The organism is Candidatus Zixiibacteriota bacterium (assembly GCA_018820315.1).
Classification (GTDB): domain Bacteria; phylum Zixibacteria; class MSB-5A5; order JAABVY01; family JAHJOQ01; genus JAHJOQ01.
Genome location: JAHJOQ010000086.1, coordinates 1 through 53,769 on the forward strand (window position 1 = coordinate 1; position 53,769 = coordinate 53,769).

Annotated in this window: 48 protein-coding genes; 11 read left to right on the forward strand and 37 right to left on the reverse strand. The window is 51.4% G+C overall.

The window, feature by feature from the left end; all coding sequences use genetic code 11:
- From KKH67_07930 to KKH67_07940, 3 genes are all read left to right on the forward strand, one after another.
- Positions 1–212 (forward strand): transposase (locus KKH67_07930; GenBank protein ID MBU1319110.1); only part of this gene is annotated, 212 nt, incomplete at its 5' end.
- Positions 213–395: 183 nt separating this feature from the next.
- The gene (locus tag KKH67_07935) at positions 396–824 is read left to right on the forward strand and encodes a single-stranded DNA-binding protein (protein ID MBU1319111.1); all 429 of its coding nucleotides are present in this window, start codon (positions 396–398) and stop codon (positions 822–824) included.
- 12 nt (positions 825–836) lie between these two features.
- On the forward strand, positions 837–2,627 hold the full coding sequence (locus KKH67_07940; protein ID MBU1319112.1) for a DUF2723 domain-containing protein: 1,791 nt from the start codon (positions 837–839) through the stop codon (positions 2,625–2,627).
- Here KKH67_07940 and KKH67_07945 read toward each other — a convergent pair.
- The 7 genes from KKH67_07945 to KKH67_07975 all read right to left on the reverse strand — a co-directional run bounded on the left by KKH67_07945 (position 2,617) and on the right by KKH67_07975 (position 7,724).
- Entirely contained in the window at positions 2,617–3,123 is a 507-nt protein-coding gene (locus tag KKH67_07945) for a hypothetical protein (GenBank protein MBU1319113.1), read from the reverse strand. The genes KKH67_07940 and KKH67_07945 overlap by 11 nt on opposite strands.
- A gap of 14 nt (positions 3,124–3,137) precedes the next feature.
- Entirely contained in the window at positions 3,138–3,896 is a 759-nt protein-coding gene (gene ybgF, locus KKH67_07950) for a tol-pal system protein YbgF (GenBank protein ID MBU1319114.1), read from the reverse strand.
- A 12-nt stretch (positions 3,897–3,908) separates the two neighbouring features.
- On the reverse strand, positions 3,909–4,430 hold the full coding sequence (pal, locus tag KKH67_07955; protein ID MBU1319115.1) for a peptidoglycan-associated lipoprotein Pal: 522 nt from the start codon (positions 4,428–4,430) through the stop codon (positions 3,909–3,911).
- A 102-nt stretch (positions 4,431–4,532) separates the two neighbouring features.
- A complete protein-coding gene (tolB, locus tag KKH67_07960) occupies positions 4,533–5,849 on the reverse strand; it encodes a Tol-Pal system beta propeller repeat protein TolB (GenBank protein MBU1319116.1) in 1,317 nt (438 codons plus the stop codon).
- Positions 5,846–6,586 carry a TonB C-terminal domain-containing protein gene (locus KKH67_07965; GenBank protein ID MBU1319117.1) on the reverse strand — a complete coding sequence of 247 codons (741 nt, stop codon included), beginning with the start codon at positions 6,584–6,586 and terminating at the stop codon, positions 5,846–5,848. Before KKH67_07965 ends, tolB begins: the two co-directional genes overlap by 4 nt.
- Positions 6,583–7,002: a biopolymer transporter ExbD gene (locus KKH67_07970; GenBank protein MBU1319118.1), complete on the reverse strand. Its 420-nt coding sequence runs from the start codon at positions 7,000–7,002 to the stop codon at positions 6,583–6,585. Before KKH67_07970 ends, KKH67_07965 begins: the two co-directional genes overlap by 4 nt.
- On the reverse strand, positions 7,002–7,724 hold the full coding sequence (locus KKH67_07975; protein MBU1319119.1) for a MotA/TolQ/ExbB proton channel family protein: 723 nt from the start codon (positions 7,722–7,724) through the stop codon (positions 7,002–7,004). Before KKH67_07975 ends, KKH67_07970 begins: the two co-directional genes overlap by 1 nt.
- Before the next feature lie 196 nt (positions 7,725–7,920).
- Between KKH67_07975 and KKH67_07980 the strand changes: the two genes are divergently transcribed.
- The 5 genes from KKH67_07980 to KKH67_08000 all read left to right on the forward strand — a co-directional run bounded on the left by KKH67_07980 (position 7,921) and on the right by KKH67_08000 (position 18,688).
- Positions 7,921–8,193, forward strand: coding sequence for a hypothetical protein (locus tag KKH67_07980; GenBank protein ID MBU1319120.1), 273 nt, complete (start codon positions 7,921–7,923; stop codon positions 8,191–8,193).
- Between the two features lie 178 nt (positions 8,194–8,371).
- Complete coding sequence (gene ligA / locus KKH67_07985) at positions 8,372–10,390, forward strand: NAD-dependent DNA ligase LigA (GenBank protein MBU1319121.1); 2,019 nt, start codon at positions 8,372–8,374, stop codon at positions 10,388–10,390.
- A 1-nt stretch (position 10,391) separates the two neighbouring features.
- Positions 10,392–11,459 (forward strand): AI-2E family transporter, encoded by a 1,068-nt coding sequence (locus KKH67_07990; GenBank protein ID MBU1319122.1) that lies wholly within the window; start codon positions 10,392–10,394, stop codon positions 11,457–11,459.
- A 402-nt stretch (positions 11,460–11,861) separates the two neighbouring features.
- Positions 11,862–15,080 carry a hypothetical protein gene (locus tag KKH67_07995; GenBank protein ID MBU1319123.1) on the forward strand — a complete coding sequence of 1,073 codons (3,219 nt, stop codon included), beginning with the start codon at positions 11,862–11,864 and terminating at the stop codon, positions 15,078–15,080.
- A gap of 380 nt (positions 15,081–15,460) precedes the next feature.
- Positions 15,461–18,688 (forward strand): dockerin type I repeat-containing protein, encoded by a 3,228-nt coding sequence (locus tag KKH67_08000; protein MBU1319124.1) that lies wholly within the window; start codon positions 15,461–15,463, stop codon positions 18,686–18,688.
- Positions 18,689–18,838: 150 nt separating this feature from the next.
- On the opposite strand, the gene KKH67_08005 is transcribed toward KKH67_08000, so the two are convergent.
- The 12 genes from KKH67_08005 to dusB all read right to left on the reverse strand — a co-directional run bounded on the left by KKH67_08005 (position 18,839) and on the right by dusB (position 33,820).
- Positions 18,839–19,957 (reverse strand): isocitrate/isopropylmalate dehydrogenase family protein, encoded by a 1,119-nt coding sequence (locus KKH67_08005; GenBank protein ID MBU1319125.1) that lies wholly within the window; start codon positions 19,955–19,957, stop codon positions 18,839–18,841.
- 7 nt (positions 19,958–19,964) lie between these two features.
- Positions 19,965–20,885 (reverse strand): PorV/PorQ family protein, encoded by a 921-nt coding sequence (locus KKH67_08010; protein ID MBU1319126.1) that lies wholly within the window; start codon positions 20,883–20,885, stop codon positions 19,965–19,967.
- A gap of 28 nt (positions 20,886–20,913) precedes the next feature.
- Positions 20,914–21,882 (reverse strand): PorV/PorQ family protein, encoded by a 969-nt coding sequence (locus tag KKH67_08015; GenBank protein ID MBU1319127.1) that lies wholly within the window; start codon positions 21,880–21,882, stop codon positions 20,914–20,916.
- Positions 21,883–21,896: 14 nt separating this feature from the next.
- Positions 21,897–24,362, reverse strand: coding sequence for a hypothetical protein (locus tag KKH67_08020; protein MBU1319128.1), 2,466 nt, complete (start codon positions 24,360–24,362; stop codon positions 21,897–21,899).
- A 165-nt stretch (positions 24,363–24,527) separates the two neighbouring features.
- Positions 24,528–25,463: a hypothetical protein gene (locus KKH67_08025; GenBank protein ID MBU1319129.1), complete on the reverse strand. Its 936-nt coding sequence runs from the start codon at positions 25,461–25,463 to the stop codon at positions 24,528–24,530.
- On the reverse strand, positions 25,460–26,860 hold the full coding sequence (locus tag KKH67_08030; protein MBU1319130.1) for a hypothetical protein: 1,401 nt from the start codon (positions 26,858–26,860) through the stop codon (positions 25,460–25,462). The genes KKH67_08025 and KKH67_08030 overlap by 4 nt, the downstream gene beginning before the upstream one ends.
- Entirely contained in the window at positions 26,860–27,981 is a 1,122-nt protein-coding gene (locus KKH67_08035; protein ID MBU1319131.1) for an SPFH domain-containing protein, read from the reverse strand. Before KKH67_08035 ends, KKH67_08030 begins: the two co-directional genes overlap by 1 nt.
- Positions 27,982–28,407: 426 nt before the next feature.
- Positions 28,408–29,448: a hypothetical protein gene (locus tag KKH67_08040; protein ID MBU1319132.1), complete on the reverse strand. Its 1,041-nt coding sequence runs from the start codon at positions 29,446–29,448 to the stop codon at positions 28,408–28,410.
- Between the two features lie 239 nt (positions 29,449–29,687).
- The gene (locus KKH67_08045; GenBank protein ID MBU1319133.1) at positions 29,688–30,686 is read right to left on the reverse strand and encodes an electron transfer flavoprotein subunit alpha/FixB family protein; all 999 of its coding nucleotides are present in this window, start codon (positions 30,684–30,686) and stop codon (positions 29,688–29,690) included.
- Between the two features lie 203 nt (positions 30,687–30,889).
- Entirely contained in the window at positions 30,890–32,074 is a 1,185-nt protein-coding gene (larC, locus tag KKH67_08050; protein MBU1319134.1) for a nickel pincer cofactor biosynthesis protein LarC, read from the reverse strand.
- Complete coding sequence (gene larB / locus KKH67_08055) at positions 32,071–32,841, reverse strand: nickel pincer cofactor biosynthesis protein LarB (GenBank protein ID MBU1319135.1); 771 nt, start codon at positions 32,839–32,841, stop codon at positions 32,071–32,073. Before larB ends, larC begins: the two co-directional genes overlap by 4 nt.
- 1 nt (position 32,842) lies before the next feature.
- Complete coding sequence (dusB, locus tag KKH67_08060) at positions 32,843–33,820, reverse strand: tRNA dihydrouridine synthase DusB (protein ID MBU1319136.1); 978 nt, start codon at positions 33,818–33,820, stop codon at positions 32,843–32,845.
- Between the two features lie 111 nt (positions 33,821–33,931).
- Between dusB and KKH67_08065 the strand changes: the two genes are divergently transcribed.
- Genes KKH67_08065 through KKH67_08075 form a run of 3 tightly spaced genes read left to right on the forward strand, consistent with a single transcriptional unit; the run spans position 33,932 to position 37,800 of the window.
- A complete protein-coding gene (locus KKH67_08065) occupies positions 33,932–34,621 on the forward strand; it encodes an FHA domain-containing protein (GenBank protein MBU1319137.1) in 690 nt (229 codons plus the stop codon).
- Between the two features lie 2 nt (positions 34,622–34,623).
- On the forward strand, positions 34,624–35,352 hold the full coding sequence (locus tag KKH67_08070; protein ID MBU1319138.1) for a metallophosphatase family protein: 729 nt from the start codon (positions 34,624–34,626) through the stop codon (positions 35,350–35,352).
- A gap of 3 nt (positions 35,353–35,355) precedes the next feature.
- Positions 35,356–37,800 (forward strand): CHASE2 domain-containing protein, encoded by a 2,445-nt coding sequence (locus tag KKH67_08075; GenBank protein MBU1319139.1) that lies wholly within the window; start codon positions 35,356–35,358, stop codon positions 37,798–37,800.
- 99 nt (positions 37,801–37,899) lie between these two features.
- Here KKH67_08075 and KKH67_08080 read toward each other — a convergent pair whose 3' ends face one another.
- From KKH67_08080 to KKH67_08165, 18 genes are all read right to left on the reverse strand, one after another.
- Positions 37,900–38,343 (reverse strand): hypothetical protein, encoded by a 444-nt coding sequence (locus tag KKH67_08080; protein ID MBU1319140.1) that lies wholly within the window; start codon positions 38,341–38,343, stop codon positions 37,900–37,902.
- Positions 38,340–38,564: a twin-arginine translocase TatA/TatE family subunit gene (locus KKH67_08085; protein ID MBU1319141.1), complete on the reverse strand. Its 225-nt coding sequence runs from the start codon at positions 38,562–38,564 to the stop codon at positions 38,340–38,342. The genes KKH67_08080 and KKH67_08085 overlap by 4 nt, the downstream gene beginning before the upstream one ends.
- A 21-nt stretch (positions 38,565–38,585) precedes the next feature.
- Positions 38,586–38,852 carry a hypothetical protein gene (locus KKH67_08090; GenBank protein ID MBU1319142.1) on the reverse strand — a complete coding sequence of 89 codons (267 nt, stop codon included), beginning with the start codon at positions 38,850–38,852 and terminating at the stop codon, positions 38,586–38,588.
- Positions 38,849–39,553, reverse strand: coding sequence for a phosphoribosylformylglycinamidine synthase subunit PurQ (gene purQ / locus KKH67_08095; GenBank protein MBU1319143.1), 705 nt, complete (start codon positions 39,551–39,553; stop codon positions 38,849–38,851). Before purQ ends, KKH67_08090 begins: the two co-directional genes overlap by 4 nt.
- Complete coding sequence (purS, locus tag KKH67_08100) at positions 39,553–39,795, reverse strand: phosphoribosylformylglycinamidine synthase subunit PurS (protein MBU1319144.1); 243 nt, start codon at positions 39,793–39,795, stop codon at positions 39,553–39,555. Before purS ends, purQ begins: the two co-directional genes overlap by 1 nt.
- Complete coding sequence (gene pssA / locus KKH67_08105; protein MBU1319145.1) at positions 39,770–40,540, reverse strand: CDP-diacylglycerol--serine O-phosphatidyltransferase; 771 nt, start codon at positions 40,538–40,540, stop codon at positions 39,770–39,772. The genes purS and pssA overlap by 26 nt, the downstream gene beginning before the upstream one ends.
- On the reverse strand, positions 40,537–41,184 hold the full coding sequence (locus KKH67_08110) for a phosphatidylserine decarboxylase (GenBank protein MBU1319146.1): 648 nt from the start codon (positions 41,182–41,184) through the stop codon (positions 40,537–40,539). The genes pssA and KKH67_08110 overlap by 4 nt, the downstream gene beginning before the upstream one ends.
- On the reverse strand, positions 41,181–42,473 hold the full coding sequence (locus KKH67_08115) for an adenylosuccinate lyase (protein MBU1319147.1): 1,293 nt from the start codon (positions 42,471–42,473) through the stop codon (positions 41,181–41,183). The genes KKH67_08110 and KKH67_08115 overlap by 4 nt, the downstream gene beginning before the upstream one ends.
- A complete protein-coding gene (fsa, locus tag KKH67_08120; protein ID MBU1319148.1) occupies positions 42,470–43,120 on the reverse strand; it encodes a fructose-6-phosphate aldolase in 651 nt (216 codons plus the stop codon). The genes KKH67_08115 and fsa overlap by 4 nt, the downstream gene beginning before the upstream one ends.
- Positions 43,121–43,139: 19 nt before the next feature.
- On the reverse strand, positions 43,140–43,865 hold the full coding sequence (gene truA, locus KKH67_08125; GenBank protein ID MBU1319149.1) for a tRNA pseudouridine(38-40) synthase TruA: 726 nt from the start codon (positions 43,863–43,865) through the stop codon (positions 43,140–43,142).
- Positions 43,865–44,677, reverse strand: coding sequence for an energy-coupling factor transporter transmembrane protein EcfT (locus KKH67_08130; GenBank protein ID MBU1319150.1), 813 nt, complete (start codon positions 44,675–44,677; stop codon positions 43,865–43,867). Before KKH67_08130 ends, truA begins: the two co-directional genes overlap by 1 nt.
- A gap of 161 nt (positions 44,678–44,838) precedes the next feature.
- Complete coding sequence (locus KKH67_08135) at positions 44,839–45,024, reverse strand: hypothetical protein (protein ID MBU1319151.1); 186 nt, start codon at positions 45,022–45,024, stop codon at positions 44,839–44,841.
- A 56-nt stretch (positions 45,025–45,080) separates the two neighbouring features.
- Positions 45,081–46,073, reverse strand: coding sequence for a hypothetical protein (locus KKH67_08140; protein MBU1319152.1), 993 nt, complete (start codon positions 46,071–46,073; stop codon positions 45,081–45,083).
- A gap of 73 nt (positions 46,074–46,146) precedes the next feature.
- Positions 46,147–48,306, reverse strand: coding sequence for a ferrous iron transport protein B (gene feoB / locus KKH67_08145; GenBank protein MBU1319153.1), 2,160 nt, complete (start codon positions 48,304–48,306; stop codon positions 46,147–46,149).
- Complete coding sequence (locus KKH67_08150; protein ID MBU1319154.1) at positions 48,293–48,523, reverse strand: FeoA domain-containing protein; 231 nt, start codon at positions 48,521–48,523, stop codon at positions 48,293–48,295. The genes feoB and KKH67_08150 overlap by 14 nt, the downstream gene beginning before the upstream one ends.
- Positions 48,520–48,990: a transcriptional repressor gene (locus tag KKH67_08155; GenBank protein ID MBU1319155.1), complete on the reverse strand. Its 471-nt coding sequence runs from the start codon at positions 48,988–48,990 to the stop codon at positions 48,520–48,522. The genes KKH67_08150 and KKH67_08155 overlap by 4 nt, the downstream gene beginning before the upstream one ends.
- Before the next feature lie 177 nt (positions 48,991–49,167).
- A complete protein-coding gene (locus tag KKH67_08160) occupies positions 49,168–49,836 on the reverse strand; it encodes a tetratricopeptide repeat protein (GenBank protein MBU1319156.1) in 669 nt (222 codons plus the stop codon).
- A gap of 14 nt (positions 49,837–49,850) precedes the next feature.
- Positions 49,851–53,537 (reverse strand): M6 family metalloprotease domain-containing protein, encoded by a 3,687-nt coding sequence (locus KKH67_08165; protein MBU1319157.1) that lies wholly within the window; start codon positions 53,535–53,537, stop codon positions 49,851–49,853.
- Positions 53,538–53,769: the final 232 nt, after the last annotated feature.

Sequence of the window (53,769 nt, forward strand, 5' to 3'; positions counted from 1 at the left end):
GTGAAGCAGGTCGTTCATTTTTTGATCCTTCGATGCAGCTGAAGGTGCTGTTTTTCGCTTACTGTGATGGAGTTCGCAGTTGTCGAGCGATCGCGAAGCATATCCGTTATGACATACGATACCGTTATTTTTGCGGCAGTCGCACTCGTGGACTGAGTATCACTCAGGTCTATATCAGGTCATGCTCCCGGAATCCCGTGAGCGTGGCCTGACGGAAGCATCCCTCTATCACATCCACAAGATCATCAACGCCGCTGGTTTGGTGGATGCCGAACGTAGCATAGACCGCAACCATTGTGCCGACCTACATTCATTCGCAAACCACCGCACCAACCAATTTGACATTGCCTCACTCGCAAGCTATATTCCGGTAAATCGTAAAGGAGGAATGATACATGGCATCAGTCAACAAGGCGATCCTGATCGGCAATCTCGGAAGAGACCCGGAGATCAAATACACGCCGAGCGGACAGGCGGTGACGAATTTCTCGATTGCGACGACTGAACGCTACAAGGACAAGAGTGGCGAGATGCAGGAAAGAACAACCTGGCACAATATCGTCGCATGGGGCAGGCAGGCTGAAATCTCCAAAGAGTATCTCTCCAAGGGGAGCCCGGTCTATATCGAAGGGCGCATCGACAACCGCAGCTACGAGGACAAAGAAGGCAACAAGCGATACATCTCCGAAGTCGTCGTGCAGCGCTTGCAGCTTCTGGGACGCAAGGGCGAGTCGTCTTCGACCAGCTACGATCAATCGCCTCCCCCGCAGCAGAATGATTTTCCTGACGGTGGTTCCGGAGATGACGACGATCTCCCGTTCTAGTCAGATTATCGGATGAAAGGACGAGGTACAAAGGTCTGGATCGGTGGCCTGATTCTGCTTAATTTTATCTGGCTGCTCAAAACACTTTCCGGCTATGTCGGCTGGGTCGATTCAGGGGAGCTAACAGTCGCGTGCTATACGCTCGGCATCGCGCACCCGACGGGTTACCCCATTTACACGCTTCTCGGGCGGGTCAGTACGCTATTCTTTCCCGGCGAGATCATTAAAGCCGTATCATTCGTGTCGCTCCTCGCCGGTCTAGGGGCGGGTGTTCTGTTCATCCTGACAATCCGTTCGATCTTCAAGCACGTCGGCATCCTTGCAGACATCAAGGCCAACCATCTTCTTGCAGCTTCCACCTCCATTGTGGTGTTGCTGTATACACCCCTGGTCTGGAGTCTCTCTGTCACAGTCGAAGTCTACGCGCTGCACCTGCTTTTCGTGACGGCGATATTCTATCTTGTTGTCGAATCGACTGCGATCAGCAAAGCCCGATTGATGCGCACAGCCGCACTCTTAGCATATCTGGTTGGCCTGTCATTCAGCAATCATCTTTCGACCGTGCTCCTCCTTCCGGCGCTGGCATTCTGGGCAGCAGGGACTGATGCAATCAGGCGAAACCTGATTCGACTCATTCCGGTTTGCGCGATTCTGGGACTGCTCGGTCTGACGGCCTATCTCTATCTCCCGATTCGCGCATTCCAGACGCCAATTATCAATTGGGGAGACCCGACCACATTGGAGAATTTCATCCGGCATGCCTCCGGCTGGCAGTACCGGGTATGGATATTCAACAAACCGGGCGCTGAAATTCTGCAGAGCATGGGCGACCTGATCGGTCTGGTCGTGCGACAACTCCCGCTTCTCATGGTGGTTCCTGCGGCAATCGGGCTTGTAGTCCTGACGGTCAAGAGTCGCTTCATTTCTATCTTTCTCGGAATAGTCTTTGTATCCAACATCATCTATGCCGCGGGTTACACAATCCCTGAAATCGACACATATCTGCTGCCGACGATCCTCATATATACCGTTTGGTGTGTCATCGGGATTGCCGCGATATGCGTGTTTGCTCTGGAGAAGCTTGCAGGCCGAAGCGCGCGGGTTATCGCTCCCTATGCAATCGCAGGTCTACTGCTGCTGCTCGGATTCTATCAGATTATCACAAACAGAGAATATGCGGACAGGAGCAGTTACCGTTATGTCGACAACCAGAACCAGCTCCTCTTCGATTGCATGGAGCAGCGCGCTGTTTTCTTGACTGCCAACTGGGATTACTACAGTCCGTTGCTCTACACGAGATTTGCCGACAGCATTCGCACGGATATCACTGCAATTGATATCGGCCTGCTGCAACGAAGCTGGTATTACAAGTACATCTCGCAAATCGATCCGGAGCTTGATCAGAGAATCAGCGATGCCGAGCGTAGATTCATGCCTCTCGTTCGAAATTTTGAGAGAGGTGATCCATACGACCCTGCGAAGATCGAAGCCACATACCAGGAAATCATCGCCACGATCGCGGCGACGCCAAACAGACCGGTGTATATCGATCTCGGCACGAAATTCGAAAAACTGAGCGAATTCGGGATGGCACCGGTTGGCTTGCTGTTCAGAGTCATCCGCAAAGATGATCTATTCGTTCCGAGGCCGCCGGAGAGGATGACGCTGGGCCCTGCCGGCATCGATATTCTTGAGAAAGACTACAGCTTGAAGAAGCAGGTAGACATAATCAATAACATGAACAGGAACTGGTTAACGTTTTGGGAGCAATACAGATCGCCAGAAGAAGAATCTACTCCGTAACCTCAGCGCCACGCCTGTACTCCATCTCGCTTTTGAATCCGTAATCATCCTGAAGATTGATGATCCAGATACCTGCCAGCTCACTCACGACGTTGACATCTGCCAGAAGATTCTCCGCGATTTCATATGTCTTGATGTGATTCTCATCTGCAAACCGGATCAGCAGGAGATCTTTCGCCTCATTCGTCAGATAAGACTCGCCCGAAATGTTCAGCCGCGTATCGGAGAATTTCAGTCTCTTGATAGGGATTTCGTGAGGAACCTTCAGCGCGAGATCTACCTTCCACAGGTTCCGTTCGAGCGCCACCTCGACATTGAGCAGCCCCCCATCTTTGTCGAGATCGATTGAAAGGAATTCGCTTTGGACGTATGAATCAAACTTGCCTTTGGTCTTTAGCACATAGTTCAGAACATTCTCATATTTGTCATAGAAACCCCGTCCCATGGGAATCTTGTTCGTTTTCTGAACGTCGACTGCTATTCGACAACCAGACAATTTCCTATCCTGACTCAGTCCCCAAGTGTGCTCCGTTTTCCCTTTGCCAACTCGGCCTCAGGCGTGTCAGGGAACCTGGTAATAGTCTCATCGTAATATTTCTTCGCCTTGGCCTTGTCGCCTGTTTCCATGTAGCACTTGCCGAGTTTATAAAGCGCAGACGCCATCCTGTCAGAGTCCGGATATTTGCTCACTACCTTCGCAAACTCGTCCCTGGCAGATACAAAATTATTCTGTCTGTAGTAGCATTCGCCAATCCAGAACTGGGCATCGTCAGTCAGGTCTGTGCTGGGGAAACCCGTTATGTACTCGTTGAAACCCAAGATGGCGAGTTGATAATTCCCTGCCGAGATATCGGCAAATGCGCCGTCATAGAGTTTGCGCGCATCGACATAGACAACACCACCGGAAGTCGTATCGGCAGCCGAATCAGCCACTGCCGACGGAGGAGCCCTCATAAGCCCCTGTTGTAGAGCGGTCACAGATTGCTGCAACCGCTCTACTCTATCTATCACATCGTTGAGTTTGGCTCCGAGCTCTTCGATCCTGGCATCACCAGCCTCATCGGTGAACTCTGTGCGAGCTTTGAAGGTGGTCAGAGCGTCGAGAAGCGATCTCCCGAGGCTGTCCACCTCAATCAGTTTGTCTTCGATTGCCCGGTTCTGCTGCTCCAGAACATTCATCTGAAGGGACATTTCATCCAGCTTGCGGGACGAAGTGCACCCTGTCAGCAGAAGAAGACATAACAAACCGATTGCACCGAGCCATCTCACGATTACACCTGTCTACTGGCTGGTTATGGTGAACTTGGCACGGCGATTTTTCTGCCAGGAGACCTCATCGTGGCCTGTTGCCACAGGTCTTTCCTTGCCGTACGAAATGATCTCCATGCGGCCCACTGGAATGCCAAGACTCTTCAGATAATCCATCGCCGTCCTGGCACGTTTCTCACCCAGTGCAAGGTTATACTCGACTGTGCCACGCTCGTCGCAATGGCCTTCAATCATCACCGTTACCTTCGGGTTGTCCTTGAGCAGCTTCGCATTAGCCTCAAGCGCCGTTCTGGCATCGGAACGAAGATTGTACTTGTCAAAATCAAAATATGCCGTCTTGAACTGATCCTCGGTAACCTTCTTGACTTCCGGTGGTGGTGGCGTCGGCGGTTCAACAGGCGGCGGCGTTGTCGTGTCAATCTCCGGTGCCGGTGGCGCAGGCGGTGGCTCGGGCTGTTCCTTGTTGCAGCTGGCTCCAAGTACCACCAGCGACAAAGCCAATAGTGCGAAGATTGTCAAAATCCTTGTCAACATTTTCACTCCTCCTTCAATTTCCCGTATCTGACCTGTTATTCTATTCACTCTTTCAACCCGACAAATTAATCGGTCGAGTGCGTCAGGTCAACAACAATCTAGTTATCGTTTTGTGTTTGGTCCCCAAAAAGGATTGCTTGACTTACTGTCAGAAGAAATCTGACGCCTGGTTAGCCCCATAAAATCCGTGATGAACAAATCATAGTTATCGTTGTGCCGTGCCGAGTAAACAAGATGATAACTGTCCGGTGCCCAGTGCGGATTCTCGTTAGAGCCGCTCCTCGTGATCAACCTGAAATTCTCACCAGTGACATCGACCACGCAAATGTCGAAATTCCCCCTGTCGCTTCTCGTCACGAATGCTATTTTCGACCCATCCGGAGAGAATGCCGGTGAGTCGTTGTATGATCCCCTATACGTCACTCGCGTGACATCCAAGCCTTCGTCGTCCATCAGGTACACCTGCGGGGTACCGGTACGATCCGACGAGAAAGCTATTGTTCGACTATTCGGTCCAAATGACGGCGAAGACTCGATAGCCCGGGAGTTTGTCAGACGCCGCTTGATCTTCCCATTCATATCGAGAAGGTAGAGCTCAGCATTGCCATCCTTCGACAGCGTCAGGCATATTTCATCGTTGGTTGGTGAAATTGCCGCCGCAGAGTTCAGCCCTTTGTACGATGCAACCTTCGAGTGATTCGCGCTGCCGATATTGGCTCTCCACAATTCAGGAAAGCCGCCCTTGAAGGAAGTATATAAGATTGATTTCCCCTGTGCATCCCAGACGGGAGAGAGATTTATCGATCCGTTAGATGTCACTGCGTAACTACTATGCCCGTCATAATCGCACACATAGACTTCTTTGTTGCCAGACTTCGCCGACACGTAGGCGATCTTCGTGTTAAAAAGAGGCTTCATTCCTGCCACCTGCCTAACAACATCATCCGACACTGAATGCGCCAGAGCTCTCAGATTATCCCGACTGGACCTAAATCCGTCAGATCTCATCTCACTCATGTGGACAAGATCCCAGATTGTGTAGTTGATTTCGACCTCGGAACCCTCAATAGTGCACCTGCCGGACACGAGATACTCCGCGCCCATGTTCTTCCACGCCAGCTTTGTCATTTCGGTCAGTTCAAGAACACTGAGTATGAAAGAGTCTATCGGAATTTCTTTGAAAAGCATGTGAAAAGAAAGATCATCGCGGATGATCTGTGAGATTTGCTGCGCCAGCCGTATGTCGTCCGGTGAGGAGACCATGCTCGTGATCCTAAAATCCTCGACCGAAATCGGGTATTGTCTGATTTCCCCTTCCTGTATAATTCTCGCAGATATATCTGCGGAAGGTTGTGCAATGACCACATTCATCGCTGCAACCAGCATCACAATCGATAGCAAAATCGTATTCTTGATCACGGTCTGTATTCAAACTCCAAGTGAAAGCCGAGCACGTCATACTTGTAAGCGATCGGCAATGGCGGAAGTTCCGCTGTTCTCATCACCGCACCCAGCGCGTGGTTATCATATTGGTCGTTGCCGGATGATCTCTCGATTGCAGGACCTTTGATCATGCCGGTTCTGTCTATCTGAAAGTAAATAACACACGAGAGTGTTCGTTGCGAAAGCACCGGATTCTGCCAATTGCGGTCGATGATTTGTGTCACCCGACTGATGTCGTACGGGAAATCGCCGACTCCAAGACCACCTGCGACGCCATCCGATCCGATCGAAGTCGAGATGTCTTTTCCCTCTTCGCCCACAACCGTCTCTTTCTTCTTCCCGCTATCAGCCGTCGGCTTCTTGGCAGTCTCTTTCTTCGGTTCTTTCTTTCGTTCCTTCTTCTTGATTTCCTTCTTCACTATCTCAGCTGGGGTCTCTATCGATGTCAGTTTCACCGGATCCTCTTCTATGACGGCCTGCTCGGCTATCTCAGTCGGAATGTCTGGCACTTTGACAGTCTTCTTCTCCTCAACCACCGGCTGCGGAGGCGCTGCCTTCGGCCCGGCAGCAGGGATATTGTCATAAAGCTGCACATTGGCAAACTCATCCGGATCGAACTGATGTGCGCGTCCCCGCACAGTCGACGCGATGATAATCAGCGCAAAGAAAGCCAGGTGCAGAAGCACCGATATCGCAATATCCTGCGATCTCATTTGGAAGAACCTTCTTCAAACGGCTTGGTCACAAGCCCTACATTCACAATCCCCATCTGCTTCAACCTCGCTACAACGTCAATCACAACTCCATAGTTCACACTTTTGTCTCCACGCAGATAGATAGCGCTAATGTTCTTGCCTTTGATGTGGTCCTTTAGCCTCTTTTCGAGACTATCCGCACGGCAGAAAACGTCATCGATGAAAATCCCACCATTCTTGTTCACCGTGATCACGACGCCTTCTGCGTCGGCAGTGTTATCGACGAATTTCGTTTGAGGCAGCTCGATATCTATGCCTGACTGCAGCAGAGGCGCAGATATCATGAACACGATCAGTAGCACAAGCACGACGTCCACGAGATTCGTGACATTGATCTCGGCCATCATGCGATAGCTACGGCGTCGATTCGGCATTAGAATTCATTCTCCTTCTGGATCGCCGAAAGGAGTTCGAGCGAGAAGTTGCTGAGATCGTCGGCAATGAACTTCAGCTTGTTGTTGCACCAGTTATACGCGATAACCGCCGGAATAGCTGCACCAAGACCGACAATCGTGGCGATCAACGCCTCAGCAATACCGGGAGCAACGACCGCCAGTGATGCCGAGCCTCGCACTCCTATATTCATAAACGCGCTCATCACACCCCAGCAGGTGCCAAGGAGTCCAAAAAAAGGCGCCGAATTGGCAGTAGATGCAAGAAAAACGACATGTTTTTCGAGCTTCGCAAGTTGTTCGCTGGCAGACCGTTCGAGCGTTTTCGATATAGCATCGAGATCATGCGAATTCAGCTCTATCAGCCCTGCCTGCAGATTCCCCTGCCCCTTGCGCTTGGCGACTATCTCCTGGAGGTCATGGAAGCCGTCGTCGAGCATGTTGAACAGCGGGCTCGCCTTGCACGGCGCACATTTCGCAGGTGCGTCAATAAGCCTTTTCCGGTTGCGAAATAGCTTTATGAAATTGTCGTTGAGACGGTCTACCGCCCTGTACTGCCTGAACTTAGCGATAACGATCGCCCAGGAGACAAGAGACATGAAGAGGAGTATCAGCAGTATCAGAACGGCGAAGAAGCTGGAATGTCCCAGGAGATCCCAGAAACTTCCCACGCCAACTTGTGCAGGGGCAGTCACATCCGGCATATGTAAGAGTCCTTTCTTTGCTACCTCTATGCTTCTACTGAATGACGAAGCATTTGTTTCAGAATCCGAAACGCACCGATGATAGTCCTGTAAAAGTCCACCTGCAAGCAAAATCACCAAAGCTCCGTTTTTTTGTTGACTGAACGGCACATCATTCGTTAAAAGTGTCATGATAAATCCAAATGAGGAGGGATGAATGAGGAAAACTATTCTGGTTCTATGTTGTGCGCTTTTTCTATTTGCTCTGCTGTTTATAGGATGCGGCAAACAAGAGGAAGAACCGGCTGAGTTGGAAACACCGACCGAGAAGATGGAAGTGCCTGCCGAGAAGCCGGTAGCTGTCGACACGATGATGCAGCATGAGGAGATGATGCCTGACTCTGCTGCGATGATGGACAGCGTGAAGGCAGTTGGCGGAGAAGTCGGCGAGAAGACCGGCGTTAAAGTAGACACCAAGTCGGGCGGCTGATCAAAGATTGTAACCCGACGCTTAGCACTACCTGCTGGTATTAGAAAAAGCGGCCCAGGCCGCTTTTTCGCGTTTCAGAGTCTGCTCCCCGCAGAGCGCGGCTTCACTCGGCGCAGGTCGCCTCCCCCCTCTCATGGTTTAAGTTGACAGCGGAATACTCCTCGAGTAACTTTCCGCCATGGTTCGAGATAACAGTGATATTGAGCAGGAACTTAGGGAGCTTACTGACAGGATCAATTACCATAACCATCTCTACTACGTCTTAGATCGCCCCGAGATTTCTGACGCTGAATATGACCGTCTCTTCGACCGACTCGATGAACTGGAGAGGCAGAATCCGGAACTTCGCCGTCCCGACTCCCCGACCCAGAGAGTGGGCGCACCGCCTTCAGAGAAATTCGATCAGATCAAGCATTCGGTTCCGATGCTGAGCCTGAACAAGGCAACCTCTGAGGCTGAATTTCTTGATTTCGTCAGACGTGTGCAGGTAGATCTCAAAGGAGATCGTGAGACAATCGAATATGTCACTGAACCGAAACTGGACGGTTTGGCGGTCGAGATTGTCTATGAGAATGGCCTCCTTACGACAGCGTCCACGCGCGGAGATGGGGTTACCGGCGAAGTCATCACCGAAAATGTGAGAACCATCAGAAGCGTCCCTCTGCGGCTCATGATTGATACACCTCCGAGACTTCTTGAAGTGCGCGGTGAGGTAGTGATCACGAAAGCGGACTTCGTAAAGCTCAATCTGACCAGAGAAGAGAATGGCGAGGAGCTGTTTGCGAATCCGCGCAATGCCGCGGCGGGATCTCTCAGGCAGCTCAACCCACAGGTCACGGCATCAAGACCCCTTGTAATGCTTGCATATTCCACCGGTTTGATCGATGGAGCTGACTTCGATAAGCACTCCGATGCCCTCGAATATTTGAAGAGCGTCGGCTTCAAAGTCAGCAATCTAATAAAGGTCTGCGGAGGCGAAGATTGTGTTGTCGCTGAGTACGCTCAGTTCATGGAAGAGAGACCTTCTTTGCCTTTTGATGTTGACGGCATGGTGGTAAAGATCGACTCCCTCCGTCAACAGCGGAAGCTCGGTGAGCTTTCAAGATCGCCCCGATGGGCGGTGGCATGGAAATTCCCTCCCGAGCAAGCAAACACGATTCTCGAGAACATCGAAGTTCAGGTGGGACGTACCGGCATCCTGACACCGGTTGCGCATCTCAAACCTGTGCGGGTAGGCGGCGTCGAGGTGAAGCGGGCGACTTTGCATAATGAGGATGAGCTCAAACGCAAGGGCGTGCTGATCGGCGATACTGTCGTAGTCCAGAGAGCGGGCGATGTGATTCCCGAAGTAGTCAGTCCCGTGATCGACAAGCGCACTGGCAAAGAGATCGAATTCAAGATGCCGACAACCTGCCCCGCATGCGGATCGAAGGTCGCAAAAGACCCGGATGGCGTCTACATAAGGTGCAACAACATCCACTGTCCGGCTCAGGTGGCGGAGCGCATCTTTCACTTCACTTCGAAATCCGGCGTTGACATCGACGGCCTTGGAATGAAGCTCGTCGAGCAGATGACCCAGACGAACCTGATCAGCGACGCAGCTGATTTATACTTCGTGACCAAAGATCAGCTCCTCGGCATGGACCGGATGGGGGAGAAACTGGCTGACAACATTCTGGCGGCAATTGACCACAGCAGGACTCCCGATCTGCCGCATCTAATCAACGCTCTGGGCATATGCAACGTCGGCGAACATCTCGCAGGCGTGCTGGCAAGACAATTTTCGACAATTGACAATCTTGCTGCTGCAGATATCGATGGCCTGTCAGCAATTGCTGAGATCGGGCCGATTGTCGCTGAGTCAATCAAATCTTACTTCTCCGACAAGGCTACGACCGAATTCTTGCAGCGGCTGCGAAAAGGCGGTATGGTCTTCCCTGTCGAGCAAACCGCGGCCGGTCCGAAGCCGCTCGAAGGGCAGACGATTGTGATCACCGGCACACTCGAGGACTATTCCCGCTCTCAGGCGAAGAAGCTTCTCGAGAATCTCGGAGCACGAATCGCATCATCCGTTTCGAATAAGACAGATGCCGTCGTGGTGGGAGCAAACCCGGGATCAAAGTACGACAAAGCGCTTGCACTCGGGATCAAGATCCTGGATGAAAAGGAACTAAAGAGACTCTTGGAGGCGAAATAACATGGAAGACCGCTTGCTAAAAATCCAGACTATCGCCGTTCCGGTAATATCGATAATGGTGATGTCGGTGTTCTTATACTACGCCAAACCGATCCTTGTGCCTATTGTGCTCGGAATAACATTCGCATTCATCCTGAATCCGGCGGTTAAGCTGTTGAAGAGGCTCAAAGTTCCACACGTCGTGGCTGTCGTGGTAGTCGTGTTTGTCGCTCTTGCGATTTTCCTATCCGTCGGTGGGCTGATAGGATCGCAGGCCAGCGAATTAGTCATTAAGCTGCCGCAGTACTGGACCGCATTCCAGGCCGAACTGGCGAAACAACTCGACAAATTCCCGTCTCTGATGCAGTATCTACCGGGTGACTCGTCCACGGAGCCTGGGACGGACATCCTCGAAAACATCAAATGGAATGATATCGCTTCGCTTTCGAAGTTTCTTTTTGCCGGTATCGGATCTGCATTTTCGATGCTGGGCAAGACCGTGCTGGTGCTGCTGATGACACTCTTTGTGCTCATCGAGCAGGTCGGATTCAAGCGCAGGCTTGCACACCTGTTCGGCACCGAGCACTCCGGGGCATCCGCAGAGATAGTGAATCAAATATCAGATAATGTCTCCGGTTTCCTCGCGGTTAAGTTCACCACGACATTCGCGCTTGCCGTTGTCGTCACCATCGGGCTGGTCATCATGGGCGTACCGTATGCCTATGTATGGGGGCCTGTTGCCGGACTGCTGAATCTGGTGCCCTACGTTGGGGCCGTAATCGGAGCAATTCCACCGATGATAGTCGCATCAATCGAGTACAAGTCAATGTGGTGGTTCCTATATGTCGGGATATTCTTCTTCGTGCTTCAATTCCTTGAAGGAAACATCATAACGCCGAAACTTGTTGGCAACAGGATCAATCTGAACCTGACTTCAGTGTTGATCGCGACACTCTATTGGGGATGGCTCTGGGGAGGAGTCGGTGTTATCCTCGCCCTGCCGATTACAGCAACATTCAAAGTCATCAGCGAGCATGTCGAAGCGCTGCGACCAATAGGACACCTGCTCGATGGAAGTTTCAAGGCATAATCCGCGACGATCTCTGCAGTTCAGGAGTTAAGCCGTCGCATTTTCTGCGCTTAGTCGAATCAGCATCAAAGGAGATCTAACATCACTTCGAGGTACGATGTTGTCCATCTTCTCAGAAGACGTCAGGCAGCGATTCCGACCAATAAGAATCGATGTTTTGGTTGTTTTTACCTTGACTTTAGGAGCCATTTTTTGTAGCATTAGAGCGAAACTAACTAGTACTCAGCTACTCACAGATTTTTTTCCGTAAACTTAAATTCGGACAGGAGGTGTGAATGAGTGATTTACTATGATAGGCCCATACACTTTTGTATTCTCCGCAGAGAATTAGTGGCTTATCAACCTTCAATCTAAAGCAACGGATATGACACTTTTAAACAAACTTATGGAAAGGTAAATGCAGTGAAAAGAAGTTTTGTAATTGTGTTGACTTTGCTCCTGCTGGCTTTTCTCGCAGGTAGTGCCCTCGCGGAGAGGACCAATCTCATGGATCGTTCCACGACCGCGGGAAAACTGACCAAAGCTATGAGCGGCCAGGAAGAAATGCCTTCTGGTGGCATCGACTTAGGCCCTTCGAATTACAGTCCGAACGGCTCGAGAGGAGTTGTTGGTATCACCTGGTATGAATACCAGCACAACGGCTCCATGGGTCGTCAAATTGTATGGCACGCCACAGGCGGCCTTCACGTTTCATGGATGTACAGACTCGCATCTGGCTGCAGGGATATCCATTTCTGCACGAGCCAGAACAATGGTGCAACCTGGGGACCGATTGCAGGCGGAAAACCGGTTTCTACCGTTTCCCCAACATGCTACAATGGTGGGTACACCACGATTGACGTCACCACTGATGGAAAAGCTCTCGTAGCATTTCATGAGGGAACTGTTGATTACAACTCCAAGGTTGGTGAAGACGCAAGCCCGCCTCTGGGACTATTCACCTGGGCTGCGGCTCCCAATGGGCCGAACTGCCAGGGTATAGTCTCCGGCACAGTAGAAGATGGCATCGAGTACATCTGGCCAATAGTGGAATACGATTTGGTTGGAGGAACTGATCCAATTGCCCATGTCGTTTCCAACGAGAATGCGGGACTGGAGACAAGTTCGATCATATATTACCGTTACCATTTGGGCAATCGTGAGTTCAATAGTTGTGTTCCGAACACGGACGATACTCTCGGAAACTACATTGACGAGTCGGATGTGACTTCAGCGGTCATACGTTCCGATCCGGGTTCTGACAAAGTGGCCATAGTTTACCATAAGTATTTCTATCCGCCGGGTCATCCGAATAACGATTGCGAAGCCGTCTTATCTTCGCAGTGGACAAGCGACATCCTTTACCAGGAGTCAACAAACGGCGGACTGTCATTCATCGACGGAACTGCCGCTCTCGTAAATGTCACTGACTACACAAACGGTCAGACCATTCCAGCGACGCAGATTCCTTACAAGGCTTACGCTGATCTTTCAGCTCTGTATGGTACGGACGGATTCCTCCACATTGTGTGGAACACTCCGGTTTATGACATAACAGACCCTGCGAATCCGTGTAGCCCGCATTACGCAACAAAGCTCTGGCACTGGAGCAGTCAATATGCTCCGGCAACGAATATCGCGCTGGTCTTTGACGGCACTGAGCCGAGATACTGGCTCGCCCCTTCCGGCAATGATGCATTTGGAGCGTTCAATATCTCGACCGCAAAGATGAACATTTCGGAGTGCGATGGCAGATTCTACGTGTCATTCACTCGTTTCGGCGCTCATAAGTCGGACGACTCCACCGCCACCGACTATTCAGACGACACTTATGCCAATGGTGATATCTTCCTGACGGCATCAAGCGACGGTGGTATCACGTGGGGCCCGGATGCGGCAGCAACTGGCGTCGAAGGTGATGGCACTCCCTGGAATGTCAACACCGCCACCGACCTTACCAACACTATCACGGATGGCTGTGCGGCCGGCGACTGCCTGAGCGAGCACTGGAGCAGTATGGCCAAGTACTCCACTGGCAACGTGCACATCTTCTACGTTGAAGACCACGATGCCGGAGCCGCTATCAGGAACGACCCGCAAGAAGGTGAATTGACCTCGAATAACATGGTCTACATCAATCACCCATGCTTCGCTCCGGAAGGTACTTTCGCATACACGGTTGCTCCAACTGGCGCATTTGTGCCTATCGCTCCGAATGGCGGTGTGGACTGCACAATCGGCTACACTTCCACCTTTAATGTCACTATCACCAACGGTGGTAACGTCCCGATCAATTATGTCGCGACTGCAGGCGCGAACGTTACGCCCGCCTCGCAGAGCGGGACAATCACCGCCGGTATCAACAACGAGCTGGTACTCACCTTCACCGCCGGCCCGATCGCGGTTGAAGGCAGCTACGCCTCGACAGTTACGATCGACCTGACCAGTACCGAAGGTAGTGCTCAAGTAATAGTCGACGTTGATATTCTTGTACGCTGCTTGTACTATGTTCCCGAATACGAAATACTCTCGACCTCTTGCTGGTCCGTCGGCGTCTGGAACGTCCCGAGATCAGGTATCGCGCAGAGAGGTAACGAGGGTAACATGCAGTGGTTCAACGACACTGTTGCTCCGATGTACGACAATGGCGTGGTCATCAGCTATGCTGACGATCTGAAGAAAACCTATTTCTCTTGCTTTGATGGTTCCGACAGTACCATGGGCTTCGAGCCACTCGGCGTCGTAACTTCAGTGCCCACCGGTACCTACGAGTTCGCAACAGGAATGTGGTGCACACCGGACACTGCTGTGATCGGTACCATTGAGTATTACGTCCCGATTCATCCCGATACTTGTGTATTGATCGAGCGTTTCTGGATCACCAATGCTGCAGATACGGCTATCAGACTTCACGTTGGTGAAGCGATCGACTGGGACATTCCTGATTCACTAGAACTGAATGCAGCAGGATCCGACAACATTGGCGGATTCAATGCAGCCAGAGAGATGGTCTATCAAACCGGTCCCGACAGACCATGGGCAACAGATCTTATTGATTATTGCGCTGGTGCAAGGTTTGTCGATCCGATTCCCGGAGCCATCTGCCTGGAGAACGATCGTTGGATCTATCCGAACAGCGGCTACTTCCCGGACAGCCTCGGCAATCTGATGAGAACGCTCACAGGTTACACAGTGCAGTACCCCGACTCGGTCGAGGATAGGAACTGCGTCTATGCGGTTGCACAGGACCTCGTGCTTGAGCCTGGCGAATGCATCTCCTACTGTAAGGTCAAGGCATCGAGCCTCATCGGTGTTGGACGGACGGACGGAACCGACAATGGTTCGCTGTTCAACCTCATTGACAAGGGCAAGCAGTGGGCGATCGACCACAATCTCGACGGTCCAGGTTGTCCTGGCCAGATTTCCTGCACCATCGGCGATGCTGATGGCAGCGGCGGAGTCGATATTGATGACGTTGTATACTTGATCGCATACATCTTCACCGGCGGTCCTCCACCAGTAGAGGCAGTCTGCTGCGGTGACGCCGATGGAAGCGGCGGAGTCGATATTGACGACGTCGTATACTTGATCGCATACATCTTCACCGGTGGACCTCCACCAGTTGCTACTGCGTGCGATTGAGCTTATATGCCTGATTAGCACACGTTGCGATTCAAGATCGAAACGACAGGAGCGGCCAAACGGCCGCTCCTGCTATTTTTTGCGGACCCATCCGCATTCTGACGCTTAGATCTACATCGCCGATGTCCTCAGCAGCGAGAGTAGACCTCAAAATTTGACTTGACTTTAGTCCAGTTAGCACTTAAAATACCTATGTACTCGAATATTAAACATCCATCTATACCCGGACCGCCACTTGCACAGGAGGAGCATATGTTCGACTCTGGATAATTGCCTTGCCAGTCCAAAATGCTTGAAGACATGAAAAGAAATTCAGTTAGCTCAGCGACACCTACACAGGAAGAAGTGACAACCTGTATGTGTCGAGAAGGAGAGAGATGATGAGCAGAAAGAGTAAGTTCATTTGCGCATTTGCAGTGTTACTGCTGTTGTTGCCTCTGACAGCAGTCGCCAAGAAAGCGTCGATTCCAACGGACAATTCCAGCACGCTCAGCCAGTACGGAAAGCACCAGGTATCGAGAGCGCTTGATGGTTCCGAAGAGCCGGCAGGCATACCGCAAGGCTCACAATTCGGATCATCCTTGGCCCCGCTCGATTCCCGGGCAAGTACCGTCGTTGGACGCACCTGGTATGAACCGGTGCAAAACGGTACGATGGGAAGAAACATAGTCTGGAATCCGGCGAACAACCTTGTCCACTTCGTGTGGATGAAGAAAACGACAGAAACCGCTATTAGGAAAATCTCCTACGCCAATTACAACACCGCAACAACCCTATGGCAATGGGGCGGAGTGGCTGGAGACGGCAAAGACATCTCCGGAAACAACGGCGGATACACGACAATCGATGTCACCTCGGCTGGACAGGCCGTCGTTGCTCTGCACGAAGGACCATCCGGGCCGTTGTACGCAACCAAGGCCAACATCGATGCGTCAGGTACAGGGCTGGGAACATTCCCCTCCCCGTGGCCGGTAGCACCGGGACCTCCGAACTGCGAAGCGGTGTGGACGGGCGGCTGGGAAGATAACAGCGTATATATATGGCCCAAAATCGATTGGAGAGACTCGGCAGGAGCCACCATCATGCACATCGCATCTATCGAAAGTCCCGGATGCGATCCCTTAGTTGGCTGCCCCGGCGAGGTTCAGTCGATTGTGTACTACCGCTATACCCAGTCCGATCCGGCGGGATTCGCGGCATGCGGTACGTTCATCGATTCGTCTTATGACATCGGACAAGTGATTCGAACCTACCCGGCTCAGAACAAGGTTGCACTTGTCTACCTGAAGCCGTTCTACTACGAAGACCAGCCCGATCCGGTGATGAACCCCTGCGGTGAGATCGGGGTCGGCTATTATCAGTGGCAGAACGATGTTTGCTATTACGAGTCTACCGATGATGGTTTCTCAATCATCAACGGCACTGCTACATTCACGAATGTGACCGACTATACAGCCGGCCACACAATTAAGACTAACGAGATTCCATACAAGGCATATACTGACCTCGCAGCAATGTACGACAGCGACGGCACTCTGCATATTGTCTGGCCGACACCGATTTACGAACCAGGCGGCGACAATCCCTGCAGCCCGCACTATGCAACGAAGATCTGGCACTGGGATGACTCTCCGTCCGGATGTATCTCACTGGTATATGATGCTTCACATCCAGCTTACCACTGCGATCCGGGTGCATGGAACATGTCGACGGCCAAGGTCAACATTTCTCAGTGTGATGACAGATACTATGTCACGTTCACACGCTTCGGTGCGCATACGTCCGAAAATGGAGACACTAGCTCCGACTGTTCGCAGACTCCGATGGCCAACGGCGATGTCTATATCGTCGGTTCAATTGACGGCCAGATCTGGGGACCGGGCGGCACCGCTCCTGTATACAATGCGGGCAATGCCGGCAACGGCTCGCCTGCCAAGAAAGGCACAGCTGTTAACCTGACCAATACCTGGACAGACGAGTGCGCTGCGGGCGACTGCCACAGCGAACACTGGCCATCCATGGCAATGAATTCAACCGGAGTTGTCCATATTTTCTACATGGACGATAAAGACGCCGGTACAAACATTCAGCCGGATGAAGGCATCGCGACTCAGAACGACATGAGATACATGACCTACGAGTGTTTCACGCCCGATCCAATCTGCGCCTTCACCTGGACACCGACTTCGATCGGCCACCCGCTCTTCATATCGCCGGTCGGCGGCACGGATTGTACCGGACCGACGACGGTTGATGTCGATGTCACGATCTCAAACGCCGGCAACCTTGAGGCCGGTTATGTACTCACTTCGAACGCGGCGTGGCTGACACCAGCTTCAATAGCCGGAACAGCGCCTGTCGGATGCTTCAATACGGCGACGGAAACATTCACTATCGGGCCGATTGCAACCGAAGGAACGTATTTCGCAACGATCACTGTGACCGGCTGCGATGGCGAAGTAACCGGTTCGATCCCCGTCATGATCCACTGCTATTGCAAGTTCTATCTGCCGGAGTACGAGATTCTATCTACCAGTTGCTGGTCGGTCGGAGTCTGGAACGAACCACGTTCCGGAATCGCCACCAACGGCAACGAAGGAAACATGTGGTGGTATGACGATAGTGCGACTTTCATGTATGACGAAGGTCTCGTAATCACGCTCGCCGATGACACGACTACGACCTGGTTCTCATTCTTCGACGGATCAGACTCGAACGTGTTCTTCGAGCCGCGTGCATTCATCACGACGGCCTCATTCGGAACCTACGAATATGCCAAGGGCGTATTCTCAGAGCATGATCCCAACAACAACCCGAAGATCCATGGCGAGATCGAATACTTTGTGCCGACGCACCCCGACACGTGCGTGCTGATCGAGTACACGAAGATATGTAACTCGTCGGAGGAAGTTCTCAGGCTCCACATCGGTGAAGGCATCGACTGGGATATTCCAGACAGCGGAGGCGGATCCGACAACCACAGCGGAACGGATGCCTCCAGACAGATGGTGTATCAGCAGGGTGGACCTGCGGGTGATCCTGAAGCAAACTACTTCGGTGGAGCCTCAATCTGCGAGACAATCGCCGGTGCGATTGTCCTTGAGAACGATACCACAGTCTATCCCAACAGTGGCTATATCCCTGCATGGATAGGTGGACTGCTGGCAAGACATTCCGGATATGTCGCATCGGACCCCGATTCATTTGAGGATCTGAACTCGTTCTATGCGATCTATCAGGATGTTGAGTTAGCTCCGGACAGCTGCGTCTGGTTCACCAAGGTCAAGGCGGGATCAAAGACCGGTCTTGCGAATCTGCAGCTGGCTATCGACAAAGGACGCCAGTGGGCGGCAGATCACGGAGTCGGCATGCCCTGCATATCGGGCGATGCTGATGAGAGCGGCGCTGTGGATATCGACGACGTCGTATATCTGATCGCGTACATCTTTACAGGCGGTCCGCCACCGCTGCCATACGTCTGTTGCGGCGACGCCGACGGAAGTGGCGGGGTCGATATTGACGACGTGGTCTACTTGATTGCATACATATTCACTGGTGGTCCGGCCCCATTGAACTCCTGCCAGGCTTGCTTGAACGGAATCTTCTAGCACGCAACCTGGTATCCTGAGACGTCAACACAAGGAGCGGTCATAACGACCGCTCCTTTCTTTTATGTGCAACCGCAAAGTGCACGCCACAAACGAAGAAGGCGGGTCGAAACCCGCCTCCAACTAACAAATATCTCATTGCGATAGAGATTACAAATTGTCGGCTACTGCGTGGCCTACTTCAAGCGTTGTGTTCGATCCGCCCATATCGTATGTGCGAATCTTGCCATCCTTGATAACCTTGGCGATTGCAGATTCAAGCGCATTCGCCATATCAGTCTCATCGAGCCAATCGAGCATCATCTTGGTCGTGAGCAGCATTGCCATCGGGTTTACTTTGTACTTCCCGGCGTACTTCGGTGCAGAGCCGTGCGTCGGCTCGAACACCGCGACTTCCTTGCCGATGTTGCCGGAGCATGCGAACCCGAGTCCGCCGACAAGCTGAGCACACAAATCGGAGATGATGTCCCCGAACATGTTTGAAGTGACGATCACTCCGTAATCGAGCGGATTCTTAAGCAGCCACATGCACATGGCATCTATGTTGGTTTCCCAGAGTTCAATATCGGGATATTTTTTTGCTACTGTTCGAGCTGTGCGAACGAAAAGCCCGGAGGTCTCGCGGATAACGTTCGGTTTCTCGACCACAGTGACACTTTTGTAGCCGTACTTCTTCGCGTACTCAAATGCCGCCGTGATTATGCTCGTCGAGGCCTGCTCAGAGATGATCCGCATCGACACTGCAAGTTTGTCTAAGCCATATTTCTCAAACCGTGCAATCTTCTTGTTCTTTGCCTTGATAGCGTCAAAGACATCTTCAGGGAACGGAAAGAATTCGACACCGCTATAGAGATCCTCTGTATTCTCACGAAATACACAAAGATCGACGCCATCGCGATAATTGAGCGGGTTCCCCTCGTACCCCTTGCATGGTCTGAGATTGGTGCCGAGGTCAAAGAGCTGGCGCAGTCCGACGATTGGAGATGAGTATACGAGGTTCGTTCCCTGCAGCTCAGGGATCAGCTCCCGCTCGGCTTCCTCTTTCGGTTTTGAAGTAATCGCACCGAATAGCGCGCAGTCAGCCTTCTTGAGCAATTCAATTGTTCGATCCGGAAGCGGATTTCCTTCCTTGCACCAGAATTCCCAGCCGATATCACCATGCGGATATTCAGCATCGAGTCCGAGTTTGTCGAGGACGATCCTTGCCGCCTCCATTACATCAACGCCGACTCCGTCACCCGGCAGCCACGCGATCCGATACTTTGCCATCGAGAATTTACCTCCAGCTAAACGTCAGTGAAAACCTGTGCGAGTCACCAAGATCTGACTCAATGGGAGTATAACTGTAATCAATTGATGCGAATTTATGTCTAACACCAAAGCCGAAAGCGAGATCGCGAATATCGTATCCGGACGCATAACCGGCCCTTAGGGTCAGGATTTCTGAAATAACGTTTTCGGCGCCCACATGGAGGTGAGCCTTGCCATCAGTAGGAGTCACAAGACTTGCGCCGAACTTGAATGTACGATACGAGTACGAGCCGCCGCCGCGAACAACGGTCGGCAGATCATCCTCTTGATCTTGAAGTTTCATCTTCGAGCCAAGATTCGATACCGACAGTCCTAACAGGATGCCCGGCATGAATTCATACAAGCCTCCAAGATCAACTGCGTATGCGCTACCGGAAGTGACATCAATCTTTTCGTAGATCAGTTTGGTGGTAAGTCCAATCGACAATTCGGGTGATATTACCGCACCAACCGTCAAGCCAGCAATCAGATCCTGGGCATCGAATAGTGACAAAGGTTCGGTCGTCGGATCCGTCCTTCTTTCGATGTCTCCGATTGAATTGTACAGGATCGACAAACCGATGGCGATCTTGTCAGGGCGATAGACAAAACCTACATACTCGGAGCGAATATCGTCGATCCACTCGTTATGCATAAGTCCAACAGAGTAAGTTCCGGCGTGTACGGTGCCAGCGGGATTATAATAAAGCGCAAATACGTCAGATGCAACTGCGCCGAAAGCCTCCGCAGAGCCAGCCTGTGCTGCACCTGGCGCTATTCTGAGACCGGCGACTCCGCTCGCTCCGCGATCGGTGTAAGTCTGCGCCGATGCCATCGACGCCGTCAGGCAAATGAGACTTACGACCGCAATGGCCAGTCTGATGCCTGATTTATGATTTGGAATCATATGCAATACCTCTCAGCCATCTTTCAGATCAAAATGTAATCCCAACACTGAATATGTGATCAGATCTCTCTCCCGCTTTCGATGCGGAAAACGCGTAATTCAGCTGCAGATCATAAGAATCAAGCCTCTTGGTAACTGCGCCGCCGAATGTCGGGTGAAAACCATCGAGTCCGGTTCTCAGTTTGAATATATCAGACAGGGCGTACTCAGTTCCAGCATGCAGGCTGATCGACTGCCACTGATACTTCCGCGCATCCACAGCAACGAGGAGCTTCTTATTCAGACCCATAACCGACACACCGCCTCCGATAAGAATCGGGAAATCATCCGTCCGCGAATCCCCGAGCTCACCCCGGGTAGCCCAGTAATCTCCCGTGGTCCAGATGTAGCGGGCGCCAAGGTTCGCAACTACCAATCCGAATCGCACGAAATCGAGCTTCGAGTCTTCATCAAGCCCTTCTCCCTTGGAGAGCTTGACATAAGTGCCTACGTCGAAACTGACCGTGTTAGACTTTACACCAGCCAGATTTGCGAACATGTACTTCCCGGTTCCTCCCACAGCGACATACCTGGAGAACCGTCTGGAAAATCCAATCATGAGCGCATTCTCAGAGTCATCAAGATTGTCGCCCGGGTCTCCAAGCTCATTTCGCTCTACGATGCTCCCCACTCCCCTGAAAATCCAACCAAATGAAATTGTAGCCTCTCCCCTGGCAGGGATATCGATGGAAGCATATCCGAGTTTTCTGTCCATATCCATTACGCGATATGAGAAGCCGACTCTTTTCTTCAATTCAAACACCGAACCGGCGGGATTATAGAAAATCGCGGAGGCATCATCCGAAACACCATAGTATGCCTGCCCCATTCCAACAGCACGGGCCGATAGGCCAACCTGTAGGAACGATCCTGCATATCCGCCGTCTCCAGTTTCGGCGATCACCTGGGAGACGAAACATGCTGGAATGAGCAAGAATGCAATTAGTAATTTCTTCATTCCGGGTCTCCCTTCTACGGCAACACCATAAGTTTGCCCCACTCTTTGCCACCATCTGCTTTCTCGATGACGAAGAAATAGGTTCCGGCGGTCACAAAATCTCCATTCTCGTTTCTCATATCCCATCTATCATCATCGTCCTGATCGGACGTTTCACGCGGCTCTCTCGGTCGATTATCGATCACAGTCGCCACAAGGTTCATCGCGAAATCATATACTTTGATCGTCACAAAGTCAGGTTCGGGCAAATGGTAGTGGAATCTCACTATTCCAAGTCCCTTGGTTGGAGACGATGGAACCGGGGTTGCATACGGCTTCCCACCTTCCGAATCGGCGACGCTACGGAATTCCCGGAAGATCACCGGATCACCGGACAAATCCTGCCTTATGATTCCGTCACTCGAACCGACCCACAAAACACCATCAGCAACTCTTACACTGTAGAATTCCGCATCATCGGATATCTCTCTGCGATCCGACTCCACGAATGAAAGCTTCGAGAATTCGCTCTCCGCATCAAGTTTCCTGAAAAGCCCCTGACTCGAAGCGTAGTAGACATCTCCTTCGTCGAATGCGAAATTCCATACCTGAACCCCGTCCTGACGCACAATCCAATCCGCACCACTGTTGGTTGTGGATGTAATTCCGTTATCTCCGGTCTCCGTCTTCTGTGTTGCCGCCCAGATGGTCTTCTGGTTATTGTGGTACTGAATTCCCAATGCTGTTACGAAATCACCCGAAAGGCCATTGTCCATATCATACAGGAGATGAAAATCGTACTTCTGCGGATCGGTATTCACATTCTCAGCTATGAAGAGAAATCCGCCGACAGTTCTGATTGGAAGTTCGCGGGTGGCAACCCACATATCCTTGTCTGTTGGTTCGATCCTCGTGAACGTGGAATCAAGTCCGAAGTGACCGTTCTTGTCAAAGAGAGTGAATTCATCCGAGGAACTTCCCTCCAGACCTGTCCAGAGCAGGCCGGCTTCAGAAGATATCCACAGTAAATCAAGGTAGATTCCGAAATCATACGCGGCGGTAGGCTGAAGCGAATATTCCCACGATATACCGTCATCTGCCGACATCATCACGCGATACTCTCCAATCTCTTCATCTACTGGATGAGTCGCGACCCAGATTTGTTTCGTAGTGTCCTCATCGGTCTCATAACTCCTGATGTAGACCGCCTCGATGTGCTGCCCATTCGAATCGTTGTCGTCAAATGGAATATGCTTTATGTCATACGGATCGGCTGCAAGATCATCGAAGGAGAATACGTATAGCCCGGTGTCGGTGCCGGTCCAAAGCGCTACGCTGTCTCCGCCCAATTGCTCAGCACACATCGAGTAGAATCGATTGAATGGCTGATCCGGCGAATCGTCTCCGCTCACCGGAAGGATTGATTCCCAGTTCGCTCCACTGTCCGTGGATCGTATCAGACCGCCCGCTGAGCATGCCGCGAATACGGTTCCATCGACATTCAGAATCCTGCTGACAAACTTGCCCGATCCAACGGCCTGATCAGGTTCGACCGATGCCCAGGAGTCGCCATCGTCAGTGGAGACATTGAACCCTATCCCCTCCTCGCTGTCGGGATCCCATGCGGCCGCAACGACGAGCCCCGGTCTTGCTTCGACGGCCGTGAAGAAATCCGACAACATGCCGTCGCTCGAATCCCAGGAACGGAATCGGTATTTTACTGCCTGCTCATTCGTCACTCCACGTGACAGGCCGCCTTCTACGGCGACCCACATTGCGGTTCCATCGTACGACAGATCAAATGTCCTCTTCCCCGCAAGCTTTGCCACCTTGTCGATGTAGATGTACCGATGAATTCCGGCTGCACTCCCAGCCCAGACGGAGACTGTGTCCTGCGAAAAAGTGTCTATGACCACTGAGTAGTACAGGTTTGTTCTTCGCTGAAAGAGGTTGTCTGTTAGATCAATGCTGTCTTCCTCACTTGCGAATATATTGTGCCAGGTCTGACCGTAGTCGAGGCTGCGGATCAATCCTCCGGCAAAGCAGGAGGCCCATGCCGCTGAATCGAGAACGGCGAGGTCATACGCTAGCATATTCGTAAATGTAGCTTGTCTCGGCTTGTACGACTCGAAAGTCGATCCATGGTTCTGAGTGATGTTGAAGCCGTCACCGACCGGCAGTAGCTGGTCATTGAACAGCTCGTTGTGAGCCGTAGCAGCCCATAGCCTTCCGTCCGCGTAGGCTAAGGCTGCGATGTCATTCGAGTTCATGCCATTCGATCCATCGTAAGTGAACCACGTCACACCTCCATCAGTGGTTCCCGACATGCCTCTCGACGTTGCCAGCCATACAATTCCAGCATCCGGATCGTAAATTATGTCCACTGCAGAATTGTCTCTAAGCCGATTGATCGGCTCGCCGAGCTGGAAATTCATTAGAGCCTGCGACGACGAAGTGAACAGAATGAAAATGAGCGCGAGAAATGGGGCTTTTCGTAACATGCGACCTCCAAGGCAAAACAAAAACCGCCGCGTCATGCGTAACGGTTCTTCAAGCCGGAGAATGATCATCAATTTGTGCTTTCCTGTCAACGTCTATATCTATCTGTATCTATTTCCGTTGGCTCACCTCCGGTCCGGGTTAATATACCGCCGCACTAATGCTTGTCAAGCAAATTCAACCTTTCGCCCAGCCAGCTCGTAGAGCAGCCCGAAGCGTAGACTTCTGTCTGATACTCTTACACTTGCGAGCCCCGTCTGTTCCGCAATTGCATAGCTTAACAAGCCCCCGGCAGTTATGACTTCAGCTCGTTTCGGCTCGAACGCGAGTGCCAGTCTCCTCTCGCTCAAACTCATCTGCCCGAGCTCGAAGATCAACTGCTTGTACTCAGACAACTTCATGGAAGCCCCATGGATACTGTCTGAATCATGTTGCTTCATACCTATTCGATAACCCTGAATGGCAGCCGGTGTTCCACCTGAGCATACTAATGAGGCAGGCCTGTCGACTGGCCCGATTCTCAGCCTCACAACCTGCTCTCTTATGCATTCGAGCACGCTTTCGAGTTCGCGTGCAGACTTCTTTCGATCCATGCCGAATCTCTCCATGAGCACCACTGAACCAATCTTATAGCTATGTGCTGAGTGTATTTTCGTCCCGCGTGCGATGACCACTTCTGATGATCCACCACCTGCATCAATCAACACTCTGCTCTGCCTGAGATTCTTCATGCCAGTGACCGCCCCGAGATATGTCAGCGCAGCTTCACGCCTACCCGAAATCACTTCTATGCTGATACCGGTCTTTACCTCAACTTCTGAGATTACGTCAATGGAATTAGATGCTTCTCTCAGCGCAGACGTTCCGCAACACGAAATCTCCTCGACGCCATGTTCATCGCAACTTCTCTTGAATCTCTTGAGAGCACGAATCAAGCGTCCTGTGGATTGCTCGCCGATCCTGCCAGTCTCTTTTAGACCTGAGGCAAGCCTAGGCGTATCTTCGAGATTGACAATCGGCTTGCCGGGAGTGTTGCCCTTGACTCTGGAGATGGAGAGAAGTACTGAATTCGATCCTACATCAATTGCGGCTATCGTCTTCAAACTCGTACAGCGGCCTTTTCTATTGCCGCGCCGGTTATTTGTTCGATCCAGAAATATCTGTCGAGAACGAACGGAAGCCAGATCAGCTTCGGCTCAGCGACCGCCGGAGTGCCGCTAACCGGCGCCTCATATAGCTTGAATCCCTTGGCAGCCTTGGTCGCAATTGTCAGTGGTACGATCATCTCGGCCGCCACGTCCGGCGAAAGTGTCACATCGGCGAAAGTATAATGCTCTCCCTTGCGTTCCGCAAATAGAAAGCTGTCGTTGCGCCGATTATAGTGTGACGCGAGTCGCATCATCCGTGCGGGATGGCTGATGTTGAACGCCGGTACGAAGAATCTTTCGGACGAAAATTGCACGAGATTCAGCGCCCTCAGCAGTTCCCCTTTCTCCGGCCACGCTGCATCTGCGAGATTAAACACCCAGAATGGGAAAAGCTGCGCATGCTCGTCGAGATCAGATGGCACATCAAGGGCAATGTTGCGATAAGCCGATCCGTCTCCCACGAACATCTTCTCGCAATTCTCGCAATAGTAGGCTACTGATGTTTGATTCGCCGGCAGATCGACACCACAATTCGGGCAGCGATGTGGCGCGATTTCGACAGAAAGTGTCGCATCGCATGCACTGACATCCGGTGCAGGAATCTCGATCTCTCCTCTATTCAGCGAAACGACTCTTTTCGCAAGCGGATCGAACTGCGCTGTCTGCTTTCCGAGCGCATTCGTGAACGAGGCAATCCACATCGGGAAATAGATCAGACTCTGCTTCACGCCGACAGCGATCGTCTCAACAGTCGAATCGAGCCGGGCCGCCGTATGCGAAAGGCTCGTTACAGCCTTGTCGAAGTGCTGCCGGGCATCTTCTTCCGTCACCGTCACCGGCATCAGCGCATTGGATTCGCAAGCTTCCAGATCGAGTGCGACCAGCTTCAACACCTGCGTTCTGATGCCAAGCGAATCGACTCCCCATAGCAGACTATCATTCGCGCAGAAGCTTGTCTCACGCGGCGATATCTTCAACTCCGTACGCGGAGTGTCGTCAACCTCATCCTGGGTCAAGTTGCCATATTCTGAATGTCCCTGTCCGGCGGGTCTGTCGTCGATTGCGAAAACAGTTCCTGCCACTCGCCAGAAAGGCAGAAATATCCGAGTTATATTCCCCCAGCTCGACACAAGTGGTTCGCTGATTTTCTTGAGGTGACTCTCGATCAGAAACTTCGCCTCGCGGCGTTCGAGATCGTCGGGGATGTAATACTTCGCCGTTCCCTTCCTGCGCACGATCTTCATAACCGACGCGCAGTGGCTGCAGACTGTGGTGCGGCTCGCCTCGTCAATTTCAAGCGAGCCGCCACAGAAACAACATTGTATTCCGAGTTTGTATCCCGAAGCTCTCATCAGCTGTTCATCTTCCTGCCGCAATTGAAGCAGAATTTCGTGCCGCCCGGAAGCTTCTGGCCACAATCGGGGCAACTCAACAACTTGGCGAGTTCATTGCCGCACTTCTGGCAAAAAACTGCATCGGGCGCGACTTCAGCGGAACAGTTTCCACAGCGATTGACGCTTACCATCTGATGACCGCATTTGTAGCAGAATCTCGATTCCTCCGGCGTATCCGCGCCGCATTCGGAACAGGTAACGGTCGGAAGATCGGAGACTTTGAAATCGGTCTGCTCTGGCGCTAGAGCTTTCGACATCATCATCGGTGCCATCAACCCGACGCCGGCACCCATGCCAATTCCGGCTCCTGCGCCGGCATATCCCCCCGCATTCGATGATCCAAACGCCTTCGCCATCTCGTATTTCAGGAAATGATCGAGATCGCCGACCGCGCTCATTCCCGACTTCTCATCGATCATCCGCTGAACCTCATCGGGAGGCGTGATCGATGTGATATAGAAGTCGATCAAATCGAGGCCGTACTTCGCGAATTCATCGGTGATTAGATTCTTGATTTCAGCGGCCATCTCGGTATATTGCTCCGGCAGATCGAAAATCGTCTTCAGATTCTCACCGAAGAAGTCGTTGATACGAGCCACGACAACATCTCTCAGGTAATCTTCTATATCATGTGTGCCATAGAGCGCCTGATGACCGACCATGCGGTTGAGAAATATCATCGGTTCTTTGATTTGGCATGTGTACGCGCCATGTCCACGAAGTCTGATCAAGCCGAGTTCGCTATCGCGAAACGCCACAGGGTCGCGCGTTCCCCATTTTAGATTGGTAAAGACTTTGTGATTTACGAAGTAGACTTCCGCCCTGAACGGCGACTTGAATCCCCACGGAATCGACAGCAGCCGGGTCAGGATCGGGACATTTAGCGTCGTGAGCGTATGCCTTCCCGGCCCGAGCACATCACACGCCCTGCCATTGCTGAAGAATACCGCTGTCTGGCTCTCTCTGACGATTGCCTGCGCGCCGAGTTTGATATCGAGCGAGCCCTCTTCCGGAATCCTGTGGATCATATCGCTCGAATTGAGATCGACCCACTCGATGACTTCGAGCATCATTCCCATACATTTCTCCTTTTGGTCAGATATATTTCGTCTCTAAAATTATCGGCAGGAAACGAGATAAGTTTTGCGGAGGCGGTAGGCCGTAGGTCAGGATCCCTGCCTGCTCAAGCGAAGCGTAGAGCAGGTCCGAACGCAGCGAGGAGATCCTGACAATCGTCTTTGTAAACCGCGATCACAGATCGCGGCCACACCAGCCACGTGTCACACGCAATGCCAAGACATCTGGATTCCGGCGTGCGCCGAACTGATGCGAGCAAGCTCGCGTCCACCTGCTTTACACCGCCACAGGCGGTGTCATTGCGCCACCCATGTCAATGCGCCACTGGTGTCATTGCGTTGAAAAACGCAATCCATCCCCGTACAGGCCGAAGGACTGTCATCACCGCGAAGGCGGGGAACCATTGTTGGCAGCAAGATCAGTCCGAGCTAGTCCACGAGCTTGACGTAAGGCGCAAATCGTTTCTTCGCTTCATCGTGACTTTTATCAAACCAACCTGTTATTTGCATCCACTTGTTCTTGATGGGAGCAGCTACATCTTCAGGCGATGATACGGTGAGTTGTGACCATTGACGGTTCACTTTCTCAAATTCTATGCTGTACTGATAGAGTTCATTCAGAAAGTCGACGATGTCCTCCCCGAAGTACACGTCAGCATGCTTCGTCTGTCGCAGGAGTTCCATCGCAGACTGATAATCAGCCCTACCATTGGCGCGAACATTGTTGATGTACGCGAGGACACGATCATAGTATTCCATACGTATAGCATGCACCTTCTCATTATCCGCCAGATATAGACTTGGCCGCTTGCGTTTCATCCACTTCCGAAGTTTCCCCAAGACTAGGTATACCATGGTCACAGTGGCAGCAAGAATGCCACCGAATGCCACGCTAATAGCCCATCCAGTATCAATTCCGTTTATGACGAACGAAAATACGAAGGTTATGATCGTTGCTAAAGAGAGTCCCACAAGGAAATTATCTAGGACGACTCCACCTCGGCGTTTGAAGGACATGTACGACATGGAGACAATGGAAACGACCAACACTCCAAAGATGCCAGCAAAGACATCACCTACATTAACCTGCCCCACCCACAAACGTATGTTGTCAGCAATTTGAATTGCAGCCATCCGTTGATAAATGAATACGCCAATTGCTCCTAGAGCCAGAAAGTGCGACACGGCAAAATCCGTCATTGAAAGCGCGCGCTCTCGTGTAGACTCATCATTGCGTAACCACTCCATTACTATCCTGTAAAAGAAGTAAAGAATGAGCGCAATTAGAGCAAAAGGCACCGCTTGCGGACTCAGGATATCAATACCTTTGCTTCTAAGAGAATCGTGATGCAGCCGTAGGCCTACGAACTCCCAAGCAATAAGTAATCCGCTGAACAGAGCGTATTGTCTGCGCGCCTTGTGATAGTTCTCGCTTAGAGGTGACATAGCCCTGCTCGGCGATTCTGGCATTCTCCACTCCTAGCGAAGCCGTTTGAATAGCCCGTGTAATCAAATTGCTTACATTTATTAGCCAACAAAATTAATATACAAAACTGAACACGGCATGAGCAAGAGGATTAAATTGATTTAGAACCTCTGGCGTCAGGACCGTAAAGGCCCTGATCTACATGATCTTCCGCCGAGAAAACAAAAGCGCAAGACCCCATGATCCTGCGCTTCGTATTTCGAACATGTGATGCTCTATTGAATCAGCCCTGCAGCTCTTTCTTGAACTTCTCCGTCAATGCCGGGACGATTTCGAAGACATCGCCGATAATACCGTAGGTCGAGACTTTGAAGATCGGCGCGTCTTTGTCGCGGTTGACCGCGACTATAGTCCCGGACGCCTGCATACCCACTAAGTGCTGAATAGCACCGGAGATACCACACGCCACATAAAGTTTTGGATTAACCGTCTTGCCGGTCTGTCCAACCTGATGCGAATACTCGATCCAGCCAGCATCGACCACCGCGCGCGACGCTCCGACCGCTCCGCCGACCGCATCGGCAAGCTCCTCGATCATCTTGAAATTCTCAGGCGCTTTCAGACCTCTGCCGCCGGAGACGATCACATCAGCTTCAGTCAAACTGACCTTGCCACCACCGGTGCCGGAGCTGCCGGTCACTTTCATCTTCGATGCAAGACACTCAGCAGGAACATCCGGCTTCTCTACACTGCCCGACTTGCTGTCATCTCTGGCAGCCTCAGCGATCACCTTCGGGCGGAGCGTCATGATCTGCGGACGCTTCTCCGGGAATACAACGGTCAGCCAGACATTACCACCAAACGCCGGTTTTGTCACCACGAGCGAGCCATCATCTTTGAGCCCAATGCCATTGCAATCGGCAGCCATGCCGCATTTGAGCCGCGCCGCGAGCCGCGCAAAAAGCGCCTTGCCGTAAAACGTCGCGGAGCCGATCACTATCTCCGGCTTGCCCTGCTCGATCAAGTGACCGAGCGTGGCAGCGTATGCATCATCGACAAATCCCGCAAATTCGGCGTTGTCGACATATTTCACTTCATCCGCGCCATACTTGAACAAATCGGCCGCCTGATCTTCGATGCCGGAGCCGAATACGACCGCGGTCAGCTTCGATGATCGGCCGTCGGCAAGCTGCCGTCCGGCGTTGAGCAGTTCATATGTTACATTCGCTATCTTGTTGTTCTTCTGCTGGGCAAATATCCAGACTCCGTTGTGGTCCGACATCGTTACTCCTTCTCTTTATCGGGCATGTTGAAAAAGCCGTCATTGCGAGCGACCGCAGGAAGCGTGGCAATCTCGACGTCGACACGCAGCGCGGGCAGGAATCCTTTCCTGCCCGAAGGCTCATGCTGTAAGGAAGGGATTCCTTACAGCGCAGGAAGAGATCGCCACGTCGCTTCGCTTCTCGCGATGACGAATTTTGCGTCTCACATGGCTTTTTCAACATGCCCTTTATCACCAAGGTCACGGATTATCGTTTCGTATGCCGCAAGATATGACATCTGATTTTTGTCTGCAATCTTTTTCACCGATTCGTATTCCGGCACAACCCTGCTTCTCCCCTCGAATTCGAATATCTTCACAACACAGTCGCCGAGCGAGGTCGAGACTGTCTCCTGCCTGCGTGGCAGTTTCACTCTTGTCTGTGTCTCGGAGCGAATGCCCGCCGAAGTCGTCTGCCTGAAAATCTCTCGTTGCAGATTCTCTTTCTTATCGGGATCGCAGAGCACTGTGAGCATCTGTCCGGGACGCCCCTTCTTCATCTGAACAGGAGTCAGAAAAACATCGAGCGCACCGGAGGCAAGCAATTGCTCGAACAGTTGTGAATAGACTTGCGGGTTCATGTCATCGATGTTCGTATGCAGTTCGACAATACTGTCATGCTCAAGGTCAGATTTGTCTTCGGCAATGAAGAGCCGCATTACGTTCGGATGATCCTCGAAAACGCGTGAGCCTGCACCATATCCGACGGACTTGATCGTGCCTGTGTAAGCGTTCAGCAGCGGTTCGGCAAGCGTCGTAATGATCGCCGCGCCGGTTGGCGTGGTTAGCTCTGCATCTATATTGTGCAACACGACCGGGAATCCTTTGATGAGATTCACTGTCGCGGGAGCCGGCACCGGGAAGACGCCATGTGCGCACTTGACCATGCCGCTTCCGAGAGCGATCGGCCTGCTCAGAATGCGGTCTATCTTCAGCAAATCAATGCATATACATGCTCCAACGATATCGACTATTGCATCGACCGCGCCAACTTCATGAAAGTGCACTTTTTCGATAGTCGTCGAATGGACCTGTGCCTCGGATTCCGCGAGCCTTCTGAAAATCGCTTTCGCGTTTCGCTTAACGCTTTCGCCGAGTTCACTATTATCAATAATATTAACGATATGTTTCAGATGTCTGTGGGTAGTTTGTTCTTCAATCTTCACATGGACTTTCACGCAGGATATCTGATTGCGCTGCGTCTTCTCCATCGAAACTTCGAATCCGCTTACATCAAGTTTGGCAAGTTCTGATTTCAGCTGATCGAATGGCGCACCAGTGGCGACAAAGGCACCGAGTATCATGTCTCCAGCGCAGCCATAGAGTGGATCAAAGACCAGCGTGCTCATTTCTTCTCCCCCAGAAGACTGAGTATTCGCACGGCAGCCGATGCCGCGGCAAAACCGCTGTCGATATTTACGACTGTGACCCCCGACGAGCAGGAGTTGAGCATTGATAGAAGAGCCGCCACTCCGCCAAATGATGCTCCGTAACCAATCGAAGTCGGCACGGCGATGACGGGCTTGCCCACCATGCCGCCGACCACTGACGCCAGCGCGCCCTCCATTCCGGCCACGACAATGAAGACATCGAACTTGTCGAACATCTCAGCCGATGCCGTCAACCTGTGAATCCCTGCGACACCGACATCGAAGAGCTTCTCAACGTTGCATCCCATCGCTTCACACGTGACAACTGCCTCTTCCGCCACCGGTATGTCAGCCGTTCCGGCGGTGATGACAGCGACACTGCCATGGAGTTTGTTCGACTTGACGCTCCTGGGCTGGCCGATGAGTACTGTCCTCGCGATTCGATTATGTTTCGCGCGCGGATATTTCTTGACCAATTTCTTCGCTGCCGATTCCGAAATGCGCGTTCCCAGAATCGCGGATTTAGTCTTTATCATTGAAGCCGTAATGGCAAGAATCTGCTCGTCAGACTTTCCATCACAGAGGATCACTTCCGGAAAACCGAGCCGCAGATGTCGATGAGAGTCTACTCGTGCAATACCGATATCATGAAACGGATAATGCTTCAGATGCTTGAGAGCCTTATCGGGTGTCATCTCTCCCGATCTGACTTTCTCGAGCAGTTCCGCGACGAAGTCCTTGTTCATCTCAAGCAATCTGCCTGTGGGAAGATTCGATGTAGCGATCGAAGAAGTTCACGATATCGTCATAGCATTCGACCGAAACCATCAGAGATCTCACGCGCGATATGTTCACCCACCTGCGCGTGTACCACGTAAGCTGTTTGCGCATGCGAAGGCTGGCCGTCCGTTCGCCGAGATCTTCGATCAATAATCGTGCGAAACCGAGACACGTATCGATCTTAGTCTGCAAATCGGGCTCTCCCGGATCAGGTAGTCCACGCAGTACAGCATCTACTCTGCCAAACATCCACGGCGCACCCATGGCGGCCCGCGCAATCATGACAAGGTCGCATCCGGTCTGCTCTATCATGTTCACGGCATCCTGGGGCTCGCATATATCACCGCTGCCGACGACCGGAATCGACACCTGCTGCTTCAGCTCAGCTATTTTGGACCAGTCCGATTTGCCGCTGAAGCCGGATGCTTTGGTTCGCGGGTGAAGAGTCAGCATCGCAACACCGCAATCCTCCGCGAGCTTTCCAACTTCGATGAAGTTCGTACTCTCGCGATCCCATCCGGACCGGAATTTCATCGACAAAGGAATGTCGACCGCCTTGACCGCTGCCGAGAGCAACGCCTCAGTCAGCGTGAGATCCTTCAGGAGAGCCGCACCGCCGCATTTGCTAACGATTTTTCTCGCCGGACAACCGAAATTGAGATCGATCATGTCGACCCCTCGGTCTGCCACGAGTTTGCAGGCATCGGCGAGCGCAGAGGGAGTGCTTCCGAAGAGCTGGATCGAAACCGGGCGTTCCGATTCACGAAACCGTAACATATTGAGCGTTTTATGGTTGCCTCGCACCAACCCCTCGGCCGAAATCATTTCGGACACAACGAGAGAAGCTCCATGTTCTCTGGCGGTCATTCTGTAGGCCGAACCGGAGATATTTGCGAGTGGTGCCGAAACGACCTTTCCGCTTAGACTTAAGTTTCCGATTATCATTCCGACAATATAAGGGTGTAAGGCGAGCCGGGCAAGGGGAAAAGGTCCGCAACTTACCGTACAACTTTGCATTAGACTACATACAACTTGCCTCCAGAAAGGAGCGCTATCATGCCCGAGATAGTAGTAAAGTTTGACAACCGGGTGGTTGAGCGCGTGGTAACGGAGAAGGAGTTCCTCTCGATAGGACGTACATCCGACAATGACATCGTGCTCGACAATCGAGGTGTGTCACGTAAGCATGCACGCATCGATTTCTCTGGAAAGGAGGCGCTGCTGATTGACAACGAGAGCCTCAACGGCACATTTGTCAACAGCAAGAAGGTCGCCGAGGAGAGGCTGCGGGACAACGATGTGATTACCATTGGGAAGTTTGATCTGGAATACCATTGCGGTACAGAGACAGATGAGAAAATGTCTGACCACGATGGCACGATGATTCTTAATACGAAGCGTCAACGCGATATGGTCAAGAAGGACCAACAGGACCAGCAGATAGTGAGAAAGGCTGGGTGCTCTGTCTTGATGGGTCTTGAAAACTCCAGCGATGCGGAAGTTCAACTGGACAGAGATGTTCTGACCCTTGGAAAATCCAAGTACGTCAGCATTAAAGTCCGAGGATGGTTTACGTCCGGCATCCAGGCAAAGATAGTCCGCGAGGGACAGGAGTTCTTCATCATCAACACAGGTCGTGCCGGCAGAACGAAGCTTAATGGCGAAATGATTCAGCGACACGGGCTGAGAAACGGAGATATATTACAGGTAGGGAACACAACATTCCGATTCATAGAGGCAACCTGAGCATGAAAATAGGGTTTTTCTCCGACATCCATTCTAATCTTGAAGCATTGGAAGCCTGCTTTGCCGACTTTAGAAAAGAAAAACTCCGCAAGCTTTTCTTTTTAGGCGATATTATTGGCTACGGTCCCGATCCGAACAAGTGCATCGCACTTGTACATAAGAAAGCAGATGCCATACTCCTGGGCAATCATGATGCCGCCGCAGTGGGACTTCTCAGCACTGACTTTTTCAATACTTATGCACAGGCATCGATGGACTACACGACTCAGGTTTTGACTCCAGAGAATCTCAATCGCCTCAAGATGAGTCCACTTGAGGCGACCTATGACATTTTCAAGATGGTGCATGCCTGTCCTGAGGAGCCGGCGAGCTGGGGATACATACTTGATCTGGAGGACGCTGAAGAGAATTTCAAATTCTTCGAGCAACAGGTCTGTGTGATCGGCCACAGTCACCGGCCCATAATTATCAAGAAATTCAGGGCAAATCGCTGCGAAGCGGTGCCTCACGACTTTGCTCGAATCGACGAAGATTACCGTTATCTGGTAAACATCGGAAGTGTTGGGCAGCCGCGCGACAACGACCCGCGGTCCAGTTATATGATATTTGACACTGAGACAAGAATCGTCTCTATTAAACGCGTCGAGTATGATTACCAAAAGACTCAGATGAAAATGAAAAAGGCTAAGTTGCCGCAATTCCTGGTAGACAGAATCGCAGTAGGGAGATAGGTAATGAGGATTCCTCTGATTGGAAGGACCGGTAGCGGCAAAGAACGTTCTGCTGGCAGTGGATCATTCGTGAGCAAGCATCCGGGCATGGTGCTGTGCCTTCTACTGACGCTGCTCATCGCTCTCTTGCATCTGAATCACGCGAGCCTCTTCGAATCTTATGAGAGCAGATTCATCGATTTCATGTTCAACATCAGGGGAACCATCGAGCCATCCGGTCAAGTCGTAATGCTTGAAATCGATGACAAATCAATTGACCATCTCGGCGCATGGCCGTGGAACCACCAGACTCTGGCCCAGTTGATTGAAGCACTGCATTACTACAGCCCATCGAGCGTTGTACTGCACTTCCCGATCGCGGACAGGATGAATGACTTTGTATCAGGGAATTCGCAACTTCTGGCCGAAAATATCCTTCAATCTGGCAATGTCATTCTCCCCTTTTATCCGATTCTGTCTGATCGGACTCCGCGAACCAGCACAGCTGCCGACTGGCTCAGAAGTTCCGCATTGACATCAGTGATCCCATTCCAGGCGGAAGAAACTCCTCGCGCTTCCAGATTGGAATTCCCGAGCGATCTTTTCGCGCAATCGGGGAAGATGATGGGTGCGGACTTCACGCGTTTCGAAGACAACAACAGAGTGAGAGTGCAGCCACTGATCCTCATGTACGAGAAGTTGTTTTACCCATCGATCGAACTTGCTGCGGCCGCTTCTGCGCAAAACATACAACTCGACGAAATCGAATTCGACCAGGATAAGATGGAAGTCCAGATTGGAATGCAGTCGGTTCCGGTTGATCGACGGGGATATTACATGATAAACTACTACGGCCCGGCGTCAAGCATCTCGTCATTTTCCGTCAAAGACTTCTGGGACGGTGAAGTTGATATCTCAAAATTGCAGGATAAGATCGTCGTAATCGCCGTCACCGCGTCCGGCCTCTCCGATGTGCTCTACACATCGTTTAGTGATCGCTTCACACCGGTGGAGAAGTCGGCGACCGTAATCGACAATATTCTGAGCGGCAGATTCATTACTCCTCTAAGCCTTCCATCGACGGCGAGGTTGATCGGAATTCTTGTGATGGGTGTGCTCTGTTCGGTACTCATGCCACGGATGCAACTTACTCACAGATATATATTGCTTTCGCTCCTCGCGATCGGTCTGATTTCATTCAGTATAATCATGTTTGTTTCGTATGACACGATCGTGCGCATAGTGCACCCCGCGCTGGAATTGTTCCTGTTTGCGTTGGTCGCACCTATGATGACGGAACGCAGGAAGGTTGACCAGACGGCCGAGTCCACGTCCAGAACCAAGACGGTACCCAAACCTGCAATATCCTCGCCTGCGAAAGGAGTGCCGGAGATACCGCGGAAAGAGAGGCATGCTCAGAAACCTGCACCGCCTCCGATATCTCAGCCGGTTGACACCCAGGACTATCAGGAAACTTCGCTGCCAGCGGATTTCGAGCAGGCTCAGATAGAGACCAGGATGCTCGATGAACTCGCGAAGGCGACCGGAGAAACCGACAAATCCGACAGTAGAGCGAATGGAGATTCGAGCCGGCCGAAAGACCCAAAATCTGCTTCAGATAAGATTCCGAGTTCCTTTGGCAGATACACAGTTACAGGCAAACTTGGTAAAGGTGCGATGGGGACGGTCTACAAAGGGATGGACCCGGCTATCGACAGACCGGTTGCCCTCAAGACTATTCTGCTGGACAGGATCGCAGACGAATCAGAAATCGATGAACTCAGAGAACGCCTGACTCGTGAGGCGAAGGCTGCCGGAAGTCTCTCTCATCCGAATATCGTGACAATCTATGACGTGGGACAGGATGGCGACACTCAGTATATCGCGATGGAATATCTCGAAGGACACACACTCGAGCAAATCATAGATCGACAGTTGGAATTCAACTTCAGACTGGCCGCGAAAATTGTGTTCCAGATTTGCTCGGCGCTCTCCTATGCTCACCGACACGGGATTGTACATCGCGACATCAAGCCTGCGAACATAATGGTGATGGAAAACTTCCATGTGAAAGTAATGGATTTTGGAATTGCGCGCTTCGAGTCGTCCAGTCTGACGCAGACGGGAATCGCTATGGGGACTCCGAACTACATCTCTCCTGAGCAGTTGAAAGGTGAGGAAGTCACGCTCTCGTCAGATATTTTCTCGCTCGGAGTCGTATTCTATGAGATGCTCGCGGGCAGGAAGCCTTTTGTCGGCGACAACATCAGCAATCTAATATTGAAAATCATAAATGACAATCCCCCGCTCCCTTCGACCTACAGCGACAAGATACCGGCGATGCTCGACATCATTGTGAAGAAGGCGCTGGAAAAGAATCCGTATGACAGATACCAGTCTGCCGAGGAAATGATGAGAACGCTCGAAGACTTCGCTATGGGTTTCTCAGCATCCCGCTCTAGACTCTGAGTAAACGGACCATTTCTTGATTATAACAGTGATTGGCTATTGGGGCGATACTCAGCCGTGAATCGCAGTTTGTGAATCTGAATCGGATGCGACCGCGGACTAATCTTCATCGTCAGTATCGATGATCTCTTCGGCAAGCGAGAGCGCGACCCCGGAAAGCATAACCTCCACACCGAGCTTCGTGAAATCCGAAGATATCAGATCTCGGGCAATATTGGAGTATAGCGAACAAGCAGCCTCATTCTCGACAACAAGACCCGAAATGAAGCCTCGGCTCTCCGAGACAAAGGTAACCTCACCCAGCTCTTCTGAGACAACAAACCCGGAGCAATTGTGAAGCTGCAGATGCGCGCCTCCGCTGTAAACAACTATCAGCGAGCCCTTATTCTTGCCGAGAGTAATGTCGGGGTAGACTTCGAGAACAAGCATCCGGTTGACCTGCTCAGCCACGACCTTGAAACGATAGTGGTCTGTCTGCCAATCGGCCGAGTCTGCATCTATCACGCGGGCGATCTCATCGATTTCATGTTTTTCGAACTTCATGTCTTGTCTCCGCCCTTATCTTCAATCTTGTCCGGCTTTGACGATTCAGGCTTGTCGATCTTGCTGATTTCATCCTGCGTATCTTTGACCGCCTTCTTGAATTCACGAATTCCCTTTCCGAGCCCCTGCGCGATGTCAGGGATGCGGCGAGCTCCGAAGAGAATCAGAACGACGAGAAAGATGAGCAGTAATTCCTGGAAGCCGATGCCACCACCAAACATAGTGACTCCTCTAATCAAAGATTAAATATACCACCAGCGAAAATATATCAGCACGAAAATGACAAACAGCACACTCATGAAATTCACGCGGAACATGAATCCCACGGTAAAACTTAACGCAAACACATCAACCTTTGTTGCGTCAAATCCAACCGGAACGGTCTTGCCAAAGAGCAGCTTCGCTGTACCGTCAGGAAGATATCCACTTATGATATCCCCGATCAAGCCACCGAAGATCGCTGCCGCAAGAATCGAAAATATCAGAAAAGTTATCTCACGCCGTTTCATGCGACCACCCTTTTATCGAAGTGGTTTCTCATTGACGTAAACAGCTTCAGACCATCCATGCTATTAAGAATGCTCTCTGTGCATCGCTCAGGATGCGGCATCATTCCAAACACATTTCTTTCGCGATTGCAGATTCCGGCGATCGCGTCAAGTGATCCATTCGGGTTCGATTCCGGAGTCATCTTGCCTTCGCGCGAGCAGTACCTGAGAATAATTTCGTCGCGCTCAACCATATCTCTAAGTTCTTTCCGTTCCACAAAGTAGTTGCCATCAGTATGTGCGATCGGAATCCTCAGTATATCTCCCTGCTCAGCGGAGCAGGTCAGCCTGGAATCCGTTGTTTCCACTCTTACATATATATATCGGCAGATGAACCTTAGATTCCTGTTGCGGAGCATTGCACCGGGGAGCAAACCAGCTTCCAGCAGAATCTGGAATCCGTTGCATATTCCCCAGACGGTTCCTCCCTCTTTCGCAAACCGGACAACTTCCTTCATGATCGGCGAGAATCTTGCAATCGCCCCGGTGCGCAGGTAGTCACCATATGAAAACCCGCCCGGCAGGATCACAACATCCGCACCTTTGAGCTCTGAGTCGGCGTGCCAGAGAAACTCCACGTCCTCACCAAGCGAGAACTTCACAGCGGCATACGCATCATAGTCACAGTTTGAACCGGGAAATGTTATCACCCCGAATCGCATCAATCCACCTCGATAAAGTACTGCTCTATGACAGGGTTAGCCAACAACTTACTGCACATCTCTTCAAGTTTTACTTTAGCGACGTCCTTGTCGTCGATATCGAGCTCAAGATTGAATACCTTGCCCGATCTCACACTACCGACCTCCGTATAGCCCATGTCTTTCAGCGCATTCTTGATCGTCACGCCCTGGGGATCGAGGACGCCGTCCTTCAGCTCAACTCTTACTGTTGCCTTTGTCATGTCTCTTAGGTTCTTTCTTTCGCCAGCGGTTATTTTCCTCAGTGTTGAACGCCTCTCTCTTCAGCATCAACATCACATCTCGGACCAGGCAACTGAGAACATACGCCAAGACCGCCGGAAACATCACCAGCCTGGGCTTTATAATTAAAGCAATCAGGAATATGAATAAAAGCAAAAACTTCACTCGTGATTCGACGCTTCTGAGATTGTCCGGAAAAGTCTCATATTCGACCGTGGACACCATCAAGAGAGATGCACCAGCCATGAGAGAAATCAGGAACTCACCGTACTCTATGCCTCCCCACATTTCGTAACTGAAAATCACATACGATACCAGTAGCATCGATGCAACAGGGACCGGCAGTCCGAGAAAAGACTTTTTTTCCTCCAGTGTAGCAAGGAGATTATATCTCGCAAGCCTGAATCCCGCGCACATGACATAGACTCCGGACACGATCCAGCCCCATCGTCCCATATCATGAAATTTGAAAGCGTACAGCAAAACACCGGTAGATACGCCGAATGTGAGGAAATCTGAGAGGGAATCGAGCTCAACACCGAATCTGGATGTGACTTTGGTGAGTCTTGCCACTTTGCCATCCAGGCTGTCGAGAAACGCCCCGAGAACAATCAGCCAGGCGGCAGTGATGGCATTGCCTTCGAGAGTGGAAAGGATAGAGAGAAATCCGCACATCATGTTCCCCATAGTGAACGAGTTCGGGAACAGACTTCTGTAGTTTCTCATACCCTAAATTCCCCGATAAGTGACCTGCCGCCCTTTACCCTATTCCCCACTTTCACAAGGACATTGACATCCGGCGGCAAGAAAACATCCATCCGCGAGCCGAAACGCATAACTCCGAACCTTTGCCCTGCGCTAACTTCCTGTCCAGCCTTGAGGTCGAACACCACGCGCCTGGCGACGCTGCCGACAATCTGTCGGAAGTGAATTCTGCCTCTTGATGTGATCAAATCGATCTCGCTGCGCTGATTTTCTTCTGATGCCCTCGGTCTGAAAGCTGATATCTTCTTGCCGGAGCGATATACCGCACGGTCAATCCTACCGGCTGTAGGAATCATGTTGACGTGACAGTCGAATATGGAGAGGAAAATGCTCACTCTCTGCGACAATCCACTGAGCCCCTCGGGAACCTGATCGTCCACCACAATGACCTTGCCATCAGCTGGTGACAGAATCTGACCATCCGACCAGACTGCCTCAAACTGCGGCTCCCTGAAGAAAAAGAAGTTAGCTGCAGTCAGAACCACGCCGGCCCAGCCAACAATAATCAGCACGTAAGAAGATAACACGTAGCCGACGCCAAGCATCACAGCAGCCGCAAACATCACCGCGAATATGATCGGCAAACCTTCGCGTGCGACCGTCATTTGAACACCCTTGCAAAAATCGTGTCGACATGCTTCAGATACGGCTTATAATCAAACATCTTCTCCAGTTCTCTCGAAGTGAAATTCTTGCGAATAGACGGCTCAGCGAGAAGTTCGTCCTTGAAGCTCGTGCCGCTCTCCCACGCCGCATGAGCGGCCTCCTGGATGACTTGATAAGCCTCTTCCCGTGATCCGAGTCTTTCCGTAACCGAAAGAAGAAGCTTACCGGCATATATCAAACCGCCCGTCTTCTCCAGATTGGCCATAAGGTTCTTCGGATAGACATTGAGATTCTTGACTATCTCCGTGAACTTGTAAAGCATGTAATCAAGGATAATTGTCGAGTCCGGGAAGATAACCCGCTCGACAGAAGAGTGCGAAATGTCTCGCTCATGCCAGAGCGGGATATTCTCCAGTGCGACGACCATATTCCCCCGCAACAGCCGCGCAAGTCCGGAGACCCTCTCACAAGTAATCGGGTTCTTCTTGTGCGGCATCGCAGAACTCCCCTTCTGACCCTTGCTGAAACCTTCCTCGATCTCCAGCACTTCGGTTTTCTGCAGATGCCTGATCTCCGTGGCGAATTTATCGAGAGAGCTCGCTGTCACTGCAAGTGCCCAGATGAACTCTGCATGTCGATCTCGCTGGATTATCTGTGTCGATACAGGCGCAGGTTTCAGTTTCAGCTTGCGGCACACATATTTCTCAAGCTTAGGGTCTGTGTTGGCGAACGTGCCGACCGCTCCGGAGAGCTTGCCCACAGCTATGTTGTCGATTGCTCGTTTCAAGCGATCGAGATCGCGTGCCATCTCGGCATACCACACTGCAAACGTCAATCCGAGCGATGTCGGCTCGGCATGCACGCCGTGAGTGCGGCCGACTTTCGGTTGGTATTTGTACCTGCGCGCTTTTTTCCTGATCTCAGAGAGAAGCTGCTTGATTCGCACAACCAGAAGCTCTCCACTGCGCTTAAGCACGACAGCCGTGGCCGTATCGAGAACATCGGAGGAAGTCAGGCCGTAATGTATGTACTGCGCATCTGCCCCGACAGACTCGCCGACATTGGTCAGAAACGCGATGACATCATGCTTGACCTTATCTTCGATCTTCAAGATTCTCTTTGTATCGAACTTCGCCCTGGATCGAATGCGTTTGACCGCAGCGGTCGGGATCTTACCGAGTGCAGCCCAACCTTCGCACGCAGCAATTTCGACTTCAAGCCATGTGGAGAACTTGTATTCGTCGGTCCAGAGCCCCGCCATCTCCGGAAGCGAGTATCTTTCGATCATGAGCGCGCCTTCACCTTCTCCCAGTCAGCAAGAAACTTCTGCAAGCCGATATCGGTCAGCGGATGTCTGACCAATTTCTCAATGACATCAAATGGAATTGTGGCGATATCCGCTCCCATTAGTGCAGCATCTACAAGATGGAGCGGGTTGCGAATTGATGCAACGAGGACTTCAGTTGCGAAATTGTAGTTGCGGTAAATTCTGACGATTTGCTCGACTATCTCCATACCGAAGTGCGATATATCGTCAAGTCTGCCCACAAATGGAGAGACAAAACTTGCACCAGCCTTCGCGGCCAGAATCGCCTGCGATGGAGAGAAGACCAGCGTCATATTGACACCAATGCCTTCGGATGACAGAGCCTTGGACGCCTTTAGACCGTCCTTTATACACGGAATCTTGACAACGATGTTATCGTGAATGGCAGCGAGCTTCGTCCCCTCTGAGATCATGCCTTTATGGTCGGTAGATACCACTTCGGCGGAAATCGGCCCGTCGACAATGTCACAGATCTCCCTGAGGATGTCCTCGAATTTACCATCCTCCTTTGCGATCAGGCTCGGGTTTGTCGTAACACCATCGAGCACTCCCATGTCATTGGCTTCGCGGATTTCGTCGACATTCGCGGTGTCTATGAAGAACTTCATTAATCCTCCTATATATCTATCAGTATTCGACTTTCACAAGACACAATCCCTGAGGCGGGGACGTCAGAATACGAGGCGACCTCTCCGGCCTCCTGGATAACTCGGCAAATTCCCGCTTCGTGAGCTGTCCGTTCGCAACTCTTACCATGGTCCCGACCAGCGATCGCACCATTCCGTGCAGAAACCGATTAGCCACAACGTGGAAAGTATACTCTTTCCCTCGCTTTGTCCAGAACGATTTTGTCAGGATGCAGATATTGGACTCTTTCTGCGACTTCTGGACACAGAAGGACCTGAAATCATGGCTGCCCCGCAGACTGTCAGCCAACTCCGAGAGAATCGAAAAATCGATGCTGAGATTAGTGCACCAATAGTGATCTCGTTTGAGTGCGCTGTGACCGTTATAGATGCGATATCGATATTCCCTCGACTTCGCATCGAATCTGGCGTTAAACGAGTCATCGACTACTCTGCACTGCTTGATCAGCACATCAGGTGGCAGCAGAGAATTGATGCCTTTGAACACAATATCCGCGTTCCAGTCTTTGTCGAGCTTGAAATTGATAACCTGAGCAGCAGCATGAACACCGCTGTCAGTTCTGCCTGCGGCGGTGACATTGACGTCAGCCTTGGCCATCTTCTTCAGTGCTTTCTCAAACTCACCCTGAATTGTTCTCTCATTCGGTTGAAACTGCCAGCCGCAGAAATCAGTACCATCATATTCGATGATGCATTTGTAGTTCATCAGTCTATACCATATTTGACGATCAGCGTACACAGAATAAGCACTACAAATATCAGAGCGAAAACGCCGTCAGCAGTCTGCAGCCTGAATTCTGTGAATGAAGTCCTACCCACGCCCCTCCGATACCCTCGACTTTCGATTGCAATGGCGAGATGATCCGCACGCCGCACGGCTCCTGCAAACAGCGGAAGTATGAGCGGCACCGTCGATCGGATACGACCGATCGGACCACGAGCCGGTCTCAACGCACGTGACAACTGCGCTGCGCGGATTGCCCGAACTTCTTCGGACAGAATCGGTACGAATCTGAGCGCAACGAAAACCATCATTGAGATCTCGCCGACAGGAACATGCAGTTTACGGAGTGGTTTGATCAGCCTCAAAAGCCCGTCTGTCATGTCGATAGGCGATGTCGTCAGGTTCACAAGCGATGCAGCCATCAGGAACAGAAATATCCTGTACGAATAGAGAAGTCCGTTCTGCAGACCATGCGAACTGATGGCAATGCCTCCGATCCTGACATAAATCCTGCCGACTGGTTCGGAGAATAGAATGTGCAAAACGAATGTGACTCCGAACAGTAAGAGAAATGTCTTGATGACGGTCATCAGTCGCGTAGGCGAAATTCTTGCCAGAAGAGTCAAGAGGGCAAAATAGACTGTCAGAGCGGCATAGAGTACCGGATGGAGCGTAAATGCCACCAGCGCCATCACAACAACGGTCCAGATGATCTTGATCCGGGGATCGAGCCTGTGAATAGGTGTGTCGAGTGGCCTGTACTGTCCTATAAGAACACTATTGAAATCAAACATCTGTGCCTGACTCCTCCCCTGCAAGAGCTTCGTGAGCATGTTTGATAGCAATATCCGCTGGGCAGGTCAAGGAGAATCTGGGATGTAGGCGGGATCAGGTTTCGAAGAAAAAGCTCCCTACTCACTAGTGATGCTTATTGCTAGCGGTTTTGACGAACGTTTCACGAATCTTCGCCATTTCCGGGTTTCTTGCTCGATGAAATTTGAATAAGCTGAGTGGAATTCTCAGTCTTGGACGCGCAATCGCAGTCATCACAGCCACGGCCTTTCATCTGACGCAATAGCTTGCGACCAACATACAGCGCTGCCACAGAAACTACCGCGATCACGGTTATGTATTCTATCACCTGATACCTCCTGCCACAATCTCTGTTCCGATGCGAGATTGTCGATCCCAATCAGTTCAGAAGCCTGCGACCACTTGAAGCTTGCCTCCCACCGTCTCGTTTTCCGAATCGTGAAGGAGTTCGAGCCTCACTTCTACCCCTTCCACCAGGGAATAACCGGCTCCAACCGAAACTTGCTCTGTCGATCCGGATGACGCTGTCCTGACTGCACCATATCGCCCCACGATGAAGACCCGTCGTATGCTTTGCAAAGCCTGAACATAGTACCCCTTATTGATGATTTCGGCATCAGGTTTGGTATGGGAATCGTAGATGTACTCTCCTACAAGATCAAAGTCCCCCATCGAGAATTGCAGATCAAATCCAAGTCTCTGCATGTCATCATCGTATGAATCGCTGCGACCGGAGGCGAAGGAAGTCCCGAGTTCAAGCCAGGTTCCGACATCAATACCCAGCCTGCCACCAAATGCCACGGCCGATATAGTCACGGTTTCTGATGTGTCATTGTCCGCAGCAGGGATGCTATCGTCCTCTTCACTCGTATGTGCATCCGTACCGAAGCCATCTACACCAAACACAACAAGACTGCCTGCACCAAACCTCGCGCGAACAGCAAATCCTTCTTCACTCCAGAAATTGTGAGTCCGTTCCACTACGATGGGCACTGTTACCAATTTGCGATCCACGGAACCATAACACCTGCAGTCGATACCGAACGGGACATCGAATCTCCCGGCTACAAGGCCAAGTGAAGAAATGAATGCGTGCGGATTCCTATACAAATCCACACCTATTTCGGCGCTGCCAAGATCAAAAGACTCGTCTTCGTCATTATATGCGATCGCGACGGCGACAGACACCTCGTCAGACAGGCCTCTCTCTAAAGCCACTTCGAGCTGCCCAAGCCCAACACCGACTCCATCGCGAGTATCTCGATTGTAGTCAGCGACAACATCAAAGAAACCGGATATGTCAAGATGACCTGCTGTCGCATTGTCTCGAGGAATGCAAGATAACAGCATCACAATGCATATCAGGAATTTCTTCATCGCGTCGTCCTCTGAAACAGATGATCCGACATCAGACTTCTCCAGTTCTGAATGCCACTGTATTCCTCAGACATCACCCAAGCCCCAGCAACCGTCCGCCCTGATAAACCGCAAACGCCATTCCCCACGCAAGGAGGAGAGTGTAGGACATCTGAAAACTAAGTTCTTTCCAGGATCGGGTCTCGCGCAGGAAGACCGCCATCGCAGCCACACAGGGCATATACAACAGAACGAAGACAAGAAACGCATACGCTATGAGTTTCGAATACGCCGGATCCGCCGACAGCAGATGACGCAGAGATGGAGATTCCTCGCTGACATCGCCGACGCCATAGATATTTCCCATAGTGGACACCACGACTTCCTTTGCGGCGAATCCCGCGATGATAGCAACTCCTAGTCGCCAGTCAAAACCAAGTGGCCTCAGAACCGGTTCGACAGCCTTTCCAATACGTCCGGCAGCGCTGTACTCCATGTTCTCAGCTGCCCTTGCATTCTCGTACTGTACTACCATGTCATCGCGCTGTTCAGCCGTGATCCGCCCGCCCTTCTCTGCTGCGACAGCCTCGTTGATTAGAGTGCTAAAATCACGATCATATGTCGTCTTCTCCGGAAAAGTCATCAGAAACCACATTATGATCGAAAAGCCGAGAATAATAGTCCCCGCCTTGCGAACGTACATCCATGAGCGCTCCCACATGTGGATCACCAGACTTCTGAGCGTCGGCACACGATACGGAGGGAGCTCCATTATGAATGGCGCGGACATTCCTTTGAATCGAGTTGCGCGCAGCACCTTGACCATTGTGACAGCGACGATGACCCCGAGAGCGTAAATCGAGAACACGACAGTACCGGCATTCGAGGGCCAGAAGGCACCACAGACGAGTATGTAGACTGGAAGCCTCGCACCACAGCTCATGAATGTTGTCACGTGCATAGTGACAAGACGGTCGGCGCGGTCTTCGAGAATCCTGCTACCCATATACGCAGGAACAGAGCAACCGAATCCAATTAGCATCGGAATGAACGACTTGCCATGCAATCCAATTTTGTGCATGATTCGATCCATTACGAATGCAGCCCTCGCCATATATCCGGTGTCTTCGAGAATTGCAATCGCAAGAAAAAGAAACATGATGTTTGGCAGGAAGATTATCACACCGCCTACACCGGCCACCACACCGTCGACGAGAAGCGAACGCAGCAGTCCCTCCGGAAGAAGATTGGTGAGCACTGTAGAGATTGCTGCAACGCCCGTCTCAATCCATCCAGCAGGCGCTTCGCCAAGAGTAAATGTAAGTTGAAACATAAGCCACATGAGCACGGCGAATATTGGAAGGCCGAAGATCGGGTGTATAAGTAAATGGTCGATAGTGTCTGAGATGTCATGACGGTAAGCGCTCGTCAGCTTGGTAGCCTCGCTGCAGGCACCACTGATGAATCCATATCGCTTGTCGGATATCACGGTCGATGCCGGCTCACCGAAAAGAGCTTCAATCCTATCGCCGCTCTGTCGTACCGCCTCGACCAGACCTTTCAAGTGCCCATGACGACTGATGATCTTCGCCACTTCGGCATCGTTTTCGAGTAGCTTGATCGCAATCCATCGAGGCTTGTAGCCGTCCGTAGCGATCGAATCCCTCTCGATCAGCTCCGTCAGGTCTGCGAGCTCGGCCTCAAACTCTCTGCCGAATCTCACATGGGCAGGCCTAAGTCTATTGCCATTTTCAGCTGTCTCAATGATTGATTCGAGAAGACTGTCCATGCCCTGCCTCTTGGTGCCAACGGTCGGGACGACAGGCACACCGAGGAGCTGTGAGAGAGAATCATGGTCAATCGTCACACCACGACTTACGGCCATATCAGCCATGTTGAGAGCGATAATCAGTGGAATGTCGAGCTCGAGAAGTTGCGTGGTCAGATAGAGATTCCGTTCAATGTTTGAGGCATCGACTACATCGACCACAACATCAGGCCTTTCCTGAATGATAAAATTGCGTGTGATAATCTCTTCTACAGAATGAGCTGACAGGGAATATGTGCCTGGGAGGTCGACTAGCTTGATCCGAGATTCACCAACTCGGAGCCCCCCTTCTTTCTTCTCGACAGTTACTCCCGGATAATTCCCGACGTGCTGATTTGCGCCGGTGAGATTGTTGAAGAGCGTGGTCTTCCCGGAATTGGGATTCCCAACCAGGGCAACGATGAATTCCTTGCTAACGGTCCTCAACTTCCTCGACCCTGATCTTGTCGGCCATTCCCCGACCAATCCCCAGCCTGGTCTGCCTCACCTCAAGACCTATCGGACCATGCCCCGAATTAGCGATAATCTTGAACGTACAACCCGAATTGAGTCCCATCGAGCAAATTCTCTCTCTGAGCGCCTGACCACCATCCATGCCCACAAGCGCATATCTCTTGCCAACCCTCGTATTGCTGAGAGTCATCTCGGAACTCCTCTTTGATGCTGTTTGTCATCCGACTGCTTGCGGCAATCGCCGCATATTCCGAATATCTCATAGCGATGTGATTCCATTGTAAAGTCATGCCTCTTCAATACACTGCTCTCGCCCTCTTCCATCCTTCTGCTCGAAAATTCAATGATCTTCTTGCAGCGAGTGCATACAAGATGGTGATGATGCTCGCGATTGTATCGATTCTCAAAACGCGCTACCCCATCGTCAAATATCACTACTCTTGCCAGCCCGCACTCGGCAATCAGCTTCATCGTCCGGTAGACTGTAGCATAACCGATTCTCCGTTTACGCCTCTTGAGAGCGCTGTAGAGATCATCAACAGAAACATGGTCCTCTGTGTTCAGAAAAGTATTCAGAATCTCCGTTCTCTGTGAAGTCTCTCTGAGACCTTCCGACCGAATGAACTTGTTGAATATCTCTCTTTCAGCAGTCGGCACAACTCCTCCGCTACCGATATTGAAATTCATTTTCAATAAGAAAATACGCAATTCGGGGGGGGTAAGTCAAGCAGTTTTTTGTGAGAAAAATCACAAGTTATCGAAGCCGTAGCAGATTGTCGCTGGGCGGATTCCGCACGTATGATGTCGCAACCTGCAGGTAAGCAAGAAGTTCCATCATCTACCGATTAAATCCGACAGTCTCTCAATCTTCTCGCCCAGCGCTACTTCATAATCACCGGGCGCAAATGTGTCTGGACTCGGCAGCGGATCTGTCTCATGGCTGTAGTAATCACAAAGGTGGTTTACCTCTATGTGCGCAAGCAGGAAATAGTCCGGTCCCAGACGAAAATAGCACTGAGCCTTAATCAGACGTGCATCTTTGTAATTGAAGCGAACATTCCTGCTGAACACATAATTCGTATCGATATCGAGCACTTCCGAAGCGTAGTCAATCGCCGCCGTATAGTCTGGGTTGCCGGCAGGATAATCCCTGTATATCGCTGCAAGCCCCATATATGCATCTGCAGTAGTGAGACCCTTATCAATCGCATCGTTGAAGTCAGTGACAGCCGTCGCAAACTCGGTTTCGAGCGCGCGGCACCACCCCCTGCCCATGTAGGCCTGCGCGTTGTCACCGGCGTGGTTGATCACATCGGTAAATACGGTCTCGGCTCCCGCGTAGTCTTTTGCAGTAAACTTGGTCCATGCGCTCGCGAGATTCCCGTCAACATCATACGGCGGCGGTGGCTCGGTGCCGCCACCGGACGAACATCCGACAGAAGCTAATGCGGCCGCTACAATGCAGAGTGCTGCGATTTTCAATATGTCCCGATTCGATATCATTTCATTCTCCCTTACTACTTAATAAGAAGCATCCTCTTGGTCTCTTCGAATGTCCCGGACTCAAGCCTGTAGAAATAGACTCCAGAACTCACTTCATTGCCGCTGTCTGATCTGCCATTCCACGAAATCGTATGGCTCCCGGCGTCGAGACTCTGATCGATCAAAGTCACGACTCTCTGACCAAGGAGATTATATATCACAAGCTTTGTCTGGGCTGGCGTCCGCAGATCGAACGCTATCGAGGTCTCCATGTTGAACGGATTCGGCCAGTTCTGATGTAGCAGATAGGCGCCCGGAAGAGAAGGATTATCATCCGAGCCATGCGCAAACTGCGACTTTCCGAGTACGTAAGTTCCGATCTCGGAAATCTCCGCCGTGATAGTGTTACTCCGGGAATCATATTGAGTCTGCAGACGATTCCATCCGGCATAGTCGACGCGAAGTATCGTTACAGAAGCGATTTCGTCGGCTTGCAGGTTGAATCGGTTGAGATCAACAGTCAGTGTAGCGTCGGATTCGAGTGCGCCGATCGACGTCTTCGTTCTGAGGCGATACAGAGGCTCGAAGTCCGATTCAGGTTCAAACTCCGAGAAATCGCCCGCAGATACGGACTCAGCGAAGAGCAATAACAGACCATCATCAGCGGCTGCATCTGAAGGTATCGACAGTCGGAACACGCCATCGTAGCTATCGAGAATTGTCCTCTTCCCCGCCAGCAATGGAGCAGCGGAAAATCCGGCACTAGTGCAACCGAGGTTCTCCCTGCCATCCCGCCCACAGACCGTAATGGAGTACGACCCTGACTGCTCGACACGATAATCCATTACGTAAGTCTCTGCCTCTCTGTCGTCCAGTTTGACAGCATCCTCTGACAAGGGTCCAGCCGGAGTCGTGAGCGTGATGTCCGGCATCGAGCCGAGCGGCTCCGATGCAAACAAATATATGTCGAGCTCGAAAGGAAAGACTGAGTTTGGCACCCAACTGACCGTGAATGTTGGCGGCGTAATGTCGCCTGTCGATCTGAGCGAAAACACATCATCGCTCTCCTTGGATGCGCTCTGATTGTCAGAGGCGACAACTCTCCAGTAGTATGTTTCATCTATGATTAGGTTGCTGACCGTGTATTCCGTATCAGCGATGCCCGACACAGCATCCCAACTTGATGTATCACTGTCTGAGAAATAGAGAGTGTACGTCACCCAATCCCCTACATCAATATCGACAGATGGATTCCAACCCAAAGTCACAGTGTCGGTCTCGACCGTATCTCCATCAGCCGGGAACGCGAGCGAAAATCCTGTGGGAGGACGATTAGGCGTTGCTTCTCTGGCATCGAGAAAATTGACTATTCGTTCGAGAACTTGCTCGCGAGTTCCAAAGTTGTTGGGGGGGGTAATATAAAGGCTGGATATAGCTTCAAATCCGAATCCGAAAAACACGGCTCGACTGTAGCCATCGGTGATCTCCTGGCCTCCAACTTGTCCTCCGCTGTATCTGAAGCAGACATCAGCCTCATCTTCAGGTATCAGCCAATCCGCATCGTACAGGTTCGAAGCACCATCGATGCCGGTGACAATCAGAGAATCGCCACCACCGATTTCAGATCCGGGTTCGCCTCTGATAAGGTACTGACCCGCGAGATTTCCTCCATAGGTGCAATGGAAGTAATCTGTCAGCAACTCCGGATCGCTCGATGACAAATGTTCTGCGATGTCCTGACCGGTGATAAACAACCCTCCCCCGAACTCAATATAATCTCTTATGAAGTCACGATCTGATGCGTTCAGCGTTGTCTCTCTCGTATCACCGGTGAGCCACATCACGATAGGATACAGCATCTGCGCCAATCCCGGAGACCCGAGCGTATCTTTACCCCAGACAATATAAGTATATCCAATCGAATCGAGAGCGTCAGTCAGGAAGTGCTCGTAGTTGGCGGGATTGCTGTTGTCATCGTCGACAATGAGCACCCTCGCCCCACCGATGTTGGCTTTGAAAGAAAACGTCGTAGGATCACCCACACCGGTATGGCTTAAAGTGAGCAAGAACGTGACCTGCACCGTGTCCATGTCTGCCGGTATTGCAAATGTGAGTGGCATCTCATCATTTCCAGCAATCCCTCCCTCGCCGGGAATTGTCCCTAGATTGACTGTGGGGACGACCATGTTGAGTCTTTCGTCACTTGCTGACAGAGTCGCAATTGCACCCTGTGCAGTGGCCCATTCATTCTCAACTTCGAAGTAGAAATCTATCGTCTCGCCAAGATCAAGAACTCCGTTACCATTGCCTGCGCCGTCATCATACGACTGACTCTGTAAAGCATAGAGCGGCCTTGAATAAGTAATATCGAGGTTTGCGGTCATTACGCTGTCTGAATCAGAGATATCCCAGACCGCCAGCTGATTCTCATATCCACTATTTATGTTGCTATTCGGGGTACTTCTCGGCGAAAACTCACGGTTATCGGTAGATCCGGGATACGGATCTGCAGCGTCGCCGTCATTCAAGTTATTCTCCAACTGGAACAAACCATCTGCTTGTTCCAAGGCGACCAAGTAATGCCCCTCTGATGTATTACCGGAGCTTGATTCATCAACATGGAAGATCAACAACCCTCCTCCGGGGAGACCGACATCAAAACCTACCCTCTGTCTGTTCTCAATCAGAAAATACTCTGCATAAGTATCTCTGAGTAGAACCACATGTGGGCTGTCTACAACTTGTGGAAAAACATGACCAACTTCATTTTCCGTCAATACTATAGGCTGGACGAACCCAAGTTCCTTTTTGCACCATGCGTCGAAGCTAGATGGGCTCTTAGCACCACCATTGTAGCTGCCGCCAGCCATCACGCTCCACTTTCCCAAACCCTCCGACGAATAGTCTGTGTCATATAGATCGGGGAGGCCGAAACTGTGCCCAAACTCGTGACAGAAGACCCCGATCTGTATCAGGTTCGAACCACTCTCTTCGGGCTGCATCGTATAGCCACTCATCCAGACCTCATCCAACTTCCTGGCGCTGGACATCGACCAACGATGGGAGTGAATCTGATTGTCACTGCCGGAGGTTTCAAACCCTTCGCCGGCATGCACGACGATTACATCTCTGTCCATCACTCCATCACCGTTGAGATCGTATAGACGGTAGTCCGCATCGCCGTCAGCGGCCACAACGGCATCCTCGACAAGCTTCTGCGCGTTCTGAGGATACGATCCAAAGCCTCGCTGACCATCGACATAAAACGAGTACAGCTGCGGCATTCTGTACCATCCGTAAACATCGCCTTCTATCACAACTTGACCATAGGAGTTGCTCAGATAAAACTCCTGCATGCTTCCCGTTGAAATGACACCCTGCGAGAAAAGCAAGTCCTCGAAATAACTCTTCGTTCCGTCAGGACCCGTCTGCCATTGGTTATCGGAGAAGTCGACCAGGATGACTGCAAGCCGAATAGTATCCTGAGCACCGTCAGCGGAAAGCGTAAAATGACATTTGCTCGTTTCGGACGGAGCGTCTACTCCTCTTGATCTTGCCTTCTTCATGTCTTCCACGTAAGCCTGAAGAGTTCCATCCTTCTTCAGCTTCTCCAAAACATCCGGATGCAGACTGACAGCCTGTGCCTCAGAAACGAACAATACGGCAATGGCAAATACAAAAAGTAATCTTGCAATCAATGCGAATTTTCTCAATCTCAGCATATCTTCTATCCCTTATGCAGGCATGTTAAGCTTGTGTATTCCATGTATATGTAATACAACATGGAACACGCACGTGATCCCAATATACCTGCTATAACGCTATTTTCAAGGGAGAAGTTTACTTTAGAAGCATCATTTTCCGCGTTGATTGACCATCCGCGGTATCGAGTCTGTAGAAGTAGATTCCGCTGGCAACGGGGCTGCCGGAATCATCGGAACCGTTCCACAGAAC

Bases quoted from the DNA above. Each gene is read 5' to 3' on its own strand.
- KKH67_07990 (MBU1319122.1), top strand. From the start codon at position 10,392: ATGGAAGACCGCTTGCTAAAAATCCAGACTATCGCCGTTCCGGTAATA.
- KKH67_08070 (MBU1319138.1), top strand. From the start codon at position 34,624: ATGAAAATAGGGTTTTTCTCCGACATCCATTCTAATCTTGAAGCATTG.
- KKH67_08075 (MBU1319139.1), top strand. From the start codon at position 35,356: ATGAGGATTCCTCTGATTGGAAGGACCGGTAGCGGCAAAGAACGTTCT.
- purQ (MBU1319143.1), bottom strand. From the start codon at position 39,553: ATGCGATTCGGGGTGATAACATTTCCCGGTTCAAACTGTGACTATGAT.
- KKH67_07970 (MBU1319118.1), bottom strand. From the start codon at position 7,002: ATGCCGAATCGACGCCGTAGCTATCGCATGATGGCCGAGATCAATGTC.
- KKH67_08000 (MBU1319124.1), top strand. From the start codon at position 15,461: ATGAGCAGAAAGAGTAAGTTCATTTGCGCATTTGCAGTGTTACTGCTG.
- KKH67_08165 (MBU1319157.1), bottom strand. From the start codon at position 53,537: ATGCTGAGATTGAGAAAATTCGCATTGATTGCAAGATTACTTTTTGTA.
- pssA (MBU1319145.1), bottom strand. From the start codon at position 40,540: ATGAGAAACTACAGAAGTCTGTTCCCGAACTCGTTCACTATGGGGAAC.
- KKH67_08150 (MBU1319154.1), bottom strand. From the start codon at position 48,523: ATGACTCTCAGCAATACGAGGGTTGGCAAGAGATATGCGCTTGTGGGC.
- KKH67_08005 (MBU1319125.1), bottom strand. From the start codon at position 19,957: ATGGCAAAGTATCGGATCGCGTGGCTGCCGGGTGACGGAGTCGGCGTT.
- KKH67_08015 (MBU1319127.1), bottom strand. From the start codon at position 21,882: ATGAAGAAATTACTAATTGCATTCTTGCTCATTCCAGCATGTTTCGTC.
- KKH67_07965 (MBU1319117.1), bottom strand. From the start codon at position 6,586: ATGAGATCGCAGGATATTGCGATATCGGTGCTTCTGCACCTGGCTTTC.
- KKH67_07980 (MBU1319120.1), top strand. From the start codon at position 7,921: ATGAGGAAAACTATTCTGGTTCTATGTTGTGCGCTTTTTCTATTTGCT.
- KKH67_07935 (MBU1319111.1), top strand. From the start codon at position 396: ATGGCATCAGTCAACAAGGCGATCCTGATCGGCAATCTCGGAAGAGAC.
- KKH67_08085 (MBU1319141.1), bottom strand. From the start codon at position 38,564: ATGTTTGGTGGTGGCATCGGCTTCCAGGAATTACTGCTCATCTTTCTC.
- ligA (MBU1319121.1), top strand. From the start codon at position 8,372: ATGGTTCGAGATAACAGTGATATTGAGCAGGAACTTAGGGAGCTTACT.
- KKH67_08130 (MBU1319150.1), bottom strand. From the start codon at position 44,677: ATGTTTGATTTCAATAGTGTTCTTATAGGACAGTACAGGCCACTCGAC.
- KKH67_07975 (MBU1319119.1), bottom strand. From the start codon at position 7,724: ATGCCGGATGTGACTGCCCCTGCACAAGTTGGCGTGGGAAGTTTCTGG.
- KKH67_08110 (MBU1319146.1), bottom strand. From the start codon at position 41,184: ATGACGGTCGCACGCGAAGGTTTGCCGATCATATTCGCGGTGATGTTT.
- KKH67_08090 (MBU1319142.1), bottom strand. From the start codon at position 38,852: ATGAAACGGCGTGAGATAACTTTTCTGATATTTTCGATTCTTGCGGCA.
- KKH67_08045 (MBU1319133.1), bottom strand. From the start codon at position 30,686: ATGTCGGACCACAACGGAGTCTGGATATTTGCCCAGCAGAAGAACAAC.
- fsa (MBU1319148.1), bottom strand. From the start codon at position 43,120: ATGAAGTTCTTCATAGACACCGCGAATGTCGACGAAATCCGCGAAGCC.
- KKH67_08010 (MBU1319126.1), bottom strand. From the start codon at position 20,885: ATGATTCCAAATCATAAATCAGGCATCAGACTGGCCATTGCGGTCGTA.
- larC (MBU1319134.1), bottom strand. From the start codon at position 32,074: ATGAGCACGCTGGTCTTTGATCCACTCTATGGCTGCGCTGGAGACATG.
- KKH67_08160 (MBU1319156.1), bottom strand. From the start codon at position 49,836: ATGATATCGAATCGGGACATATTGAAAATCGCAGCACTCTGCATTGTA.
- pal (MBU1319115.1), bottom strand. From the start codon at position 4,430: ATGTTGACAAGGATTTTGACAATCTTCGCACTATTGGCTTTGTCGCTG.
- KKH67_08080 (MBU1319140.1), bottom strand. From the start codon at position 38,343: ATGAAGTTCGAAAAACATGAAATCGATGAGATCGCCCGCGTGATAGAT.
- KKH67_08065 (MBU1319137.1), top strand. From the start codon at position 33,932: ATGCCCGAGATAGTAGTAAAGTTTGACAACCGGGTGGTTGAGCGCGTG.
- KKH67_08115 (MBU1319147.1), bottom strand. From the start codon at position 42,473: ATGATCGAAAGATACTCGCTTCCGGAGATGGCGGGGCTCTGGACCGAC.
- KKH67_08040 (MBU1319132.1), bottom strand. From the start codon at position 29,448: ATGCCAGAATCGCCGAGCAGGGCTATGTCACCTCTAAGCGAGAACTAT.
- KKH67_08035 (MBU1319131.1), bottom strand. From the start codon at position 27,981: ATGGGAATGATGCTCGAAGTCATCGAGTGGGTCGATCTCAATTCGAGC.
- purS (MBU1319144.1), bottom strand. From the start codon at position 39,795: ATGACAAAGGCAACAGTAAGAGTTGAGCTGAAGGACGGCGTCCTCGAT.
- KKH67_08020 (MBU1319128.1), bottom strand. From the start codon at position 24,362: ATGTTACGAAAAGCCCCATTTCTCGCGCTCATTTTCATTCTGTTCACT.
- KKH67_07940 (MBU1319112.1), top strand. From the start codon at position 837: ATGAAAGGACGAGGTACAAAGGTCTGGATCGGTGGCCTGATTCTGCTT.
- larB (MBU1319135.1), bottom strand. From the start codon at position 32,841: ATGAACAAGGACTTCGTCGCGGAACTGCTCGAGAAAGTCAGATCGGGA.
- KKH67_08140 (MBU1319152.1), bottom strand. From the start codon at position 46,073: ATGAAGAAATTCCTGATATGCATTGTGATGCTGTTATCTTGCATTCCT.
- truA (MBU1319149.1), bottom strand. From the start codon at position 43,865: ATGAACTACAAATGCATCATCGAATATGATGGTACTGATTTCTGCGGC.
- dusB (MBU1319136.1), bottom strand. From the start codon at position 33,820: ATGATAATCGGAAACTTAAGTCTAAGCGGAAAGGTCGTTTCGGCACCA.
- KKH67_08030 (MBU1319130.1), bottom strand. From the start codon at position 26,860: ATGAGAGCTTCGGGATACAAACTCGGAATACAATGTTGTTTCTGTGGC.